The following is a 56604-nucleotide window of genomic DNA, read 5'->3' on the forward strand; positions in this document are numbered from 1 at the left end:
TGCCACCGCGCGGAATGAGCGCGATGGTTGTTGCGATGCTGTCGGCCGCTGTCCTGGTTTAGGTGCATCGCATCGGAAACAAGCACCGATCGCCAGGCCAGTTGGTTGTAGGAGCGGCTTCAGCCGCGACATCGAAGCCGCGTGGTATCCGGCTTCGGCAGCCGTCGGGACTGAAGTCCCTTCCACAAGAAGCCGGGTCGGCTATGCGGATGGTCTTGGACATGTGCAGCTTGTTGTAGGAGCGGCTTCAGCCGCGACCTCGAAGCCGGAAGGCCTCTGCCTTCAGCTTCGTCGCCAGCCCGGTCGCCATGCAACGCCGCCATCCGTTCGACGGCGTGTTCGACTGGGCGCGGCAGCAGTTGCACACCGGCATCGGCGCTGCGGACCTGGCGCGGGCCGCGGCGATGAGCGAACGCAATTGCTACCGCCGTTTCAAGGCGGCGATCGGCACCACCCCGGCACACTGGCTGCAGCAGGGGCGCGTGCGTGCGGCGAAAGCCTTGCTCGAGGAAGGGCGGCTGGATCTGCAACGGGTCGCCGCGGCCTGCGGCTTCGCGACGCTGGAGGCGTTCCGGGCCGCGTTCCGGCGCCATGTGGGCGTGGCGCCATCGGTTTACCGCAGCGGCTTCGGGCCGTTCGCCTGAGACGAAACGCGTGCGTGCGCCGCGGCACCCGGCGCGAACGCACATGGCGAGGACACCGGCATCGGCTACGCTGCGCGTCTTGCAGAAGGATGGCCCGCAATGTTCCGCTGGTTCGAGTCGCTGATTCCCGTGTTCCCCGCCATCGATCCGCGTACGCCGCCACGCGGGGTGTGGCGCTTCTATGCGTTCTACCTGCGCCCGGTGTGGCCGGTGTTCGCCGCCACGCTGGTGGCCGGACTGCTGCTGGCGCTGGTCGAGGTGGCGATGTTCGACTTCCTCGCCCGCATCGTCGATCTGGTCGCCGGGGCGTCGGGGCTGGATTTCTTCGTGCGCCACCGCGACGAACTGCTGTGGATGGCGGCCATCACCCTGATCGCGCGGCCGCTGCTGACCGGGCTGCACAACCTGCTGGTCAATCAGGCGATCATGCCCGGGCTGAGCAACCGCACGCGCTGGCTGATGCACAACTACGTGGTGCGGCAGAGCCTGGGCTTTTTCCAGAACGACTTCGCCGGGCGCATCGCCAACCGGGTCATGCAGACCGGCACCTCGCTGCGCGAATCGGCGGTGCAGATGGTCGATGCGCTGTGGTACATCCTGGTCTATACCGGCACCGCGCTGTACGTGTTCGCGCAGGACGACGTGCGCCTGATGGCGCCGTTGCTGGTCTGGCTGGTCGTCTACGCGGCGCTGATGGCGTACTTCGTGCCGCGCATGCAGCAGCGCGCGTGGATCGCCGCAGAGGCGCGCTCCAAGGCGATGGGCCGGATCGTCGACGGCTACACCAATATCGCCACGCTGAAGCTGTTCGCGCATGCCAAGCGCGAGGAGGCCTATGTGCGCGAGTCGATCCAGGAGCTGGTGGTCAAGCACCGCGGGCAGACCCGGATGACCACCGCCATGGACCTGTCGATCGCGGTGTTGAACGGCTTGCTGATCGTCGGCACCTGCGCGTTGGCGCTGTGGCTGTGGAGCCAGGGCCGGATCAGCGTCGGCGCGATCACCCTGGCCACCGGGCTGGTGATCCGCATCCACAACATGTCCGGCTGGATCATGTGGGTGGTCAACGGCATCTTCGAAGACATCGGTGCGGTGCAGGATGGCATGGAGAGCGTGGCCCAGCCGATCCAGGTGCAGGACTGCACCGATGCGCAGGCGCTGCAGGTCAGCCGCGGCGAGGTGCGTTTCGAGCACATCCATTTCCACTACGGCAAGCGCGGCGGGGTGATCGCCGGGCTCGACCTGCAGGTGCGCGCGGGCGAGAAGATCGGCCTGGTCGGGCCGTCCGGCGCCGGCAAATCGACCCTGGTCAACGTGTTGCTGCGGCTGTACGACCTGGAGCGCGGGCGCATCCTGATCGACGGCCAGGACATCGCCACGGTGACCCAGGCAAGCCTGCGCGGGCAGATCGGCCTGGTCACCCAGGACACCTCGCTGCTGCATCGCTCGATCCGCGACAACCTGCTGTACGGCCGTCCCGACGCCAGCGAGGCGCAGCTGCAGGAAGCGGTGCGCAAGGCGCGCGCCGACGGCTTCATCGACGCGTTGCGCGACGGCGAAGGCCGCAGCGGCTACGACGCGCATGTCGGCGAACGCGGGGTCAAGCTGTCCGGCGGCCAGCGCCAGCGCATCGCCATCGCCCGCGTGCTGCTGAAGGACGCGCCGATCCTGGTGCTGGACGAGGCCACCTCGGCGCTGGATTCGGAAGTGGAGGCGGCGATCCAGGACAGCCTGGACGAACTGATGGCGGGCAAGACGGTGATCGCGATCGCGCACCGCCTCTCGACCATCGCGCGGATGGACCGGCTGGTGGTCATGGACCAGGGCGCGATCGTCGAAACCGGTACCCACGCCGAACTGGTTGCGCGCGGCGGCCTGTACGCGCGGCTATGGGCGCGACAGACCGGGGGCTTCGTCGCGGGATGAGTGTCGGAGCGGCTTCAGCCGCGACCGGACTCTGTCGCGGCTGAAGTTGCTCCTGCAACATCCGATAGCTACTGGCACCCCTAATAAGAGCGGCTAACAAAAGCCCCTTGAACACGTCTGTTGAGCCACCACTTTGCAGTGATGGCTCACCGCAAAGAAATCAGCACAGCGCTGTGGAAGCGCATCCACCCCTTGATCCCGGTCGTGCCGCCTTCGCCCAAGGGCGGTAGGCCGCGCGTAGACGACCAAAGCGCACTCAGCGGCATCGTGTACGTGCTGCGCACTGGCATCGCGTGGGAGGATCTGCCCCCAGGAACTTGGCTACGGCAGCGGCATGACCTGCTGGCGCCGATTGCGTGACTGGCAGGCCGCGGGTGTGTGGCACCGTCTGCATCAGGTGTTGCTGGCCGAACTTCGCCGCGCCGACCGGCTCGATTTCAGCCGGGCCAGCCTGGACGCGGCCAGCGTGGCCTCCCCCCCGGGGGGCGCCTATACGGGGCCGAACCCGATCGACCGCGGCAGCAAGCGGCATGTGATCACGGATCGGCACGGCGTCCCCCTGGCGTTCTGCGTGACCGGGGCCAACCGGCACGATTCGGTCGTGTTCGAGGAACGGGTCGATGCATTGCCCTCCATTGCCGGCAAACCTGGACGGCCACGACGCTGGCCGGACAAGCTGCATGCCGACAAGGGGTTCAGCCGACAGACGTGTAAAAATGACTCACAAGATCGGATTTCACCTATTGTATCAGTGAGTTAGCGGATATTTCCGGGCAACAAAACTACACCGCCAACGCCAGTTCAATCCAATACGGTTCCGTGATCGGCTCCACGTCAATCAGGTGGTCCCCGGAACCGCTTCACATGGCTGGTCACGTACGGGGTGAGGAAAGCCACGTCCTCCCACGTCATCTCCCACCCCTGCCGCATCAGAGACTTCATGATTCGGGTCTGTTCGACCACGTTGTAGAACTGGCCGGCGTCTGCCGGTTTCCCGTTCCACTGCGCCTCAAACCCGGTAGTCGAGGGTTGCCAGGATTGTCGGAAGTTGTGTCCTGCTATGCGAATTTGGAGAAGCCGCGTCGGGACCAGAGACCTTAGTATCGAAGCGACGACGTTCTCTGAAAGAGGAATGCCTGATGGATCCCATTCGTTCTCGCACGCCAAGTCCTGCTCGCGAGCTTCAGGCCGGATCTCAGCCGGATGCGGTCCAGCCCATTGCGGATCGGTTGGTGTCTCCGCCTGCTGGCAGCCCGCTGGATGGCTTGCCCGCTCGGCGGACGATGTCCCGGACCCAGCTGCCGTCGCCCCCTGCAAGCGTGCCTGCGTTCTCAGCGGGCAGCTTCAGCGACCTGTTACGTCAGGTTGATTCGTCGCTTTTTGATGCATCGTTTTTTGATTCGATGCCTGCCTTCGGCGCTCATCATGCACAGGCTGCCACAGGCGAGTTGGATGAGGTGCAATCGGCTCTGCGTGCAGCCGATGACCCGCAGCCCCCCGTGCGCGTAGCTGTCACTGCCGCGCGGCCGCCGCGCGCCAAGCCGGCCCAGCGGCCACGGCGTGCTGCGCAAACCTCCGATGCTTCGCCTGCCGCGGATGTGGATCTAAGCACGTTCGGCTACAGCCAGCAGCAACAGGAGAAGATCAAACCGACGGTGCGTTCGACAGTGGCGCAGCACCACGCCGCATTGGTCGGCCATGGGTTTACACACGCGCACATCGTTGAGCTCAGCAAACACCCGGCAGCGTTAGGAACCATAGCGGCCAGGTATTCGGAGATGATTGCGGCATTGCCAGAGGCCACACACGAAGACATCGTTGGCGTCGGCAAACAGTGGTCGGGCGCACGGGCCCTGGAGACCTTGCTCATGGTGGCGGAAGAGTTGAGAGCTCCACCGTTACAGTTGGTCACAGGCCAACTCCTCAAGATTGCAAAACGTGGTGGCGTGACCGCGGTGGAGGCCGTGCATGCATCGCGCAATGCGCTGACTGGCGCCCCCCTGCACCTGACCCCGGACCAGGTGGTGGCCATCGTCAGCCACGATGGCGGCAAGCAGTCGCTGGAGACGGTGCAGCGGCTGTTGCCGGTGCTGTGCCAGCCCCCCTATGGCCTGACCCCGAACCAGGTGGTGGCCATCGCCAGCCATAATGGCGGTAAGCAGGCGCTGGAGACGGTGCAGCGGCTGTTGCCGGTGCTGTGCCAGGAGTATGGCCTGACCCCGGAGCAGGTGGTGGCCATCGCCAGCCATAATGGCGGTAAGCAGGCGCTGGAGACGGTGCAGCGGCTGTTGCCGGTGCTGTGCCAGGAGTATGGCCTGACCCCGAACCAGGTGGTGGCCATCGCCAGCCACGATGGCGCCAAGCAGGCGCTGGAGACGGTGCAGCGGCTATTGCCGGTGCTGTGCCAGCCCCCCTATGGCCTGACCCCGGAGCAGGTGGTGGCCATCGCCAGCAATCATGGCGGCAAGCTGGCGCTGGAAACGGTGGAGCGGCTGTTGCCGGTGCTGTGCCAGCCCCCCTATGGCCTGACCCCGAACCAGGTGGTGGCCATCGCCAGCAATCATGGCGGCAAGCAGGCGCTGGAGACGGTGCAGCGGCTGTTGCCGGTGCTGTGCCAGCCCCCCTATGGCCTGACCCCGGAGCAGGTGGTGGCCATCGCCAGCCATGGCGGTGCCAAGCCGGCGCTGAAGACGGTGCAGCGGCTGTTGCCGGTGCTGTGCCAGGACCATGGCCTGACCCCGGAGCAGGTGGTGGCCATCGCCAACCACGACGGCGCCAAGCAGGCGCTGGAGACAGTGCAGCGGCTGCTGCCGGTGCTGTGCCAGCCCCCCTATGGCCTGACCCCGGAGCAGGTGGTGGCTATCGCCAGCAAGGGCGGTGGCAAGCAGGCCCTGGAGACGGTGCAGCGGCTGTTGCCGGTGCTGTGCCAGCCCCCTTATGGCTTGACCCCGGACCAGGTGGTGACCATCGCCAGCAATAATGGCGGCAAGCCGGCGCTGGAGACGGTGCGGCGGCTGTTGCCGGTGCTGTGCAAGCCCCCCTATGGCCTGACCCCGAAACAGGTGGTGGCTATCGCCAGCTACGGCGGCAAGCAGTCGCTGGAGACGGTGCAGCGGCTGTTGCCGGTGCTGTGCCAGCCCCCCTATGGCCTGACCCCGGAGCAGGTGGTGGCCATTGCCAGCAATGGCGGCGGCAAGCCGGCGCTGGAGACGGTGCAGCGGCTGTTGCCGGTGCTGTGCCAGGAGTATGGCCTGACCCCGAACCAGGTGGTGGCCATCGCCAGCCACGATGGCGCCAAGCCGGCGCTGGAGACGGTGCAGCGGCTGTTGCCGGTGCTGTGCCAGGAGTATGGCCTGACCCCGAACCAGGTGGTGGCCATCGCCAGCCACGATGGCGGCAAGCCGGCGCTGGAGACGGTGCAGCGGCTGTTGCCGGTGCTGTGCAAGCCCCCCTATGGCCTGACCCCGGAGCAGGTGGTGGCCATCGCCAGCCACAATGGCGGCACGCAGGCGCTGGAAAGTATTTTTGCCCAGTTATCCAGCCCTGATCCGGCCTTGGCCGCGTTGACCAACGACCGCCTCGTCGCCTTGGCTTGCATCGGCGGACGTCCTGCGCTGGATGCGGTGAAAAAGGGATTGCCGCACGCGCCGGCATTGATCACAAGAGTCCATAACCGTGTTCCCGAAGGCACGGCCCATCTGGTTGCCGACCTCGCGCAAGTGGTTCGCGTGCTGAGTTTTTTCCAGTGCCACTCTCACCCAGCGCAAGCATTTGATGAAGCGATGAGGCAATTCGGGATGAGCAGGCACGGGTTGTTACAGCTATTTCGCCGTGTGGGCGTCACAGAACTCGAAGCCATCAGTGGAACGCTCCCCCCAGCCTCCCAGCGTTGGGACCGCATGCTTCAAGCATCAGGGAGGAAAGGGGCGAAACCGCCCTCTGCTTCGGCTCAAACTCAGGGCCAGGAGTCCTTGGATGCATTCGCCGATTCCCTGGAACGTGAACTGGACGCGCCCAGCCCAATGCACCAGGCAGGCCAGACTCTGGCAAGCAGCCGCAAACGGTCCCGATCAGAGAGTTCTGTCAACCGCTCCTCCGCACAGCAGGCTGCCGAGGTGTTCGTTCCCGAACAGCGCGATGCACCGCCTTTGCTCCCCCTCAGTAGCTGGGGTGTAAAACGCCGGCGTACCAGGATCGGCGGCCTCCCGGATCCTGGCACGCCGACGCACGGCGACCTGGCAGCGTCCAGCGCTGCGTTCTTGGAGCAAGATGCGGACCCCTTCGCAGGCGCAGCGGAAGATTTCCCGGCATTCGACCAAGAGGAGATCGCATGGTTGAAGGAGCTATTGGCTCATTGAGGCTCAGTCGGAGACTACTGAATCGCCCCGGCTTTCCTAGACACCTTGCAGCCATAATTCGCAGTAGTAAAAGGGGCGTCTATGAGCAGCAAGCGATACACGCAAGAGTTCAAGGTCGAGGCGGTCAAGCAGGTCACTGAGCGAGGGCACTCGGTCGCCGATGTGGCAAGTCGGCTCGGCATATCGATCCATAGTCTCCATGCCTGGCGGACGCAGTGCGCGAATTCGTCATCCACACATCCGGCAGCAATCGATCAGGCGTCCGAACTGCGACGGGTCAAGTCGGAGTTGCGGCGGGTCACCGAAGAGCGAGACATCCTAAAAAAGGCCGCAGCGTACTTTGCCAAACTGTCCGGGTGAGGTACGCGTTTATGCTCGACCATGAGCGGGAATTCGGCCTTCGAAGCATGTATAAGGTGTTTGGCCTGCACCCCAGCGGGTACTACGCCTGGCGAAGCAAGCCGATGTCGCCCCGTGCCAAGGATGACGCGCGTGTCCTGGGCCTGATCAAGCAGTCCTGGCTGGAAAGTGGCGGGGTGTACGGTTACCGGAAGATCACCCGTGATCTGCGCGACTTGGGTGAATCGTGCGGCAAGCATCGGACGGCACGATTGATGCGGCACGAAGGCCTGCGGGCGCAGGTGGGCTATCACCGCCGGCCGGGCATGCACGGAGGGAAGCCGGCTATCGTCGCCAACAATGAGCTGGCGCTTCAGTTCGATCCGGGCATTGCAAATCAGGCATGGGTGACCGACATCACCTACATCCGAACGCACGAAGGCTGGCTGTACCTGGCCGTGGTGCTGGATCTTTTCTCAAGGAAGATCGTGGGTTGGGCGATGCACTCAACGATGCACACCGACGTGGTGCTGCAAGCCTTGATGATGGCCGTATGGCGACGCAAGCCGCCTGCGGGGCTGCTAGTGCACTCGGATCAAGGCACGCAATTCACTGGGCACGACTGGCAAGATTTCCTGAAAGCACATGGCCTGGTCAGCAGCATGAGCCGGCGCGGCAACTGTCACGACAACGCGGTCGCCGAGAGCTTCTTTCAGCTCCTCAAACGCGAGCGCATCAAGCGCAGGATTTACGTGACGCGCGAGGAAGCCAAGTCCGACGTCTTCAACTACATCGAGATGTTCTACAACACCAGACGACAGCACGGACACAACAACGGGCTGTCTCCGGTAGAGTTCGAAAAGCAACGATCAAAATGAGGCTTCGGGGTGACTACAGAAGCCGGGGCGATTCACCCGCTAGTCGAGGGTTGTCAGGATTATCGGAAGTTGTGTCCTGCTATGCGAATTTGGAGAAGCCGCGTCGGGACCAGAGACCTTAGTATCGAAGCGACGACGTTCTCTGAAAGAGGAATGCCTGATGGATCCCATTCGTTCTCGCACGCCAAGTCCTGCTCGCGAGCTTCAGGCCGGATCTCAGTCGGATGCGGTCCAGCCCATTGCGGATCGGTTGGTGTCTCCGCCTGCTGGCAGCCCGCTGGATGGCTTGCCCGCTCGGCGGACGATGTCCCGGACCCAGCTGCCGTCGCCCCCTGCAAGCGTGCCTGCGTTCTCAGCGGGCAGCTTCAGCGACCTGTTACGTCAGGTTGATTCGTCGCTTTTTGATGCATCGTTTTTTGATTCGATGCCTGCCTTCGGCGCTCATCATGCACAGGCTGCCACAGGCGAGTTGGATGAGGTGCAATCGGCTCTGCGTGCAGCCGATGACCCGCAGCCCCCCGTGCGCGTAGCTGTCACTGCCGCGCGGCCGCCGCGCGCCAAGCCGGCCCAGCGGCCACGGCGTGCTGCGCAAACCTCCGATGCTTCGCCTGCCGCGGATGTGGATCTAAGCACGTTCGGCTACAGCCAGCAGCAACAGGAGAAGATCAAACCGACGGTGCGTTCGACAGTGGCGCAGCACCACGCCGCATTGGTCGGCCATGGGTTTACACACGCGCACATCGTTGAGCTCAGCAAACACCCGCCAGCGCTAGGGACCATAGCGGCCAGGTATTCGGAGATGATTGCGGCATTGCCAGAGGCCACACACGAAGACATCGTTGGCGTCGGCAAACAGTGGTCGGGCGCACGGGCCCTGGATGCCTTGCTCATGGTGGCGGAAGAGTTGAGAGCTCCACCGTTACAGTTGGTCACAGGCCAACTCCTCAAGATTGCAAAACGTGGTGGCGTGACCGCGGTGGAGGCCGTGCATGCATCGCGCAATGCGCTGACTGGCGCCCCCCTGCACCTGACCCCGGACCAGGTGGTGGCCATCGTCAGCAATAATGGCGGCAAGCAGGCGCTGGAGACGGTGGAGCGGCTGTTGCCGGTGCTGTGTCAGCCCCCCTATGGCCTGACCCCGGAGCAGGTGGTGGCCATCGCCAGCCACGATGGCGCCAAGCCGGCGCTGGAGACGGTGCAGCGGCTGTTGCCGGTGCTGTGCCAGCCCCCCTATGGCCTGACTCCGGAGCAGGTGGTGGCCATCGCCAGCAATGGCGGTGGCAAGCCGGCGCTGGAGACGGTGCAGCGGCTGTTGCCGGTGCTGTGCAAGGAGTATGGCCTGACCCCGGAGCAGGTGGTGGCCATCGCCAGCAATAATGGCGGCAAGCTGGCGCTGGAAACGGTGGAGCGGCTGTTGCCGGTGCTGTGCAAGCCCCCCTATGGCCTGACCCCGAAACAGGTGGTGGCTATCGCCAGCTACGGCGGCAAGCAGTCGCTGGAGACGGTGCAGCGGCTGTTGCCGGTGCTGTGCAAGCCCCCCTATGGCCTGACCCCGGAGCAGGTGGTGGCCATTGCCAGCAATGGCGGCGGCAAGCCGGCGCTGGAGACGGTGCAGCGGCTGTTGCCGGTGCTGTGCCAGGAGTATGGCCTGACCCCGAACCAGGTGGTGGCCATCGCCAGCCACGATGGCGCCAAGCCGGCGCTGGAGACGGTGCAGCGGCTGTTGCCGGTGCTGTGCCAGGAGTATGGCCTGACCCCGAACCAGGTGGTGGCCATCGCCAGCCACGATGGCGCCAAGCAGGCGCTGGAGACGGTGCAGCGGCTGTTGCCGGTGCTGTGCCAGCCCCCCTATGGCCTGACCCCGGAGCAGGTGGTGGTCATCGCCAGCAATAATGGCGGCAAGCAGGCGCTGGAGACGGTGCAGCGGCTGTTGCCGGTGCTGTGCCAGCCCTCCTATGGCCTGACCCCGGAGCAGGTGGTGGCCATCGCCAGCAATCATGGCGGCAAGCAGGCGCTGGAGACGGTGCAGCGGCTGTTGCCGGTGCTGTGCCAGCCCCCCTATGGCCTGACCCCGAACCAGGTGGTGGCCATCGCCAGCCACGATGGCGGCAAGCCGGCGTTGGAGACGGTGCAGCGGCTGTTGCCGGTGCTGTGCCAGCCCCCCTATGGCCTGACCCCGAACCAGGTGGTGGCCATCGCCAGCCACGATGGCGGCACGCAGGCGCTGGAAAGTATTTTTGCCCAGTTATCCAGCCCTGATCCGGCGTTGGCCGCGTTGACCAACGACCGCCTCGTCGCCTTGGCTTGCATCGGCGGACGTCCTGCGCTGGATGCGGTGAAAAAAGGATTGCCGCACGCGCCGGCATTGATCACAAGAGTCCATAACCGTGTTCCCGAAGGCACGGCCCATCTGGTTGCCGACCTCGCGCAAGTGGTTCGCGTGCTGAGTTTTTTCCAGTGCCACTCTCACCCAGCGCAAGCATTTGATGAAGCGATGAGGCAATTCGGGATGAGCAGGCACGGGTTGTTACAGCTATTTCGCCGTGTGGGCGTCACAGAACTCGAAGCCATCAGTGGAACGCTCCCCCCAGCCTCCCAGCGTTGGGACCGCATGCTTCAAGCATCAGGGAGGAAAGGGGCGAAACCGTCCTCTGCTTCGGCTCAAACTCCAAGCCAGGAGTCCGTGGATGCATTCGCCGATTCCCTGGAACGTGAACTGGACGCGCCCAGCCCAATGCACCAGGCAGGCCAGACTCTGGCAAGCAGCCGCAAACGGTCCCGATCAGAGAGTTCTGTCAACCGCTCCTCCGCACAGCAGGCTGCCGAGGTGTTCGTTCCCGAACAGCGCGATGCACCGCCTTTGCTCCCCCTCAGTAGCTGGGGTGTAAAACGCCGGCGTACCAGGATCGGCGGCCTCCCGGATCCTGGCACGCCGACGCACGGCGACCTGGCAGCGTCCAGCGCTGCGTTCTTGGAGCAAGATGCGGACCCCTTCGCAGGCGCAGCGGAAGATTTCCCGGCATTCGACCAAGAGGAGATCGCATGGTTGAAGGAGCTATTGGCTCATTGAGGCTCAGTCGGAGACTACCTGATTGACGTGGAGCCGATCACGGAACCGTATTGGATTGAACTGGCGTTGGCGGTGTAGTTTTGTTACCCAGAAATGCCCGATAAATCACTGATAAAATAGGTGAAATCCGATCTTGTGAGTCATTTTTACACGTCTGTCGACTGAACCCCGACAAGGCCTACGACATGGATCGGTGCCGGGACCACCTGAAGCGACGAGGGGTGACTCCACGCATCGCCCGCAAGGGGGTGAAACGCAACGATCGCCTGGGCCGATACCGCTGGGGAGTTGAACGCACGCATGTCTGGTTTGCCGGCATGGGAAAACTGCGGACCCGCTTCGAACGCCGGATTGATATCCACCTGGCTCTGCTGTCCATGGCCTGTTGCGTCATCTGCCTACGGCGACTTCCAGAGTTTTGTTAGCCGCTCTAAATCCCCACCTTCAATAGTCCACCGCTAAAGCCCCGCCAAAGAGACTCGTGGCATCTTTTGCAATAGAAATGGCCTTGCGTACTTCCCTGCTCGTCAAATCCAAGGCTCTCAGCTTGCCCTTCACTTCGGCGACGGATTCGATTCGTCGATAGGCTTTAGCGTGCGTTTCTGCGTAAGCAGCCAATCCCTGCAACTTGGGCAGCGCATCGGCCAAGTGCAGGCCATGGGGGTCAACAAGGTCAACCACGACTTTTCCATCCTGCTCGGCGAAGAAGATGAAGTCCGGGCGTACGATCTCGTACTGGTCGCCGTTGATATAGGCGACTCCCAGCGACGACTGCCCAGGCTGCCCAGGATTTCGTTACCAATGTGTTCATGCATTCCCTAACGGCAAATACAACGTATGCGAATTCGCTGTGGCTTCGCGGAAGCCATAGGCGCGATAGAAACGGGCCGCGTCCTCGTGCAGTGCATCCACCAGCAGCATGCGCACACCTAGCTGCTCGCGCAGCCCCAGGCTACGCGCCACGGCATGCGCCAGCAGGTAATTACCATGCCCCTTGCCCTGCTCACTGGCCGAGACGGCAAGTCGCCCCATGCGAATGGCCGGCACCGGGTAGGTGGGCAGGCGCTTTCGATCCACCTCCTGCAAGTCGGTCAGCAGAAGCTGGGCAGCGGATAGGCTGTAGTAGCCGAGGATGCGGGTCGGATCGGCGTCATCCACAAGGACATGCGTGGTGCTGATGCCGTCGCGATGGTGTTGGGCGGCCTGCTGGCGCAGGTAGGCATCCAGCGTCGGCTCACCACACTTGAATCCGTCGCGGTTGTGCCGCTTGGGCTTGAGTTGCTCGACAACCAGCACGAATCAGACCTGCCCGGCGCGGGCGAGGGCTTTCTTCAGCTTGGCATTGGGCTGGAAGGGGGCATCCAGCGCCTTGAGGAAGCGCCGGGACTCTTCCGCAGACAGGGTGAAAGTCAGTTCGGCAGCCATGACGCTTTCGGCTTCGCGCAGTACCGCGTCGCGCACGAAAGCGGACAGCGGCACGCCTCGCAGGTTGGCGGCACGGGTAATACGCGCCTTGTCCGTAGGGTTCAGGCGCAGGTCGAGACGGGCGGCAGCAGTGGTCATGGCGGTTCTCCTTGTACGGAATAATACCGTACAAGGGCCGCAAGTCAATCGCTAGTCCAGGACTTCACTGGCTGGTGTGGCCCTGAAGCGATGGCGCAGGCCAGTGCCCCCAGCTCTTCTCGCGCCGAATCAGAAGCTGCGCTTGCGCATTCGTTTCAGCAGCTCGGGGTGACTACTCAGTCCGTTCATGGTCTGGATCATGCCCGCGACCCATTCGTCGACCGTGAGGGCTAGCAAGGGCGGAAAGGGAGCCTGCGCGTTGCCAACAGCAGGCGGTCGCCTAGGATCGTCAGCGCGCTTGGTCGTGGCGTCGTTTGGTCGCATCTTGGCTAAATCCCTGCGTCGCTCATCAAGTTAGCAACAGAGGTTCCGGAATGAGGCGTGGAAAACAGACCGGGTGTGGAACTCGGCAATGCGCGCCGCTAGGCTTTCGCTTCTCGATGGATCACCGAAACGATCAGCGTGCTGTGGGCCGCTTTTCCCGGGTCCCCGGTCCCGAGTCCCCGACGACTACTGAATCGGCTCATCCAGCATCAACTCGCGCACGAAGCGTACCGGCGGCGCGCCGTAGGACAGCACCTGGTCGTGGTACGCCTTCAGATCGAAGGTGTCGCCGAGCTTGGCCTGCATCGCCTTGCGCAGGTCCAGGTGTTCCTGCACGCCGACGAAGTAGGTCGGCAGCTGCGCCGAGCTCAGCTGCGCGCGCAACCACTTGCCTTCGGCTTCGCTCTGCTGCTGGAAGGTGTCGTGCACCATCAGCCGCAGTGCCTGTTCCTTGCTCCAGTGGTCCACGTGCACGCCCTGGTCCAGCAGCGCGTTGGCCAGGGTGCGCAGGTAGAACTTCAGTTGCATCAGATGGAACAGCGGATCGTTGTCCAGGTAGCCCTGCTCCTGCATCATCCGTTCGGTGTACACCGCCCAGCCCTCGGCGAACGTGCCCGAACGCAGCACGCCGCGCAGGGTCGAGGGAAACTTGGTCGAGTGCCAGCCTTCCACGTAGTGGCCGGGCACGCCTTCGTGGATGCTCAGCAGGTGGATCATGCGGCCGTTGTATTCGCGCAGGAACGACTCGGCCTGCTGCGCGCTCCAGTCGTCGGGAATCGGCGACACCGCGTAGAAGGTCTTCAGGTTCTTGTCCAGCGGGCCGGGCGAGTCGCAGTACGCCACCGCTACGCCGCGCTGGAACTCGGGCATCAGGATGATGTCCACCGGCGCGTCGGGCAGGGTCAGCAGGTCCTTGGCGCGGACGAATTCGGTAGAGGCCGCCAGCGACGCCTTGGCGTCCTCGACCACCTTGTCCCGCGCCGGATGCTGCGCATACGCCAGCTCCAGCGCCGCTTCGATCGCGGCCTGCTGCTGCGCGTCGCTCGGTGCATCGACCAGCGTCGGCGCGTTCGGGCGGTCCTTGAGCACGGTGCGGGCGATGCCGTACATCTCCTCGCGCACGCGCTTGAGCTCGGCCTCGGCGCGCTGCTTGATCTCGGCGCGCGACAGCGAGGAGTTGAGCGCGAATTTCAGTTTCTGGTCGTATTTCTCCGCACCGATGCGGAAATCGCCCTTGGCGTTGGGTACCAGGGTCTTGTCCAGCCAGGTCTGCTGTTCGGCCACCGCTTTCTTCAGCCCGTCGATCGCCGCCTGCAGGCGCCGCGCGTCGGCATCTGGCAGTTCCTTGACGTGCGGTGCGATGAACGTATCGACGATGCTGAGGATGCCCTGGTTCTGCTTGGCCACGGTCTTGGCGTGGATCTCCGGTACCCGTGCCGGATCCAGGTTCGCGCGCGCCTGCGCGAACAGCGCAGGGATCTTTTCCATGCGCGCGGTGGCGGACTTCAGCCGCTCCGGCAGCGGCGCGAATTCGCGCGCCATCAGCCCGTAGATCGCGCCGCCTGCCAGGCCGGTGTACACCTGCGGATCCCAGGCCCAACTCTGCGAGACCTCACTGCTCCAGATGTCCGACTGCAATTGGTTGCGCAGGATCGCCGCATCCACCTGGTTTTCGCGCGAGAGCTTGGTCACCTGCAGCTTGTCAAGGTCGGCCAACACCTGCTTGCTCGCGTCCAGGCTCTTCCGCCGGCCGGCGGCGCTGAGGTCGTCCAGCTCGCTGTCGTAGCGGTGATCGCCGGTCTGGGTGGCACCGACCGGGGACAGCTGCATCCAGGTGTCCACGGCACGCTTGGACAACGCGGCGAAGGCGGCGTCGGCAGCCGGGTCGGCAGCATCGGCGGCCGCGCCGGGCATGGCGGCGGGCGCCACGGCCGGTGCGTCGGCGGGCTTCTGGCAGCCGGCCAGGGCGGCGAGCAGGGCAGTAGCGAGCAGGTGCTTGCGCATTGGGTTTCCTGTGGTGGTCGATTCCCAAGCATAGGCGGCCGCCGCAGCGCGCGCACCTGCCGTTGGATTACCCTGGTGTTTCATCCACCTGTCGGCGAAGCTGGCCGAACTCGATACGCAATTGCTGGCCGCCAGCCAGGACGCGGCGCAGCAGCGTCGGCGCATCGAGACGCAGCGCTTGATCGTGCAGTTCGCCGCGCCCGCTGGCGAACGCAGCCGCAGCGAGATCGGTGAGGCGTTCGCCGAGACCGGGTCGCTCTTCGCCGCTGCCACCGCCTGGGCGATCCGTGCGCTCGCGGCCCTGGCGCCGTTCGTGGTGCTGGGTGGCGCGATCCGGTGGCGGCTCGCCTGGCTGCGCCGGCGCCGCGGGCGCGTTTAGCAAGCTGGCGCTTTCCAGGGCGTCACTTGTAGGGCGGCTTCAGCCGCGACAGCCTCTATCGGTAACGCCCGTCGCGGCTGAAGCCGCTCCTACAGGGCTTTGGTGCCGAGAGAGGGGGGGCTAGCCTTCGTCCTGCTCGAACTCCACGATCACTTCCAGGTCGAACGCCAATGCTTCCACCGCCTCGCGCACCTTCAGCGCGGTGGCGGTGTTGCCGGCTTCGATCTCCACTTCGTGGGTGCCCGGACCCTGGTCGTCGGGCAGTCCGGCGGAGCTGGAATCGTCGTCGTCCATCTGGTTCATCAGATCGTCGATTTCCTCGACATGCTCGATGCCTTCCAGGCTGCCGAGCAGGTTGATGATGGCGCGTGCGTCGTCTTCGCTGCCGGTGATGCGGATACGGAGCAGGGGCATGTGCCTTCCTCTGGGGAATGAAAGGCAAGGCTAGGCAGACGCCGGCTAAGGCGAAGTGAAGTGATGACGGCTCAGCGCGCACGGCGCCGCGCTGCCCACTGCGGCGCGGTCACTGCGTCCGGCACCCGTATCGGACAGCATGGCGATGTCGGCGATGGCCCGCTCGCGCACCTCCGCGCGGAGACTGTCGCGGCTGAAGCTCCTACAAAAGCACGCGACCAGGCGAGCTGGCTCGCCCTCGGCGGCAATCCGAGCAGCTCCGCCGGCAGCGCCGACATCGGCGTGCGTTCGTCCAGCGCTTCGCGCTTGAGCCAGTGGATGAACTGGCTGACGGCCGGGCTGAGCGTGGCGCCGGCGGCGTTCGCCGGCGCCGCCGCCTCGCTGCTGATGTACTACCGGCTGATCCAGCGCATCGGCCCGGCGCGCGCGTCCACGGTGACCTATCTGGTGCCGGTGTTCGGCGCGCTGCTGTCCTGGTCGATCCTCGGCGAGCCGTTGACCTGGAGCATGCTGCTGGCCGGCGTGCTGATCCTGGGCAGCGTCGCCTTCAGCCAGCGCGCGCGTTGAAGGACCGACCGATGACCGCTTCCCTGCTCGTATCGCAATTCGCCTACAAGGCCTGGGCCAACGCCGAGCTGTTGCAGGCGTTGGCGCAGATCGATGTGGACGCCTATCCGGCGCAACGTCAGCGCGCGATCCGGCTGTTGAATCACACCTACGTGGTGGACCGGATCTTCGCCGCGCATCTGGACGGCGGCACGCATGCGTTCACGGACAGCAACACGCCGCAGACGCCGGCGCTGGAGGCATTGCGCGCGGCCGTCGCCGAATCCGACCGGTGGTATGCCGGCTACGTCGCCCCGCTCGACACGGCCGCATTGCAGCAGTCGCTCGCATTCCGCTTCACCGATGGCGATGCCGGCCGCATGACCCGCGAGGAAATGCGGTGCCACGTACTGGCGCATGGCGCCTATCACCGCGGCAACATCGCCATCCTGCTCAGCGAGTGCGCGGTGGAGCCGCCGCGCGAGTTGTTCACCCGCTTCCTGCATGCGCGCGACCCCGAGCGCCGCGGCGCAGCGCTGGGCTGAGCGCCGGCGGTGCAGCAGTGCGCCGCCGGCTGGCGCATTACTGCGGCGGCGTGCGTACCGGCAGCGGCACGTTGCACAGGTCGATGTGTCCGGCCGGGCGTTTGTAGAAATCGTCCCTGCGGTTGCGCCGCGCTTCGGCCACGTCGCGGAAGGTCTGGGTGTCGGTGCGCAGCAGCTGCAGCGGAGTGCGCTCGGCCTCGGGCAGGTCGCTGGCGAGCTTGATCGCGCGGATCGGCGTGCGCTGTTCGGGCTTGGCATAAAAGCCCATCGGGTCCGGTCCGCGCGGAATCACGCTGAGCAGTTCCATGCCCTTGACCACGCGCCCGACCACGGTGATGTTGCGGTCCAGCTGCCGCGGCGATTGCCCGGTGACCACGTATAGCTCGGCGCCGATGCTGCTGTCCTCGTCATTGTTGCGGCCGGCGCCGAGGGTGCCGTAGCAGTGCGCCAGCCACGCGGTGCCGTCCTTGGGATCGCGTGCGGCCGGAAAGCCGTCGACGAAGCCCACTTGCGGCGCCCAGCCGTCGCGGTCCGGCAGCGCCTGGAACGCCAGGCCCGCGGCCGGGCGCTGGAACTCGGCGGGCAGGTGGCGCTTGGCCGAACCCAGCGGCTTGGCCTTGTCCGCCTCCTCGCCGTCGGGATCGCCGAACTGCACCACGAAGTTGTCCTGCGAACGGTAGATGCTCAGGCCGTCCCAGAAGTGCTCGTGGGCCAGGGTGCGGATATTGCCGACATGCTGCGGCGCGAACGCCGGCGCCAGTTCGATGATGACGCGACCGGCGTCCAGGTCCAGATACAGGGTGTTGGCCGGATCCAGCGTGCGCCAGTCGCCGGGCTTGGACGCGTCCAGGATCTGCTGCGGACTGCGGTATGGCGCGGCCGGCGCGGCCGCCAGTGCGCAGGCGGCGGACGACAGCAACGCGAGGGCGAGCAGGGTGGGGTGCAAGGGCATGGCGGCAGCCTGGAGGACGGTGGCTGATTCTTACCCAGCCACCGCCGTTGCGCCAATGCCGCCGTTGCGTAGCCTGCGTGCCGCCGGACTCAGCGCGCCGGTGCGCGCTGCGCGGCGGCCGGCGTCTCCTGCGCGGCGGCTACCGCGGACTGTTGTGCCGTCGCATTCAAGGCATTGAGCTGGCGCACGCTGTCCTGCAGCGGCGTGGCCGTGGCGACCTGTGCGTCCACGTAGGCGGTGCGTTTGTCCGCCGACATCGGGTCGCCCTGTACCGCGAACACGCGCCCTGCGTCGTTGCGCAGCACATGATCGATCCGGGTCAGGCCTTCGCGCCTGGCCGCCAGCAGCAGGTGCGTGGCCAGTTGCGGATCGGCTGGCGTCAAGCGGGCGTCGATCATGCGCTGCATCGCATGGTCCGGATGCGCGGGGTCGCGCGGATCGGACGGCGCGTTCGTCGGTGCTGTCCGCGTTGCGGCCGCGGGGCTGTCGATGCCGGCGTCGATCCGGGTCGGCGCACCGCTGGGCGCGACGTCGGCATCGGCGGCGACGTGGAGCAGGCGTTCGCTCAGGCCATGCGGGGAATTGCTGAGCGTGCGCGCCAGATCGAGCGCGAACGCCTGGTTGCTCATGCGGGCGTAGGCGCCGGCCTGCTCGCGATCGAACGGGCGCGCCTGCGCTGCCTGTGCGTACTGCTGGCGCAGTGCGCCCATCTGCGCTTCCGAGAAGTTCAGGCTCAGGTCCTGGCCGGCGGCGATGGCGTCGTCGTCGGCGTCCTTCCTGGCCAGCGCGGCATTGAGCAGTTGCGCCTGATTGGCGTCGACCTTGCCGAAGCCGAGCTGGTAGCGCCGCGCCGCGACGTGTTCGCTGCCGGCGGCGTCGAACTGGCGGGTCAAGGTGAGCGGCACGTTGTCGGCGTACTGCAGCTTGCTGGTGACGGTGCTGCTGCCATCGACCTGGGTGGCACGCACGTCCTCCCCGCTAGTGCGCTGCCCGGCCAGGTCCAGGCTCAGCGGTCCCAGGCCGAGTTTGGCGCGGGTCTGCGAGCTCATGCTCAGGGTGTCGATCCGCTGCGCGTCGCTGACCCCGGGCGCCTGCGCCGGCAACTGGCCGCTGCCGAGGAAATCGCGGTAGGCGGCCTGCGCCTGCCGGTCGCGCAGGTCGAAGGTCGCGGTGTGCATGCTGGCCTGGCCCAATGCGTCCTGGCGGCCGAGCATGGCCTGCGCGACTGGGGTCTTCAGCCCGAGCATGCCGATGCGTTCGATCGCCTCGGTCGGTCCGATCGCCACCCGCACGTGGCACGGGTCCAGGCGCTGCGCGGTGTAGCTCACGCCTGCTGCATCGGTGTGTTCGCTGCTGCTGGCGAAGCTGCGGAACGCGGTCTCCAGCGAGGTCCGAACGAAGGCTTGGCCGTCGAGCCTGACGCTTCCATTGACCGGGATGGTGAGCGGATCGAACGGATTGACTGCACGCGCGGCCTCGGCGCTGGCGTCGCCGGGCAGCGTGACGTTGTAGCGCGCGCGCTCGCCGAGCTGGCTGGTGCTGCTGAGGCTGGCGGCGTTGCGGCCGCTGCTGGCGGCGTCGAACTGCTGGCCCTGGCGGAATTCCATCTCCAGGCCGAACTCGGTTTTGTCGTCGGCGCCGCGCCGGCTGGCGCCCACGCTCTGGGTGCAAACGAGCTGGTGCGCGAGCGGCCCGCTGCGTCCCAGCGACTGCGTGTGCTCCACGCTGACGCTGCCGTCGGCCGGATTCCATTTCAACGGACCGGCGTTGCCGCTGCCGGTAGCGCTGGCGAAGGTGGGGTCGGTGGCCTGGGCGGCGGCGGGCGTCGTCGAACTCATGCATTCCTCTTGGATGGCGCCCGCCGGCGCGAGCGGCGTGGAGGATAGTCAGGCCGATGTTGCCGATGCGTCAGGCGTTCGTTATGCCCGCTATGACTACCGGCACATTCGCTATACCCAACGCAACACGGCGGCTGTCGCTGGTCACCGGCATCTTCTACTTCACCTGGGTGATCGCCGGGGTCTGCGTGTCGCTGGGCATGCTGGCGCTGCTCATCGGCGTGCCGTTGCTGATGCTGCGCTTCGGTGCGGCTGCTGTCGCTACTGGAAGGGCGCATCGTCGAGGTGCTGCGGTTCGCCACGCTGCACTTGGCGCGTGCGGTCGGCAAGCATGCACGACATGCTAGCCAAGCACCTGTTGGTGCACAGCTCGGCGCAATGACATTGACGCTGCGGCCGGCAAGCGCCGGCCGCGAGCGGGACGCCGCTCAGCCGGCCTTGCGGCTGCCGCGGCGCTTGAGCGGGGTGACGTTGCCGCCCGGCGCCTGCGCCGTGGCCGACGCGCTGGCGGCGATGAACGCACGCACCTGCGGATAGACGATGTCGCGCCAGCGGCGGCCGCTGAAGATGCCGTAATGGCCGGCGCCCTCCACTTCCAGATGCTGGCGGCGCTGCGCGGCGATGCCGGTGCACAGGTCCTGCACGGCAGCGGTCTGGCCCAGGCCGGAGATGTCGTCCAGTTCGCCTTCGATGCTGAGCAGCGCGGTGTCGCAGATCGCCGCCGGATCCACGCGTTCGCCGCCGATCACCCATTGCCCGCGCGGCAGCAGGAATTCCTGGAACACCACCCGGATCGTGTCCAGGTAGTAGCGCGCCGGCATGTCCAGCACCGCGTTGTATTCGTCGTAGAAACGGCGGTGCGCCTCGGCATCCTGCAGGTCGCCCTTGACCAGGTCGGCGTAGAAATCCCAGTGCGACATGAAGTGCCGGCTGGGGTTCATCGCCAGGAACCCGGTGTGCTGCAGGAAGCCCGGATACACCGCGCGGCCATGCCCCGGATACGCCTGCGGCACGGTGTGGATGACATTGTGCTCGAACCACGACAGCGGATTGCGCGTGGCCAGGTTGTTGACCTGGGTCGGGCTGCGGCGCGCATCGATCGGCCCGCCCATCATCACCAGCGAGCGCGGCGTGGGCTCGCCGCGCCCGGCCATCAGCGACACCGCGGCCAGCACCGGCACGGTCGGCTGGCACACGCTGATCACGTGCAGCGTGTCGGCGCCGATGTGGCGGATGAAGTCCTGCACGTAGTTGACGTAGTCGTCCAGGCCGAAATCGCCGTCGCTTTGCGGCACCATGCGCGCGTCGATCCAGTCGGTGACGTAGACCTTGTGGTCGCGCAGCAGCGTGCGCACGGTATCGCGCAGCAGCGTGGCGTGGTGCCCGGACAGCGGCGCCACCACCAGCACCGTCGGCTGCTGCTTGAGTCCGGCCACGACCTTGGCGTCGTCGCTGAAACGCTTGAAGCGCAGCAGGCGGCAGAACGGCTTGCGCAGCACTTCTTGCTCGACGATCGGCAGCGGGTGGCCGTCGACCTCGACGTGGTCCAGCGCCCAGGCCGGCTTCTCGTAGTCCTTGCCGAGCCGGTGCAGCAGTTCGTTGCTGGCGGCAAGGCGTTCGGCGCCCGGGAGCGTGGCCCACAGGCTATTGGCGTCGGAGAAGATCTTGGCGTTGGCCGCTGCCTGGTGGACCCAGGGGGCGAGCAGGTTGCGGGTCAGTTCGTGCCACTGGTAGAGCATGCCGGTGTTTCCATCCTGAGCGTATGCTGCCGTGCAGCATATCTTATCCGGGGTGGTTGCACCTTAATGGGGCGCCAGGCCAATCGTTTCCAGCGCCGCTGCATCCCCCGCCAGCGCTGGCGATAGCCAGCAATGACTGCCGACCGGGCGCAGCCCGAGTGCACCAAACTGGCGCCGGTACCAGCGCGCCGGACGCGGCTGGAAGCCGGCATGGTCGCCGTCGAAGTCGTCCTCGCTGGCGAAGGTCTCCAGGAATGCGACTCCGCCGCACAGGTCGGCCAGGCCCGGCAGGCCCTGGCGCAGTTCGCGGTTGGGCACGTAGTGCAGCACGTCCGAACACACCAGCAGGTCCACCGGCGGGCACGGCCGCAGCCAGGCGAAATCGCCGAACCGCGCCGGGCGCAGGTCGCGATGGCGGCCGTAGCGCGCGATCGCGTATGCGCTGCTGTCGAAGCCCAGGTAGCGCAGTTTCGGCCGCAGCTTCAGCAGCGGCGCGCGCCAGGCGCCTTCGCCGCAGCCGATGTCGAGCACGCTGCGGATCGGCCGTTCCAGGTAGTACTCGGCCTGGGCGACGGCGAGCGCGACCTTGCGCGCCAGGCGCGCGTTGCCGCCGATATCGTTGCGGCGATACCAGCGCTGGAAATAGTCGGCGTCGTACTGTTTGTCCATGCGGGATCGTGGTCCGTGCGGGGGCGATGCGAATCGGCGAAAATAGCGTGACATCCTACGCCAGCGACCCGGAGCCAGCGCATGCACCTCTACCTGTGGATCAAGTCCTTGCACCTGTTGTTCGTGGTCGCATGGATGGCGGCGGTGTTCTACCTGCCGCGGATCCTGGTCAACATCGCCGAGAGCGCAGGGCAGCCAGAGGTACAGGCACGGCTGGTGTTGATGGGGCGGCGCCTGTACCGCTTCGGCCACATGATGTTCGGCCTGGCGCTGCTGCTGGGGCTGACGCTGTGGCTGGGCTACAAGGTGTTGCCCGATTTCCCGACCATGGTCGTACCCGGCCACAGCGGCTGGCTGCACGCCAAGCTGGGGCTGGTGGCGCTGATGCTCGGCTATTACATCTTCAGCGGGCGCTGGCTCAAGGGCGTGGGCCAGGCGCGCGCGCTGCCGTCCGCGCGCGCGCTGCGCCTGTTCAACGAACTGCCGGTGCTGGCGCTGCTGGTGGTGATCTGGTTGGTGTTGGCGAAGCCGTTCTAAGTGCTCGGGACCCGGGACCCGGGACCCGGAATATGCGTGGGGCTGACCCGGTGACGGCGTGCCCGGGCCACTGGAGCGTTTTGGGCGACGGATGCTGTAGAGCTTCAGGGAATGCGCGTCGCCCCTGATGGCCGATGCGGCCAGAAGTCGCGCGCACCGCTGTTGGGGCGCAATGCGCTAGGTGCTGGCGCTGTCGAGTCGCTTGAGTTCCCTGCTGGCCAGGTCGATCCACTGGCGTTGGTCGCGCTGGTAGTAGCGCGGGGCCAGGCGGGAGCGCTTGAGCACTTCGTTTAACACGTCGCCGGCGCGCTGCGGCTGGCCCGCGCGCTGCAGCAGTTGCGCGTAGCGTACGCGCGCTTCTTCGCCGGGGTAGTCGTCGGCGAGCGCGGCGTATTCTTCCAGCGCCGCGTCGGTCTGGCCCAGCGCTTCGGTGGCGCGCGCGTAGAGCAGGTGGCCGTCGTGCGAGCGGAACTGCGGGTTGGCGGCGATCAGCCGGTCCAGCGTGGCTTTCACCGCGGCCGGTTGCTCCAGGCCGAACTGCGCCTTGGCCAGTCCCAGCAGCAGCCACGGGTCGTCGCGGTGGATGCCGCGCAAGCCGCTCTCGAACACCTCGGCGGCCTGTGCGTATTCGCCGTTGCCCAGGTGCACCTCGGCCAATTGCCGGCGGTTGTCCACGGTGTCGGCCAGCTCCAGGCGATTGCCGGCGGTGCGCGTGTCGCGGTTCGGGTCGAGGGTGGCGCCGACCTTGCGCAGGTGGCGGCGCGCGCGCGGATCGTTGCGCCATTGCGGCAGCAGTTCGGCGATCACGTAGGTCAGGATCCCCAGATACGAAAAGATCAGCAGGATGAAGATCCAGTACAGCGGGCGGCCGCTGCGCACCACGTGCACGCAGCAGGCCAGCTGCAAGGCCAGCGACAACAGGACGATCGGATTCATGGACAACGCTTCCTTGTGTCGTTGCGATCAGGCCGCTTCGTACGCCCCGTAGCCGCGCAGGCGCTCGTAGCGCTTCTGCAGCAACTGCTCGACCGGCAGCTTTTCCAGCGCGTCCAGTTCGTTGAGCAGCACCGCCTTCAGGCGCCTGGCCATTTGCGTGGGGTTGCGGTGCGCGCCGCCGATCGGCTCGCGCACCACCTTGTCGACCAGGCCCAGCGCGGACAGGCGCTTGGCGGTCAGGCCCAGTTGCTCGGCGGCGTCCTTGGCCTTGGCGGCGTCCTTCCACAGGATCGAGGCGCAGCCTTCCGGCGAGATCACCGAATAGGTGCCGTATTCCAGCATCAGCGTGCGGTCGCCGACGCCGATCGCCAGCGCGCCGCCGGAGCCGCCTTCGCCGATCACGGTGCAGATCACCGGCACCTTCAGTTCGGCCATCTCCAGCAGATTGCGCGCGATCGCCTCGCTCTGGCCGCGCTCTTCGGCGCCGATGCCGGGGTAGGCGCCGGGGGTGTCGATGAAGGTCAGCAGCGGCAGTTTGAAGCGCTCGGCCAGCTTCATCAGCCGCAGCGCCTTGCGGTAGCCCTCCGGACGCGGCATGCCGAAATTGCGCGCGACCTTGCTCTTGGTGTCGCGGCCCTTCTGGTGGCCGATGATGACCACCGGGCGCCCGTCGATGCGGCCCAGGCCGCCGATGATGGCCTTGTCGTCGGCGAACGCGCGATCGCCGGCCAGCTCCTGGAATTCGTCGCAGAACACGTTGATGTAGTCCAGCGTGTACGGCCGCTGCGGATGCCGCGCCAGCTGCGAGATCTGCCACGACGACAGGTCGCGGAAGATCTGCGCGGTGCGCACCCGCAGCTTGTCCTGCAGCGCGCGCACCTCGGTGTCGACGTTGACCGCCGGGCCGGTGCTGGCGTTGCGCAGTTCCTGGATCTTGGCTTCCAGATCGGCGATGGGTTGCTCGAAGTCGAGGTAGTTCGGATTCATTGGAGGCCGTCGTGAACGTAAGGGGCGCAGTTTAGCCGAACCGATGCGGTTGGCCCGTACGGGGGGGTAGTGAGGGGCCGGGACCCGGGACTCGGGACTCGGAAAGTCAAAGGCAACGGCCCTTGCTCTTACGGGTCCCGAGTCCCGGGTCCCGGCTCCTCAAGCCCACGGCGGGCTGTACTTCACCTTCACCGCGCGCACGCCCGGATCGGCGCGCAAGGTGTCCAGCAGTTGCGGGTCCACGCGCACCGCGTGGCTGCCGTTGAGGTCGAGCATGCCGGCCACCGCGCCGTGTTCGGATTGCAGCAGCAGGTCCAGGCGCAGGGGCGTCTTGCCGGGGCGGTGGCGCGCCAGCAGCGCGTCGATGCGCGGCCAGGTGCTGCGCTGGCGCAGGTCCAGGCGCAGCGACAGGCGCTGCGCGTGGTGGGTGCAGATCTGTTCGTAGTCCCAGCACTGGCGGATGCGCATCGCATAGCCGCCGTTGAATTCGTCCTCGCGCACGCCGCCCTTGACGATCAGGATGCGGTCGCGGGTGAGCAGGTGGCCGAACTCGGCGATGGCGTCGGTGAACGCGCTGCACTCGACCCGGCCGCGGCCGTCCTCGAGTTGCACGAACACCTGGCTGTCGCCCTTGCGCCGCAACCCGACCACCTGGCCGGCGAGGATCGCGCTGATTTCCGGGCGCCAGGCGCGTTTTTCGCCGTCGCCGCCACCGCCGCGTCCGCCGCCGGATTGCGCGCAGATCTTTTCCAGCGCGCTCAGGTCGCAGCCGACCAGCTCGCGCACTTCCTCGCGATAGGGATCGAACGGATGGCCGCTGAGATAGAAGCCCAGTGTCTCGCGCTCGCCGGTCAGCAACTGGCCGAGCGGCCATTCCTTGCTTTCCGACAGATCCAGGTGCAGCGCCGGGGCGCTGGTGTCGGCACCGCCGAACAGCGAGTTCTGCCCGGAAGCGCGCTCGCGCGCCATCTGCTCGGTGGCCTTCATCACCTCCGGCAGCTGCAGCATCAACGTGGCGCGGTTGCTGCCCAGCCCGTCCATCGCACCGGCGTTGATCAGCGCTTCCAGCGTGCGCTTGTTGAGCTTGGCCGACTCCACGCGGGTGCAGAAATCCAACAGCGAGACGTAGTCGCCGCCGCGCTCGCGCTCGGCCACGATCGCCTCGCAGGCGCCGCGGCCCACGCCCTTGATCGCGCCCAGCCCGTACTGGATGGTGTCCGGCGTGGCCGCTTCGAACATGTAGGCCGAGGCGTTGAGCCGCGGCGGCAGCACGGTCAGGCCGAGGTTGCGCACCTCGTCGAGGAAGCCGACCACCTTGTCGGTGTTGTCCATGTCCGAGGACAGCGTCGCGGCCATGAACTCGGCCGGGTAGTGCCGCTTCAGCCACGCGGTCTGGTAGCTGACCAGCGCGTAGGCGGCGGCGTGCGACTTGTTGAAGCCGTAGCCGGCGAATTTCTCCATCAGGTCGAAGATTTCGTCGGCCTTGGCCTGCCCGACGCCGCCCTTGGCCGCACCCTCGCGGAAGATTTCGCGGTGCTTGGCCATCTCCGCCGGCACCTTCTTGCCCATCGCGCGGCGCAACAGGTCGGCGCCGCCCAGCGAGTAGGCGCCGACGATCTGCGCCATCTGCATCACCTGCTCCTGGTACACCATGATGCCGTAGGTGTCCTTCAGGATCGCTTCGGTGCGCGGATCGGGGTAGATGATCTCCTGCTGGCCGTGCTTGCGCGCGTTGAAGTCCGGGATCAGGTCCATCGGGCCGGGGCGGTACAGCGACACCAGCGCGATCAGGTCTTCGAAACGGTCGGGCTTGGCGTCCTTGAGCAGCCGGCGCATGCCCGAGGATTCGAACTGGAACACCGCGCCGGTGTTGCCCGAGGCGAAGATGCCCTTGTAGGTGGGCGCGTCGTCGAGCGGGATCGCGGTGATGTCCAGCGGCGGGATGCCGGCGCGCGCATGGCGCACGTTGATCGCCTTCACCGCCCAGTCGATGATGGTCAGCGTGCGCAGGCCGAGGAAGTCGAACTTGACCAGGCCGACCTGCTCGACGTCGTCCTTGTCGAACTGGGTGACCGGGTTGCGGCCCAGATTGTCGACGTCGTGTTCGGCGAACAGCGGGCAGAAATCGGACAGCGGCGTCGGCGCGATGACCACGCCGCCGGCGTGCTTGCCGGCATTGCGGGTGAGGTCTTCCAGCTGCCGCGCCAGGTCCATCAGGTCGCGGACATCGTCCTCGCTCTGGTAGCGCTGGATCAGCTCCGGCGAGGCCATTTCCGAATCCTTGCCTTCCCCCATCGCGTCCTTCAAGGTGATGCCGAGGATGTTTGGGATCAGCTTGGCCACGCCATCGACCAGGCCGTACGGGAAGCCGAGCACGCGGCCGCAGTCGCGCACCACCGCCTTGGCCGCCATGGTGCCGTAGGTGATGATCTGGCTGACCCGGTCGCGGCCGTACTTGCGCGCGACGTAGTCGATGACCTCGTCGCGGCGGTCCATGCAGAAGTCGATGTCGAAGTCGGGCATCGACACGCGTTCGGGATTGAGGAAGCGCTCGAACAGCAGGTTGTACGGCAGCGGATCCAGGTCGGTGATCTGCAGCGCCCAGGCCACCAGCGAGCCGGCGCCGGAGCCGCGGCCCGGGCCGATCGGGATGCCTTGGTTCTTGCCCCACTGGATGAAGTCGGCCACGATCAGGAAGTAGCCGGGGAAGCCCATCTTGATGATCGTGTCGAGCTCGAACTCGAGCCGGTCGACGTAGTCCTGGCGGGTCTTGCCCGGCGCCAGCGGATGCTTCTCCAGGCGTGCGGCCAGGCCGTCGCGCGACTGGCTGCGGATCCAGCTGTCCAGGGTTTCGTCGTCGGGCACCGGATAGGCGGGCAGGAAGTAGGTGCCCAACTGCATCTCGATGTTGCAGCGCTGCGCCAGCGCCAGCGTGTTGTCCAGCGCGTCGGGAATGTCGGCGAACAGCGCGGCCATTTCCTCGGACGACTTCAGGTATTGCTGGTCGCTGTAGTCGCGCGGGCGTTTGGGGTCGTCGAGCACGCGGCCGGAGGAAATGCACACGCGCGCCTCGTGCGCGGCGAAATCGCTGGCGTACAGGAAGCGCACGTCGTTGCTGGCCACCACCGGCAAGCCGCGGGTGCCGGCGGCATGCAGCGCGAACTGGTTGAACGCTTCCTCGCCGTCGCGGCCGGTGCGGGTCAGTTCCAGGTGCAGGCCGTCGCCGAAGATACGCTGCCAGTCGGCCAGTTGCTGCTCGGCCAGGTCGTGGCGGCCTTCGCTGGCCAGGCGTCCGGCCAGGCTGCTGCGCCCGGCCAGCGCGAACAGGTTGTCGCTGCCGGTTTGCAGCCATTCCGGGCGGATCGCCACGCCGCCTTCGTTGCGGTGGCCTTCCAGCCAGGCGCGGGTCAGCAGCCGCGACAGGCTCAGATAGCCGTCGCGGTTGCGGCACAGCACGGTCAGCCGCCACGGCGTCTCGCCGGCGCTGTCGGCGATCGACAGGTCGGCGCCGGCGATCGGCTTGATGCCGACGCCTTCGGCGGCCTTGTAGAACTTGACCAGCGCGAACAGGTTGTTCAGGTCGGTGACCGCGAGCGCGGGCAACTCCAGCTCGACCGCGCGGCTGAGCAGATTGGCCTGCTTGGCTTTCTTCGGGTCGGCCTGATCCGGTTTCTCTGGCACACGGATGGTCGAATCCGCCAGCGAGAACTCGGTGTGGACGTGCAGATGGGCGAAGCGGGAAGTGGACATGCGGAACCAGAACGATGCCCGGGCAGGTTAGCGGCGGGGGCGGAGGCGGGCAAGGCTTGACAAGCTCGGGACTCGGGACCGGGGACTCGGGACCCGGTGGTCCGCCGCGTGCGGACCCTGTGCGCGCTGTTGCAGGCCGGAATCTATGCGCTCTGCGGCTGTTCCGGGTCCCGAGTCCTGAGTCCCGGGTCCCGCCCCAGCAACGCACGCCGCACCGGCGCGAAGCTACGCCGATGCTGCGCGCACGGGCCGTGCGCGGCCAGCGCGGCCAGGTGCGCCGGGGTGGCGTAGCCCTTGTGCAGGTCGAAGCCGTAGTGCGGGTGCTGTGCGTGCAGGCGCTGCATGAGGCGGTCGCGGGTGACCTTGGCCACGATCGAGGCGGCCATGATCGAGCGGTCCAGGCCGTCGCCGCCGACCAGCGCCTCGGCGGCGCAGGGCAGGCCCTTGGGCACCCGGTTGCCGTCGATGCGCGCGAAACCGGCCACGTGCGCCACGCCCTCGACCGCGCGGCGCATGCCCAGCATGGTGGCCTGGTAGATGTTCAGCCGGTCGATCTCGTCGGCTTCGATCAGCACCACCTGCCAGGCCAGCGCACGCTCGACGATGTGCGCGTACAGCGTCTCGCGGCGCGCGGCGGTCAGCTGCTTGGAGTCGTCCAGGCCGTTGATGCGGGGGCGCGCCGGATCGAACACCACCGCGGCCACCGCGACGGGTCCGGCCAGCGGCCCGCGCCCGGCTTCGTCGACGCCGGCGTAGAGCCGGGACTCGGGACCCGGGACTCGGGACTCGCACAGCAGTTCCCGCTGCGGCGATGTGGCATCGGGATGCTTCATGGCGTTGCTTTTTTCGAGTCCCGAGTCCCGAGTTCCGAGTCCCGGCTTTCCAACAATTCCGCCACCGCATCGGCCGCCCGCGCCGACGCATCCTGGCGCAGCAACTGATGCAGCCGCGCGTAGTCGGGTTGCAGCGCGGCTACTGCCTGCGGATCGCGTAGCCAATGCAGCAGCGCGGCGGCGAGCGCGTCGGGAGTGCAGGCGTCCTGCATCAGTTCCGGCGCCAGGTCGCGGCCGGCGAGGATGTTGGGCAGTGCATAGCGGTCGACCTTGAGCAGGCCCAGCGCCTTGACGAGGCGGTAGGTCAGCGGCGCGACCTTGTAGCCGACCACCATCGGCCGCTTCATCAGCATCGCCTCCAGTGTGGCGGTACCCGAGGCCAGCAGCACCACGTCGGCGGCGCGCAGGGCGGTGCGTGCCTGGCCGTCGAGCAGGTGCGAATACACCACCGGCAACGCCGAGCGCGATAGCTGCTCGGCCAGCAATGCCTTGCACGCGGGGTTGGCGGCCGGCACCACCACGTGCGCGCCCGGCAGCTCTTGCAGTACCTCCCAGGCGGCGGCGAAGAAGGTGTCGCCGAGCCGGCCGATCTCGCCCAGGCGGCTGCCCGGCAGCACCGCCAGCACGGTCGCGCCGGCCGGCAGGCCCAGTTCGGCGCGTGCCGCGCCGCGGTCCTCGTGCAGCGCGATCGCGTCGGCCATCGGGTGGCCGACGAAGCGCGCGTCCACGCCGTGCCTGGCGTAGATCGGCGGTTCCATCGGGAACAGGCACAGCACCAAGTCGGCGCTGGCGCCGATCTTGGCCGCGCGCCGCTCGCGCCAGGCCCACACCGACGGACTCACGTAGTGCACGGTGCGGATGCCGCGCTGCTTGAGCCAGCGCTCCACGCCGAGGTTGAAGTCGGGCGCGTCGATGCCGACGAACACGTCCGGGCGCCAGTCCAGCAGGCGCTGGCGCAGCGTGCGGCGCAGTTGCAGCAGCCGCGGCAGATGCCGCAGGACCTCCATCAGGCCCATCACCGCCAGTTCGCTGGCGTCGAACCAGGTCTGGCAGCCGGCGTTGCGCATCGCATCGCCGCCGATGCCGGCGAATTCGGCATCCGGGTAGCGCGCGCGCAACGCCTCGATCAGCCCGGCGCCAAGCTGGTCGCCGGAGGCTTCGCCGGCGACCAGGGCCACGCGCAGCTTCGCTGCGCCGGGACTCGGGGGGCGGGACTCGGGACTCGGAGCTCCGGCCAGGGAGCTGCGCGATGTCGTGCCGTTACGGGTCCAGAGTCCCGAGTCCCGAGTCCCGGTGGTTCCACTGTTCATCGCAACAACGGCCGCTCGCTGGCTTCGATGAATTCCAGCATCGCGCGCACGTCCTCGCTGTTTTCGGCCAGTACCGCCAGTTGCTGCTTGGCCTCTGCCAGCGGCAGGCCGGCCACGTACAGCGCGCGGTAGGCGCGCTTGATCGCGGCCAGGCGCTCGGTGTCGAACCCGCGGCGCTTCAGGCCTTCGCTGTTGATGCCGCGCGGGCGCCCCAGCGAGTTGCCGCCGACCATGGTGAACGGCGGCACGTCGCCGTTGATCAGCGCGCCCATGCCGAGGAAGGCGTGGGCGCCGATGCGGCAGAACTGGTGCGCGCCGGCGAAGCCGCTGATGATCACGTGGTCGCCGACTTCGACATGCCCGGCCAAGGTGGTGTTGTTGGAGAACACGCAATGGTCGCCGACCACGCAATCGTGGGCGACGTGGGTGTAGGCCAGGAACCAGTTGTCGCTGCCGATGCGGGTGATGCCGCCGCCATTGCCGGTGCCGCGGCTGACGGTGACGAACTCGCGGATCACGTTGCGGTCGCCCATCACCAGTTCGGTGCGCTCGCCGGCGAACTTCTTGTCCTGCGGATCGCCGCCCAGCGCGACGTGGCCGACCAGGTGGTTGTCGCGGCCGATCCGGGTCGGGCCGACGATGCTGCAATGCGAGCCGATCACGCTGCCTGCGCCGATGGCGACCTCGGCGCCGATCAGGCTGAAGGCGCCGACGCGCACATCCGCCGCCAGCGTCGCCGACGGATCGATCACCGCGCTGGGATGGATCAGAGGGACGTCGTCGCTCATTGCAGGTCTCCTGCCTGGCTCATTCGCGGGTGCCCGCGCACAGCACCTCGGCGCAGGCGACGACCTTGCCGTCGACCTTGGCTTCGCCGTAGTACACGGCCATGTTGCGGATCACCCGCTTGATTTCCACGTGCAGCTCCAGCACATCGCCGGGCACGACCTGGCTGCTGAAGCGGGCCTTGTCGACCTTGACCATGTAGAACAGCTTGGACTGCGCATCGCGGCCCATCGCGAGCTGGGTCAGCACGCCGCCGGCCTGCGCCAGCGCCTCGATGATCAGCACGCCGGGCATGATCGGCTTGCCGGGGAAATGGCCCTGGAAGAACGGCTCGTTCACGCTGATGTTCTTGTGCGCGACGATCTTGCGGTTCTCGTAGTCGAGCGACACCACCTTGTCCACCAGCAGGAATGGATAGCGGTGCGGGATCAACTTCTGGATCTGCTCGATGTCCGGCAGGGTCTGGTCGTGGCTCATTACTTCTCCTTGCTGGCAGACAGGATGCGACGGGCCAGGGCATCGAGCTGTTTGAAGCGCGCGGCGTTCTTGCGCCACGTGCGGTTGTCGGTCAACGGGGTGCCGGACGAGTATTCGCCCGGCGCATGGATGGAGTTGCGGACCACCGACTTGCCGGTGATCACCACCTTGTCGCAGATTTCCAGGTGGCCGACCACGCCGACCGCGCCGCCGAGCATGCAGTAGCGGCCGATCCTGGCGCTGCCGGCGATGCCGGTGCAGCCGGCGATCGCGCTGTGCGCGCCGATGTGCACGTTGTGCGCGACCTGCACCAGGTTGTCCAGGCGCACGTCCTCTTCGAGCGTGGTGTCTTCCAGCGCGCCGCGATCGACGCAGGCGTTGGCGCCGATTTCGCAATCGTCGCCGATCGTCACGCCGCCGAGCTGCGGCACCTTGATCCAGTGGCCGGCGTCCATCGCCAGGCCGAAGCCGTCAGCGCCGAGCACCGCGCCGGGGTGGATGCGCACGCGCTTGCCCAGGCGCACGCGGGTGACCAGGGTGACGCGGGCAATCAGTTCGCAGCCGTCGCCGACCTGGCAGTCGTCGCCGATCACGCAGCCCGGACCGATCACGCAACCGTTGCCGACCACGCTGCGCGCGCCGATGCTGACGAAGGCGCCGATATGCGCGCTGGCGGCGATCTGCGCGCTGGGGTCGATGCTGGCGCTGGGATGGAGGCCGGGCGGTCGCGCCGGCGCCATGTCGAACAGCGCGGCGATCCTGGCGAAGGCGACGTACGGATCGCGCGCGATCAGCGCAGTGCCGGGCGCCGCGTCGGCATCGTCGGCGCGCAGCACCACTACCGCCGCGGCACTGTCGGCCAGCTGCGCGCGATAGCGCGGATTGGCCAGGAAACTGAGCTGTCCGGGGCCGGCATGGGCCAGCGTGGCGACGCCGTGCACGGCGACCGCGCCGTCGCCATGCACCTGCAGACCGAAGCGTTCGGCGATCTCGTGTGCGGTATGGGAAGGAGTATTCACTCGGGGATTCTACCGTGTGCCATCGGCACGGTCATGCTGCGCCTGTGCAGCGGGCAGCGCAGGCCCCACCTACCCACCAGCCAGGCTGCGATCAATCAACTGGAGAAAAGCCCCTGACTGGCCCACTACGCGATTACTCATCTGGACAAGATCCCGGATCAGATCGCAGTCAACCGGCTGGAGCAAAGCCCCCTTTTGTAAAGGGTGCGCGCCGACAGGCGCGGGGATTTGGCGAGCTAAGCCCCGGGGCCCAAGTTCCCGCTACGCGGGAGCCTGGGGCCGCCAGGGCAACGCCCTGGCGGCGGGTGGGCAGTTCCTCAGAACTGCCCACCAAACGTGAACTGCAGGCGCTCGATCTCGTCGTTGTCTTCCTTCTTCAACGGGATCGCGTAGCTGATCGAGATCGGGCCGACCGGTGCGCGCCACAGCAGCGCCACGCCAGTGGAAGCGCGCAGTTCGTTGGTCTTGTAGTTGTCCACGCCGTTGAACACGTTGCCGACGTCGACGAACGCGGAGATGCGTGCCGAGGGGCTGTCGAACAGCTTCGGGAAGTACATTTCCGCCGAACCCACGGTCTTGAACGAGCCGCCCAGCGGCTGTCCTCGTCTGTAGGACTGCGTGGCCTCCGAACGCGGGCCGAGGGTGTTGTCCTCGAAACCGCGCACCGAGTTGGTGCCGCCGGCGTAGAAGTTCTCGTAGAACGGCAGGCCCGCGGCGGTGAGCGTGCGGGTGGTGCCGTCGGGGTTGGTGATGGTGCGGCTGACGTCGCTGCCGTAGCTGTCGCCGTAGCCGAATTCGGCGCGGGTATTGAGCACCAGCGACGGAATAAGCGTCCAGTACTTGGAGATCTGGTAGTTCAGCTTCCAGTATTCGACGGTGGAGCCGGGCAGGGTGGCTTCCAGGCCGACGCGCTGGTACATGCCGCGGGTCGGCATGAAGTAGTCGTTGCGGGTATCGCGCGCCCAGCCCAGCTCGCTGCGCCAGGCGTGGAAGGTGCGCTGGCCGATCGCATCGATGTAGTCGATGATCGCCCGCGGGGTGTAGTTGGGGTAGGTGGTGATCTGGTTGCTGTCGATGCCGAACATCAGCGAGACGGTGTCGTTCTCGGTGATCGGCACGCCGAAGATCACCTGCGCCGCGCCGTTCTTGCTGTTGTACTGGGCGGTGCCGAAGTCGGAGTAGTCGAGCTTGCGCCAGGACACGTTGTAGCCCAGCGACACGCCGTCGTCGGTGAAGAACGGATTGGTGTAGGAGAACGCGTAGCGCTCCTGGTAGCTGCTGCGCGAGGCGTCCACCGAGACGCGGTTACCGCCGCCCAGGAAGTTGTTCTGCGAGAGCTGCACCGAGGTGGTCACGCCGTAGGTCTGCGAATAGCCCAGGCCGAAGGTGAAGCTGCCCGAGGTGGTTTCCTTGACGCTGTAGACCACGTCCACCTTGTCGTTGCTGCCCGGCACCGGCGGCGTTTCCACGTTCACCGATTCAAAATAGCCCAGGCGCTGCAGGCGGACCTTGGAACGGTCGATCGCCGCCTGCGAGTACCAGCTGTTCTCGAACTGGCGCATCTCGCGGCGCAACACTTCGTCGGAGGTTCGGGTATTGCCCTTGAACACGATGCGCCGTACCGACACACGCGGGCCCGGCACCACCTGCAGGTTGATCGCGACGGTGCGCTTCTCGCGGTCGGTGGTGGGGATCGGATTGACCTTGGCGAAGGCATAGCCAATGTTGCTGAGGGTGTTGGTGATCGCGTCGGAACTGAATTCCAGCAGCGCGCGCGAGAAGGTGTCGCCCGGCTTCGGGATCACCAGTTTCTCGATCTCTTCCTGCGGCAGCACGGTGTCGCCGGTGACCTTGATGTCGGAGATCTTGTACTGCTCGCCCTCGGTGATGCCGGCGGTCAAGTACATGTCGCGCTTGTCGGGGCTGATCGCCACCTGGGTGGAATCGACGCTGAAATCGACGTAGCCGCGGTCCAGGTACCAGGAGTTGAGCTTCTCCAGGTCGCCGGACAGTTTTTCCTTGGAGTACTGGTCGTCGCGGCGGTACCACGACAGCCAGTTGTGCTCGCGCGATTCCCAGCTGTCGAGGATGTCCTTGGTGGCGAACTTCTCGGTGCCGATCAGGTTGACGTGCTGGATCTTGGCGGCCTTGCCTTCCTTGATCGCGATCGCCACATCGACCCGGTTACGGTCCAGCGGGCTCACCGTCGGGGTGATCTCGACGTTGTACTTGCCGCGGTTGTTGTACTGGCGGGTCAGTTCCTGGGTCACCCGGTCCAGGCTCAGCCGGTCGAAGGTGCCGCCCTCGCTCAGGCCGATGTCGGACAGGCCCTTGAGCAGCTCTTCGCTCTTGATGTCCTTGTTGCCGGTGACGGTCAGCTTGTTGATCGCCGGGCGTTCCTTGACCGTGACCACCAGGATGTTGCCCTGGCGATCGACCTGCACGTCCTCGAAGAAGCCGGTGCGGTACAGCGCGCGGATCGCCTCGCCGACCTTGGCATCGTCCACCGTGTCGCCGCGTTCCACCGGCAGATAGGTGAACACGGTGCCGGAGGAGATGCGTTGCAGCCCGTCGACGCGGATGTCGCTGGCGGTGAAGGGCTCCGTCGCCTGGGCCAGGACCGGCAAGCTGAAGCTGGCGGCGAGGGCGAGGGCTAGCAGGCGGCGAGTGGGAAATCGCGTCATGTCACGTCCGGTAGAGGTCGATATCGTTGTTGCATGGGCGCCGGCGTAAGACGACGACAGCGGGGTCGAGTGGATCAGCATCGGGTTCATCGCAAGACCTGGCCGAAGATGTCGTTGTAGAACGCCAACCCCATCAGCCCGGCCAGCATCGTCAGACCGACGACCTGCCCCGCAGCCATGGCTCGCTCGCTCAGCGGGCTACCCTTGACCAACTCAATAAGGTAATACAGCAAGTGCCCGCCGTCCAAGATTGGAATCGGCAGCAGGTTCATGATCGCCAGGCTCAGCGACAGCAGTGCCAGGAAATACAGGAACACGTCCGGCCCCTGCTTGGCCGAGCCGTTGGCCACCTTGGCGATGCTGATCGGCCCGGACACGTTCTTCATCGAGGCATGGCCGGTCAGCATGCGCCGAATCAGCCCCAGCGTATCCCCGGCCAGCTTGCCGGTCTCGCGGAACGCGACCGGGATCGCCGCCAGCGGGCCGTATTGCAGCCTGGCGTCGAACGCCGGCGGCGGGCGGTCCTGCTGGCCGAGGTCCACGCCCAGCGACAGGCCTTTCAGCCGCGGATCCTTGCTCTGGGTGAGGCGCACGTCCAGCGCCAGCCGCTCGCCGTTGCGCTCGACCTCGACCAGGCCGCTGCCGCCTTTCCTGGCCAAGGCCCGCACCTGCGGGGCGACCTGGTCGGCGCTGACCACCGCGGCGCCATCCACCGCCAGGATGCGGTCGCCGGGGCGCAGTACGCCGTCGGCAGCCGAGCCCGGGCTCACCTTGGCCACGATCGCCGGTTGCAGGGCGAAGCGCCAGGTGAGGCCGGCCAGGCGCGGCACTTGCTGCTCGTCGAAGTCGGCCGGCAGCTGCGACAGGCGCAGCGTGTGCACGCGGGTGGCGCCGTCGCGGCTGTCCTCGGTCTGGATGCGCACGTCGGCGCGGTCCATCGCGGCCACGGTCAGCTGCATGCTGGCATCGCTCCAGCTGGACACTTCGCGGGTGCCGATGCGCACGATGCGCTCGCCCGGCTGCAGCCCGGCCTGCAGCGCCAGGCCGTCGGCGCGGCCGACGATCGCGGCGTAATCCTGCTTGCCGATCACGAACATCGCCCACAGCAGCGCCACGCACAGCACCAGGTTGGCGACCGGGCCGGCGGCGACGATGGCGATGCGCTGCCACACGTGCTTGTTGTTGAAGGCCTGTTCGCGCTCGGCCGGGGCCACCTCGCCCTCGCGCTCGTCGAGCATCTTCACGTAGCCGCCCAGCGGGATCGCCGCGATCGCGAACTCGGTGCCATGGCGGTCGTAGTACGACCACAGCGGCTTGCCGAAGCCCACTGAGAAGCGCAGTACCTTGACCCCGCAGCGGCGCGCGACCCAGAAATGGCCGTACTCATGGAAGGTCACCAGCACGCCCAGGCTGACGATCATCCACCAGACGGACCCGATGAAATCACCCATGCGCGTGGCTCATAGGGGCGTGCGTGTCAGACATGGGCAGGCTGGCGGGCAATGGCGAGTTCGGTGATCTTGCGCGATTGCGCGTCCGCCGCCAGCAGCGCGTCCAGGCAGTCGGCCGCGCCTGCAGGCAGCACGGTCAGGGCGTTCTCGACCAGCGCAGGAATCGATAGGAAACCGATACGGCCCTGAAGAAAGGCTGAAACAGCCACTTCGTTGGCCGCATTCAGGATCGCCGGGGCGCTGCCGCCGGCCTGCATCGCGCGCCAGGCCAGGCCCAGGCAGGGGAAGGCGTCCAGGTCCGCCGGCTCGAACTCCAGGCGGCCATGCGCCAGCAGGTCCAGCCCGGCGACCCCGGATTCGATCCTCTGCGGCCAGCCCAGGCCCACCGCCAGGGTGGTGCGCATGTCCGGCAACCCCATCTGCGCCAAGGTGGAACCGTCGATGAACTCGACCAGCGAGTGGACCAGGCTCTGCGGGTGCACCAGCACCTCGATGCGCGCCGGCGGCAGCGCGAACAGGTGGTGCGCTTCGATCACTTCCAGGCCCTTGTTCATCAACGTCGCCGAATCGACCGAGATCTTCGGCCCCATCGACCACTTCGGGTGCGCCAACGCCTGCGCCGGGGTCACGCCCTGCAGCCGGTGGCGGTCCCAGCCGCGGAACGGGCCGCCGGAGGCGGTCAGCAGCACCCGTCGCACCTCGGCGCCGGCCTGGCGCGAGCGCAGGCACTGGAAGATCGCGTTGTGTTCGCTGTCGATCGGGATGATCTCGGCGCCGGCGGCGGCGGCCGCGGCAGTGACCAGCTCGCCGGCCAGCACCAGCGATTCCTTGTTGGCCAGCAGCAGGCGCTTGCCGGCGCGGGCCGCGGCCAGGGTCGAGGCCAGGCCGGCGGCGCCGACGATGGCGGCGACCACGCTGTCGCAGGCGTCGCTAGCCACCAGCTGGTCCAGCGCGGCGGCGCCGGCATGCGCTTCGGTGCGCAACCCGGCAGCGCGCAGGCCGTCGCGCAGCGCCGCATACAGTGCCGGGTCGGCGATCACCGCGTGCGCCGGCCGGTGCGTGGCGCATAGCGCCAGCAGCGCGGCAACGTTGCCGCCGGCGGCCAGCACGCTGGCGCGCAACCGTTGCGGATGGCGCGCGATCACGTCCAGCGCGGAGGCGCCGATCGAACCGGTAGCGCCGAGCACGGCGATGTGGCGGACGGCATCGGCCATATTCAGAACCCGAAGATGTCCTTGCCCAGCGCGAAGATCGGCAGTGCCGCCAGCACGCCGTCGATGCGGTCCAGCACGCCGCCGTGGCCGGGGATCACGTGACCCGAGTCCTTGGCGCCGACGTGGCGCTTGAGCAGGCTTTCGAACAGGTCGCCGACCACCGAGGCCAGCACGCTGAGCGTTGCCACGATCAGCAGCCCGGGCAACTGCGGCAGGGTGACCCCGGCCAGCCCGCCGAAGCCGGCGGCGCAGACCAGGCCGGCCAGCAGCCCGCCGAGCAGGCCTTCCACGGTCTTGTTGGGGCTGATCCGCGGCGCCAGCTTGTGCTTGCCGAACTGGCGCCCGGCGAAATAGGCGCCGGAATCGGCGGCCCACACCGTGACCAGCGCGGTCAGCAGCCAGCGGTGTCCGTTCGGCTCGCTGGCATGGATCAGGCCCAGCGCGGCCCAGGCCGGGACGATCGCCAGGGTGGCGGCGGCCAGCTTGAACACCCGCGCGTAGGTGGCGTGGTCGGAGCCGAACTGGAAGAAGCGCAGCCACAGCAGCGCCACGCACCACCAGCCGACGCCGGCCAGGGTGGTCAGCTGGAACAGCACCAGCGAACCGGCCGAGGCCCACACCAGCAGCACCATCAGCAGCAGGTTCAGCACCAGCAGGATGGTGCGCGGCAAGGTGTCGTCGACCTCGGCCAGCTTCAGCCATTCCCACAGGCCGACCAGGAAGATCAGCGCGGCCAGCGCCGCCAGCCATTGCGTGGGCAGCAGCGCGATGGCGCAAATGGCCAGCGGGGCCATGATCAGCGCGGCGATGACGCGGGTACGGGTCATGCGGATGTGTTCTCCGTCGCCGGGGCGACTTGCGCGCTGGTCAGGCCGAAACGCCGCTCGCGGCTGGCGTAGTCGTCCAGGGCTTGTTGCAGCACCTCGGCGCCGAACTCGGGCCACAGGGTCTCGGTGAACCACAATTCGGTGTAGGCCAGCTGCCACAGCAGGAAATTGCTGATGCGCACGTCGCCGCCGGTGCGGATGAACAGGTCCGGCGGCGGCAGGTCGGACAGCGCCATGCGCGCCGACAGCAGCTCCTCGTCGATCTGCTCGGGGCGCAGGCGCCCGGCCGCGACGTCTTCGGCCAGCGCCCGTGCGGCCTGGGCGATGTCCTGGCGGCCGCCGTAGCTGGCGGCGATCGACAGGTGCAGGGCCTGGTTGTGCTGGGTGCCGGCTTCGGCCTGGGCCATGCGCTGGCGCAGCGACGGCGCGAAGCGCGAGCGGTCGCCGATGAAGCGCACGCGCACGCCGCGCCGCTGCAGTTCCTCGACCTCGCGGTCCAGCGCGTGCAGGAACAGCTTCATCAGCGCGTCCACTTCTTCCTGCGGCCGGCCCCAGTTCTCGCTGGAAAAGGCGAACAGGGTCAGCGCGGGGATGCCGCGCTCCAGGCAGAAGTCGATGGTGCGGTTGACCGCGCGCGCGCCGGCGCGGTGGCCGATCACGCGCGGCCGCCGGCGCCGCTGCGCCCAGCGGCCGTTGCCATCCATGATGATGGCGATGTGGCGGGGCAGGGACATGGAAGAGGGGTCCGAAGGCATGGCCGCGAGGCGCAGGCTCAGACCGCCATCAGTTCCTGTTCCTTGCCCTTGACCACGTCGTCGACGTCCTTGATCGCCTTGTCGGTCAGCTTCTGGATGTCGTCCTCGGCGGCGCGGGCCTCGTCCTCGGTGACATGCTTGTCCTTCAGCAGATCCTTGATCTGCTGGTTGGCGTCGCGGCGGATGTTGCGGATCGCGACCTTGCTGTCCTCGCCTTCGCCATGCACGACCTTGGACAGCTCGCGGCGGCGTTCTTCGGTCAGCGCCGGCAGGTTGAGGCGGATGGTGGTGCCGGAGGTGTTCGGGGTCAGGCCCAGGTCCGAGGCCAGGATCGCCTTCTCCACCGCGCTGACCATCTGCTTTTCCCACGGGCTGATGGTCAGCGAGCGGGCATCGGCCACGGCCACGCTGGCGACCTGGCTCAGCGGCATTTCCGAGCCGTAGTAATTGACCTTCAGGTGTTCGACCAGGGCAGTCGAGGCGCGGCCGGTACGCACTTTGATGAGCGTATGGCGCAGCGCATCGATGCTCTTGGCCATGCGGGTCTGTGCGTCTTGTTTGATTTCGTTGAGCATCGCCGGTGTCCGTGCTGAATCTGAATCGGACGATTATAGCGGGTAACTGCCGGGGCCCGGGACCCGGGTCCCGGAAAAGCGCAGCGCCACGGGCTGAGGCTTTACCGACTTCCGTTCTTCGGGTCCCGAATCCCGAGTCCCGACGTCCCGGCCACCTTCAGCTGCGCCCCTTCACCAACGTCCCGATCTCCGCGCCGTGCAGGATCCTCAGCAGTTCGCCGGGCTGGCCCATGTTGAAGATGCGCAGCGGCAGGTCGCTGTCGCGGGCCAGGGCGAAGGCGGCGGTGTCCATCACTTCCAGGTTGCGCGCGATCACGTCGTCGTAGGTCAGGCTATCGAAGCGCACCGCGTCGGCGTGCTTCTTCGGGTCCTTGTCGTACACGCCATCGACCTTGGTCGCCTTTAGCAACAGGTCGGCGCCGATCTCGATCGCGCGCAGCGCCGCCCCGGAGTCGGTGGTGAAGAACGGATTGCCGGTGCCGGCGGCGAAGATCGCGATGCGGCCCTTTTCCAGGTGGCGGATCGCGCGGCGGCGGATGAAGTCCTCGCACACGTCGTTGATCTTGATCGCGCTCATCACCCGCACCTTGGCGCCGAGCTTTTCCAGCGCGTCCTGCATTGCCAGTGCGTTGATGACCGTGGCCAGCATGCCCATGTGATCGCCGGTGACCCGGTCCATGCCGCCGGCGGCCAGGCCAGCGCCGCGGAAGATGTTGCCGCCGCCGATCACCAGCGCCACTTGCGCGCCAGCGTGCTGCGCTTCGATCACTTCATGCGCGAGGCGGTTGATGACCTTGGGGTCGATGCCGTAATCCCCATCCCCCATCAGCGCTTCGCCGGAAAGTTTCAACAGGATGCGGCGATAGGCGAGCTGGGACATGGTGACCTCGGGGGGGGCAAACCACGCGATTCTAGCCGAAGCGCGGCGCGGAATCTGCCGCGCGCGCACAATGACCCGGTTCAGGCCAGGGTGTTGCGGAACGAGCGCGCGGTGACCCGGTTGCGGCCGCCGTGCTTGGAGCTGTAGAGCATGTCGTCGGCGGCCTGCAGCAGCTCTTGCGCGGTGCTGAAACGCTCGCGCCCGCCCTGGGTGGCGACGCCGGCGGAGAAGCTGATGTGCAGCGGCCCGCTCTTCAGTTCGACCATCGGCCGCTGCACGATGTCGAGCAGGATGCGCTTGATCACGCTCAGCGCGGCCTCCTCGCTGGTGTTGGGCAGCAGCACCAGGAACTCCTCGCCGCCGAAGCGCGCCACGGTGTCGCTGCTGCGCAACAGCGGCTGCAACGCCTGCGCGAACGCGCGCAGCACCTGGTCGCCGATCAGGTGGCCGTGGGCGTCGTTGATCTTCTTGAAATCGTCCAGGTCGATGAAGGCGATCGACAGTGGCCAGTCGTGGCGGCTGGCCAGGTCGAACTGCTGGCTGAGCAGGATGTCCAGCTGGTGCCGGTTGTACACGCCGGTCAGCGCGTCGCGGCTGGCTTGCTCGGCCAGGCGGCGCGCGCGGTGCTCCGATTCGTCGGCCTGCCGGCGGGCGTGGGTGGCTTCCTGGATCTCGCGCAGATTGCGCAGCACCATCAGCTCGCGGGCATGGCTGATGATCGCGTCGATCCGCTCCGGCTGCGTGATGCGCATGTCGAAGATCGGCGCGATCACCGGCAGGGCTTCGGCCATGCCGGCGATCACCTCGTCGAAGCGGCGGCTGTCCAGTTGCAGTTCGCGATACGTGCGCTCCATCGCCAAGCCGCGCGCGGCATCGGTGTCGGCGCTCAGCCAGATGTCGGCGACGTTGCCGGACAGCAGCACGCACCGGCCGAACGTGTCTTGCGCCGGATCCGCGCCGGCACTGCGGCCGATGTTGCGTTGCAGGTAGCCGGGCAGCTTCCACTTCTGCGCCAGCCAGGCGCCGACCTCGGCGTGGTCGCAGCCCAGCCGCTCGCGCTCCAGTGCCAGCACGGTCGCGCCGTCGCTGGCGCCGGCCTCGCGCAGCAGCGGCGCGTAATCGTCGTGGCAGACGTGCAGCAGGGCCAGCGCGCCCATGTCCTGCAGCAGCCCGGCCAGCATCAGTTCCTCGTGCTTGCGCATGCCCACGGCCTGGCCGAGCAGGCGGCTGGCCAGCGCCGACAGCACGCTGCGCCGCCAGATGCGTTCCTGCAGGTCGCTGGAGACCGTGTCGCTGCGCAGGCTCTGCACCATCGAAAAGCCAAGCGCCAGGCTCAGTGCGGCGTTGAGCCCGAGCATGGTCAGCGCCTGGCCGAGGTTGTCGATGCGGCGCCGGCTGGCGTACAGCGGCGAATTGGCGATGCGCAGCATGCGCGCGCTCAGCGCCATGTCCATCGCGATGGTATCGGCGGCGGTGGCCAGATCGACGTCCGGATCCTGGGCCAGGTCGATGATGCGCAGTGCGATCCCGGGCGGCGAGGGCAGGTTGCGGGAGTGAGCCAGGATGGCTTCAAGTTCAGTGCGCATGCGGTTCCGCGGGCAATGTGGTGGGGACGGCAACACTGCGTCCCAACGCATGCAGCGTACCACCGGCAAAAAAAAAGCCGCGACCAGGCGCGGCTTTTTTCCGGATGGGCCGGACTCAGGCCAGGCCGGCCTGCTTCATCACTTCGGCGGCGTAGTCTTCCACCACCTTCTCGATGCCTTCGCCCACCGCCAGTCGCTGGAAACCGATCACGTCGGCGCCGGCGGCCTTGACCGCCTGCTCCACGCTCTGGTCGGTGTTCAGCACGTAGGGCTGGCCGTACAGTGTGACTTCGTTGACGATCTTGGCGATCTTGCCGCTGATGATCTTCTCCAGGATGTCGGCCGGCTTGGCCTTGTCCTTTTCCGACATCTTGGCCAGCTCGATCTCCTTTTCCTTGGCGACGAACTCGGCCGGCACGTCGGCGGCCTTCACGTGCGGCGGGTTCATCGCCGCGATGTGCATGGCGATGCCGCGGGCCAGCTCGATGTCGCCGCCCTTGACCTCGACCAGCACGCCGATGCGGCCGCCGTGCACGTAGGCGGCGACGTTGTTGGCGCTGTCGATGCGCACCAGGCGGCGCACCTGCACGTTCTCGCCGACCTTGGCGATGACCGCGGCGCGGGCTTCCTCGACGGTCTCGCCGGCGGGCAGCTTGGCGCTCTTCAGCGCCTCGGCATCGGCGGCGCCGGAGCTCAGCGCGGCCTGGGCCACGGCTTCGGTGAAGGCCAGGAAGTTGTTGTCCTTGGCGACGAAATCGGTTTCCGAGTTGATCTCGACCAGCACGGCCTTGCCGCCGTCCTGGGCCATCGCGATGCGGCCTTCGGCAGCGACGCGATCTGCCTTCTTGTCGGCCTTGGCCAGGCCCGACTTGCGCAGCCACTCGGCGGCGTTGTCGATATGGCCGGCGTTCTCGGTGAGCGCCTTCTTGCATTCCATCATGCCGGCGCCGGTGCGCTCGCGCAGTTCCTTAACCAGGGAAGCAGTGATTTCCACGGGGTGACCTCACAAAAGGTGGGTAAGGGCCGGTTTGCGGCCGGCCGGTATTCTCGGAAACGGGCGCTTGCGGCGCCCGCGGACCCGGGCGCGCAGCGCGCGCCGGGTGGCGACTGCGCATGCTCGCGCAATCGCATGGCGCGCCGGTTACTCGGCGGCGGGAGCGGATTCTTCGGCCTTCTTGCCGTTCTTGCGCGGGCCGCGGCCCTTGTCGTCGCCGGTTTCGCTGAACTCTTCCTCGCGCACGCTGGCGGCGTTCGGCGCGGCGGCCTTGCCTTCCAGCACGGCGTCGGCGGCGGCGCGCGCATACAGCTGCACGGCACGGATGGCGTCGTCGTTGCCCGGGATGGCGTAGTCCACCAGTTCCGGGTTGTAGTTGGTGTCGACCACCGCGACCACCGGGATGCCGAGCTTCTTGGCTTCCTTGATGGCGATGTCTTCGTGGCCGATGTCGATGACGAACAGCGCGTCGGGCAGGCGGTTCATTTCCTTGATGCCGCCCAGCGAGGCCAGCAGCTTTTCGCGCTCGCGGCGCAGGGTCAGCACTTCGTGCTTGACCAGCTTGTCGAAGGTGCCGTCGGTTTCGGCCGCTTCCAGTTCCTTCAGGCGCGCCACCGACTGCTTGACGGTGCGGAAGTTGGTCAACGTGCCGCCCAGCCAGCGCTGGGTCATGAACGGCTGGCCGCAACGCTCGGCTTCTTCCTTGACCGAGTCGCGGGCGCTGCGCTTGGTGCCCAGGAACAGGATGGTGCCGCGCTTTTGCGCGACGCTGGAGATGAAGTTCATCGCGTCGTTGAACAGCGGAACCGTCTTCTCGAGGTTGATGATATGGATCTTGCCGCGCGCGCCGAAGATGTACTGGGCCATCTTGGGGTGCCAGTAACGGCACTGGTGGCCGAAGTGGACGCCGGCTTCCAGCATCTGACGCATGGTGACTTGGGGCATTGCAGTGACTCCTGATGGGGAACCGGCCATGCGCGGGCGGTGTGAGTGGAGTCCGCGCATGGACATGCAGGCCCTTACGAGGCGTGCACGACGATTCCGGGGTTGTGCCTCCCTGCAGCCTTACGTGACCGAACTCCTCGCGGAGCACCCCGGCACGGGCGATGGCAGCAGGTGTGGATTCGCCGGTGCGTCCGGCGTGGACGGTGTGCTGGCCCGGAGGGCGCAACGCAGCCGCAGAACTATAACGAGCCGCGGCCTTCGGCGCAAATGCGGGCAGGCCGGGTCATTCGGCCTGCAATGGCTGCAGCTCGGCCTGGTTGTCGAGGCGGGCGGCGAAATGGCCGCCGCGCGCGGCCCCGACCTCGGCCGGGAGCTGCCAGCGCTTCTGTTCCCCGGCCAACACATAGCCGGCCAGATTGCTGAACAGAGTCAGCTGGCGGCCGTCGGCGCTGATGAAGCTCAGATCGATCAGTCGCGCGTGCGCCTTGCCGCGGTTGCGCACCTGCAACTCATGGCCGTAGGCACCGGCGACCAGGCTGACGCTCAGCGCGGCGGCCGGCGCGGCACCGGGGGGCACCAGGAACACGGGCGTGGAGTAACGCAGCAGCAGGCGCGGGTCGGCAGGGCTGTTGTCCGGGGCCGGGCGTTCTTCCAGCACCAGGCGGTAGGCGAGCTCGCTGTCGGTCGCGGCCGGACCGATGCGCACCACCCGCAGCAGTTGCCGCCCCTGCGCAGGGATGTCGATCAGGCGCGGGCTGACCTGGACCTCGTCGGTCGGCTGCAACTGCTCCATGCCTTCGGCCTGGTGCCAGCGATAGAGCTGCGCCTGCGCCTGCCAGGGCCGGTCCTGGGTATTGTTCAGCCAGATCTCGGCTGTCTGCGCGCCGGGCGGCATCTGCACGATGGTCGGGCTGATGCGCACGCCAGCGGCCGCGGCCAGGCTCGGCAACAGCGCCAGCAGCAGGCCGGCGATGCGTCCGCGATGGCGGCCGCCCACTTAGAACGCGACCGTGGCGTAGCGCGCATCCTGGCGCTGCACTCCACTGGCCAAGCTCAGGCTCAGCGCCAGCGCACCGGCGTTGGGCGAGGCGGCGCCGTCGATGCTGACCTGGTAGGGCAGCGGACGGCTGCAGGCCACCTGCGCGGCGGCCGCGCCTGGCTGGCTGCGTCCGGCGGTGTCGATCTCGCAGCTGCCCAGCAGGCGGATGCCGACCCGGAACGCCGTGTTTTCGTTCGCACCGGGACTCTGCGCCGCCGCGCTCGCGCAGACGGCACAAAAACTGGCGAGCAGCAGCGATTGCATGAACGGCCTGGCGGTCATGGTGGCATTCCAAGGAGGACGCGACAGATAACGGCGTCCGGCGAGGCAACTTTACCGCGTCCGCGTCCGCGTTTAGCCCTCAGTAGGTAACCGTCACCTTGACCACGTCGCTGTAGCTGCCCGGGGGCGGGGTCTGCCCGGCCGGCACTCGGCCGTACAGGGTCAGCGACTGGGTATTGCCGGTGCCGGTGCCAGTCTGGGTGTCGCTGTTCAGGGTGCTGCCCCACCGTTGGCTGCGTGCCGCGTCGCGGTACAGCTCGTAGGTCAGGTACTGGCCGGCGGCGTTGCGCATGCGCCGGATGTTGCCGCTGGCGTTCTGCCCGTTGTCCAGGCCGACCTGCCAGGCGGTGCGCCGGCGGCAGTCCATGCTCAGCGCGGTGGTGTAGTTCAGCGCGGTATCGACCAGGCCGGACTGGCTGCCGAAGTCCAGGTCGGCGATGCTGGCGATGGTGCAGACCGGCGCCGCGGTGACCGAACTCACGAACGGGAACTGCGCCGCGGTGGCGCCGCCGGTGCCGCCGGTGGTGCAGGAGGCGGGCATGCTCGGTGGGGTGCCGATCAGCGGTTCGGAGTAGCGGTACTGCAGGTTGGTGAACGCCCCGCTGAAGTTGTTCTGATACAGCCCGGTGGCGATGCCGCTCTGCAGCGGGATGCGTCCATAAATGGTGTAGGTGGCGCTGCCGCTGCCGCCAGTCAGCAGCGACGAATAGGTCAGGTCCACCTGCAGCGGGGTGGAAGCGTTCAGCGCGCTGCCCCAGATCAGGCTGCGCGCGCTGTCGCGGTACATCTGGAAGCCGAGGGTGTCGTTGAGCGGGTTGAGCATGCGCCGCGGCGCGATGCCCAGGCCGCCGCCCTGCGCGCCCTCGCCGATGTTCAGGCACATGCGCACGTAGATCGTGCCCAGGATGCTGAGCGCGCCGGTCTGGCAGGTCACCGTGATCTGCGCGTTGCTGTCGGTGGCGGCGCTGGTGGAGAGGGTGCCGAAGTCCAGCGCGGTGGTCACCGCCGTGCAGGTGGTGGCGGCGCTGGCGCGCAGCGGCGCCAGCGCCGCCAGCAGCGCCAGCAGGGCGGCGCAGCCCCATGCGGTGCGGCTCATGGTGCCGGCCCTGCGTTGCAGCGCAGCGGTCCCAGGCGGGTCGGGCGCTGCTGCGGCGTGTACTCGATGCGCACCTGGCAGCGGCCTGCGGTCATCTCCACCTGCAGGTCGTTGCGCCCGACCTTGAGGCCTTCCAGGTAGGCCTCGCCGTCGTAGCCGACCACCGCGTCGATGCCGGGACCGCGCACCCGGCTGCCGACCGGCAGCGGCTGATTCTGCGCATCATGCAATTGCACCAGCACGCCGTCGCTGGTGCGGATCGGGAAGTTCACCACCACGCCGCTGCGGTCGCGCGGCACCACGATCTGGTCGATGCGCTCCGGGCGCATCTGCGGCGGCAACTGCATCGGATCGATCGACACCTGGTTGTGCTGCCAGCCCATCAGCGGGGTGACCATCAGGAAGCCGCGCGCGTCGGTGACGCCGACCGGGCGGTTTTCCAGTAGCACCGGCACGCCGGCGACGCCGCCGGTGGAGACCAGGGCGAAGGCCTGGTCGAGATCGCGGCCGGGGAACCAGCCGCCGCCGATCCGGGCCACGCCGCCGGCGGCCTCGGCATAGCCGTAGGTCTGGCCGCCGTAGCTGGCCAGGCCGGCGGCATAGCGCGCGTTCTCGCCGCGCCAGGTGGTCTCGGCCAGGCCGCCGGCGCTGTCCTCGCCGCTGCGCGCCTGCAGCCGCCAGCCGCTGCCGCCGTCGGCGGCGGCCGAACGGCTGAGGTCGGCGGCGGTGCTGAGACGGTCGCCGACCCGCTGAAGGGCGACGCTGGCCTGGCGCGCGCCGCTGAGCGAGATCGACCAGCCCAGGTACATGCTGCGGTCGCTGGCCTGGTCCAGATTCTGGTTGACGCTGAGATTGAGCGAGGACTGCCACGGCAGCGCCCGGGTCCAGAACAGGCTGGCATAGCGCAGGTCGCCGCTGTCCGGGTAGGCCAGGCGCACATAGCTCAGCGCCACGTTGCCGATCTGCTCCCAGCTGACCCCGGCCAGCGCGCGTTCGCTGATCCGCGGCGGCGGCGCGCCGTACTGCGAGGCCACGTCGCGATAGCCGGGCTGCGCGCGCTGGGTGTCCATGGAGACGTTGAAGCGGCCGTTGTTCCAGCGGTAGCTGAGCGCGTACTGGTGGCCGCTGCGGCCATCGCTCTGACTGTGCGCCAGCGAGGCGCCGACAACGCCGGCCCGTGGCAGCAGCCAGATGCCGCCGGCACCGGCGTTGCGCACTCCGGCGCCGGCCTCGGCGTGCGCCTCGGCGGTGAAGCGGGCGCTGATGCCGCGGCGCCAGCTGGCGCTGGCGACGGTGTCGCCGGCATAGTCGAAGGCCTCGCTGCCGTAGCCCTCGCGGACCCGGCCCAGCGCCAGCGACCAGTCGTCCAAGCCGTCGGCCAGCAGGTCCTGGGTGGCGTAGAACGGGATTTCGACCGAACGGCTGCGGCCGTAGGCGTCGGTGATGACCAGTTGCGCGTTGCCGGCGCCGTCCACGCCGGGCGCGGCGGACAGCTGGAACGGCCCGGCCGGCAGCTCCGAGCCGTACTGGCGGATGCCGTTGACGTACAGGTCCACGTTCGACGGCACCGTCACTTCGCCGAGGAATTCCGGCAGCGGGGTGGTCACGCGGTACGGCTGCAGGCCGAAATCGCGGCCCACGCGGATCCCGCCCAGACGCAACGTGCGGCTCCAGCTGGTGCTGCTGCTCAGCGTGTCGCCGACCACCACGCTGGTCATGCTCTCGGGCAGCGACCACTGCCACTGCGTGTCCAGGCGGATCGCCTGGCTGCGCCAGTCGCGCTGCGGCTCGCGGTACAGGCGGCCGACGAAGGATTGGCGGAACATGCCGCGGCCGAGCACACCGTCGCCCAGGCCAAAGGCGCGCAGTTCGCCGCTCGCGGTGAGATTGCTGGCGTTGCCCTGGCGGCTGGCGTACAGGTCGTAGTCCAGCAACGCGCCGGGCGAACTGGTCGCCGGCAGCGCCGGGCCGCTGTCCTGTGCGTCGATCCGGGTCAGCGGCACGTCGAGCAGCGCCACCGGCGCATCGATCGCCAGCTGCTGCAGGCCGGCGTCGTAGCGGTAGCGCACCCCGTCCAGGCTCTCCAGCGCGATCGTGGCGTTGGCAGCGGCATCGATGCGCAGGCCGATCTGGCGCAGCGTGGCGGCCTCGGCCTGCATGCGTTCGCCGTCGCGCTGGAAGCGGAACAATCCGGGCTTGCGGGTTTCGTTGAGGGTGACTTCCAAGTACAGCGTTTCCTGTTCCACCGGTGGGCCGCTTGGCTGGGCGGCGGCAAGTTGTGCGGCGCTCGCCCACAGCGCCAGCAGCAGCTCAAGGAGCCTTTGCTTCCAGCGCAAGCGATTGAGCAATGGGTTCACCGTTGATCGTTGCCTTGAACGTGCCTTCGGCACGCGCTAGCGCAGGCGGGAGCGGCCAGCGCTTGTGTTGGCCGGGTAGCACGTAGCCGGCCAGGCCGTCGGCAATCGCGGCACGGGTGCCGTCGCTGGCGACGAAATGCAGGTCCACCAGTTGCGCGTGTTCGCTGCCGTTGTTGACGATTTCCAGGGCCGGCGCGCTGGCGTCGCGGATCAGCCGCGCCTGCAGCGCAGGCGTGGCGGCGGCGGTCGGCTTGACGAAGATCGGCACCGAGTAGCGCAGCACGAACTGCAGGCCGGATGCGCTGGCCGTGGCGTCGGGCGACGGCAGTTCGTCGACCAGCACCCGATAGGTGTCCTCGGTGCTCCTGGGCGCAGCGTCCAGGCGGATGATGCGCACCAGTTGCCGCGAGTGCGGCGCCAGTTCCAGCATCGGCGGGCTGATTGCGATCCTGTCGCTGGGGTCGAGCCGGTCCTCGCCGTCCTGCTGACGCCAGCGGAACACCCGTACCTGCGCCTGCAGCGGCTTGTCGCCGCTGTTGCTCAGCCACAGGCCTTGCGCCGACTCCTCCGCGGTCAGCTGCACGGAGGTTGGCGCGACCTGCAGACTGGCGGCCTGCGCCGCCAGCGTCGCCGCCAGCCATGCGGCCAGGGCGATCGGCAAACGCAGCGCGAAGTGGGATCGCATGGACATGGAACGCTCCGGTTACCAGGTGACAGTGGCGGTGACGACGTCGCTATAGGAACCGGCAGGATAATTGGTGCTGGCGACCTGGCCGTAGACGACCAGGGGTTGTACCGCACCATTGCCTGTGCCGGCCTGGGTGTCGCTGCCGATGGTCGAGCCCCAGTTCTGGGTGCGCGCCGAGTTGCGGTACAGGGCGTAAGGCACGCGCGCGGTGTTGGCCGCATCGGCGCTGCCCATGGTGCGCGCGGTCACCGTCGCGCCGGAGCCGCTGCCGGCGTTGAGCGCGATGTTGTACGGCGTGCCCGAGGTGCAGCGCACGTTCAAGGTACCGGTGCTGTTGATCGAGGTCTGGGTGGAGTTGACGCTGCCGAAATCGACGTCGGTCGGTGCGGTCTGGATGTCGCAGACGCTGGTGATCACGATCTTGACGTTGAAGGTGCGCGAGTCGGTCTGGGCGGATGCCACGCCGGTTCCGGCCGCCAGCAACACGGCGATGGCGATGGCACTGCGGAGAGTTTGCATGGGGTAAGGCTCTTCGGAATGACGGAGTCCGTCGGTGCCGAACCAAATGCAAAGTGCGGGCCAATCTGCAGTGCTCTGGATGGGCATCTAAATTTCGAAAGTGATGGGTTCAGCGCTTATCCCGGTTGTCATTTGTGAAGGCGGCGGAATCCCGGCCCGGCGCCGAAAAACCGTCAGTGCGCAGCGGCGCGTTCAGGAAGGCCGCGAATGAGCGATAATGGCGGGCATGACCGTCAATCTGAAAACTCCGCAGGACATCGAGAAGATGCGCATCGCCGGCCGCCTGGCCGCCGAGGTGCTCGACCTCGTCGGGCCGCATGTGAAGCCCGGCGCGACCACCGCCGAGCTGGACCGCATCTGCCACGACCACATCGTCAACGTGCAGCAGGCGGTGCCGGCCAACATCGGCTACCGCGGCTACCCGAAGACGGTATGCAGCTCGGTGAACAACGTGATCTGCCACGGCATCCCCAGCGAAAGCAAGGTCCTGAAGGACGGCGACATCGTCAACATCGATGTCACCGTGATCAAGGACGGCTGGCATGGCGACACCAGCCGCATGTACTACGTCGGCACGCCCTCGGTGATGGCGCGGCGGCTGGTCGAGGCGACCTACGAGGCGATGTGGCGCGGCATCCGCGCGGTGCGGCCGGGCGCCACGCTCGGCGACATCGGCCACGCGATCCAGCAATACGCCGAAGGCGAGCGTTTCAGCGTGGTGCGCGAGTACTGCGGCCACGGCATCGGCAAGGTCTACCACGACGAGCCGCAGGTGCTGCATTACGGCCGGCCCGGCGAAGGCCTGGTGCTGAAGCCGGGCATGACCTTCACCATCGAGCCGATGATCAACGAAGGTTCGCGCTACACCCGCGTACTGCCGGACGGCTGGACCGTGGTGACCAAGGACCGCAAGCTATCGGCGCAGTGGGAGCACACGATCGCGGTCACCGCAGACGGCGTGGAAGTGCTGACCCTGTCTCCCGGCGGCCTCGGCGAGCCGTGAGCCTGCTGCCGGCCGGTAACGATGCCGGCATGCCCGACGCGGCCGCCGACGATGCCGAGTGGGCCGCGGCGGCGCGGCAGTTGCTGGCCCAGGCCGACGCGCGCCTGTGCAAGCGCTTCGACCAGAACGACGACATCGACCGCCTGCTGGCGCTGCGCGCGCGCGCGCTGGACCAGTTGATCAAACATGCCTGGAGCCGTTGCCTGCCGCGCGATGCCGGGCTGGCGCTGTACGCGGTCGGCGGCTACGGCCGTGGCGAGCTGTTCCCGCGCTCGGACATCGACCTGCTGGTGTTCGGCGAATCCGAGCGCCAACGCGCCCACGAACAGGCACTGGCGCAGCTGTTCGCGCTGCTCTGGCATGCCGGCGTGCCGGTCAGCCACGCGGTGCGCTCGGCGGCGCAATGCACCGCCGCCTGCGCCGACCAGAGCGTGCTGACCGCCTTGATCGAGGCGCGCCCGCTGCTTGCCGACGCCGCCGCCAAGGCGGCGCTGGCCGTGGCGATCGCGCCGCAGCAGGTCTGGCCGCCGCGCGCCTTCTTCCTGGCCAAGCGCGAGGAACTGCAGGCCCGCCACCAGCGTTTCGGCGACACCGCCGACAACCTGGAGCCAGACATCAAGGACGGCCCGGGCGGCCTGCGCGACCTGCACACGCTGGGCTGGATGGCGCTACGCGCGTTCGGTGTACGCGACCTGGAGCCGCTGGTCGGGCTCGGCCATGTCGGCAGCGACGAGGCCGCGGCGCTGCGCCGGGAGCGCCGCGAGCTGGCCCGCTTGCGCTACGGGCTGCACCTGGTCGCCAACCGCCCGGAGGAGCGCCTGCGCTTCGACTACCAGAAGACCCTGGCGCAGCGGCTGGGCTTCTCCGACGACGCCGAGAGCCTGGGCGTGGAGAAGATGATGCAGCGCTTCTACCGCAGCGCGGCGATCGTGCGCCGGCTCAGCGACCGCCTGCTGCAGCGCTTCGAAGAACAGTTCGACGGCGAGGCGCAGCCGCAGCCGCTGGGCGCCGGCTTCTCGTTGCGTCGCGGCTACCTGGCCGCCGATGCCGAGACCTGGCCGCAGGCCGATCCGGTGCAGGTGTTCGCGCTGTTCGCGACCTGGGCCGCGCATGGCGAGGTCCGCGGCCTGCATTCGCTGACCGCGCGCGCGCTGGCCGAGGCGCTGTCGCAATTGCCTGCCTACGACGGCGCCAGCGCGCTGGCGCGCGAGCGCTCCCTGGCCCTGTTGCGCGGCCCGCGCGCGGTGCAGACGCTGACCCGGATGGCGCGGCTGGGCGTGCTCGGGCAGTGGATCCCGGCGTTCGCCCAGGTCTCCGGGCGCATGCAGTTCGACCTGTTCCATGTCTACACCGTGGACCAGCACACGCTGATGGTGCTGAAGAACATCGCGGTGTTCGCCAGCGCCCGCGCCGACGACCGCTTCTCGATCGCGCACGAGGTATGGCCGCGGCTGCGCAAGCCGGAACTGCTGCTGCTGGCCGGGCTGTTCCACGACATCGCCAAGGGCCGCGGCGGCGACCATTCCGAACTCGGCGCGGTGGATGCGCGCGCGTTCTGCGCCGGCCACGGCCTCAGCGCGGCCGATACCGACCTGGTGGTGTGGCTGGTCGAGCAGCACCTGCGCATGTCGGTGACCGCGCAGAAGCAGGACATTTCCGATGCTGACGTGATCCACCGCTTCGCCACCCTGGTCGGCGACCGCGAGCGCCTGGACTATCTGTACCTGCTGACCTGCGCCGACATCGCCGGCACCAGCCCCAAGCTGTGGAACGCGTGGAAGGACCGGCTGCTGGCCGACCTGTACTTCGCCGCGCGGCGCGCGCTGCGCGACGGCCTGGAGCATCCGCGCCCGGTCGCCGAGCTGGTGCAGGAGGCGCGCGAGGCCACGCGCGCGCTGATGCACATCCAGGGCCACGACGATGCGGTCATCGACCGCCAGTTCGCCGGCATGCCGGACGAGAGCTTCCTGCGCTTCCGCCCCGAACAGCTCGCCTGGCAGGCGGGTTCGCTGATGGAAGTGGAACTGGGCGACACCCTGGTCAAGGTGCGCCCGGTGACCCCCGACGACGACGCGCTGGAAGTGTTCGTCTACTCGCCCGACCGCGACGGCCTGTTCGCCGCGATCGTGATGACCCTGGACCGGCGCGGCTACGGCATTCACCGCGCGCGCGTGCTCGACGCACCGCATGAAGCGATCTTCGATACCTTCGAGGTGATGCCGGCCGACGCCTTCGCCAGCGGCGACACCGCGCAGCTGGAAGCGGCATTGCGCGAGGCGCTGTCCGGCGACCTGACCCGGCTGCGCCCGGCGCGGCGCGTGGTGCCGCGCCAGCTGCGGCATTTCCGCTTCGCCCCGCGCATCGAATTCCGCGAGAGCGTGGACGGCCGCCGCACCCGCCTGAGCCTGGTCGCGCCGGACCGGCCCGGCCTGCTGTCGAACGTGGCGCAGGTGCTGCGCCGCCAGCAGCTGCGCGTGCACGACGCGCGCATCGCGACCTTCGGCGAACGCGCCGAGGACGTGTTCCAGATCACCGACGAGCACAACCTGCCGTTGCCCGACTCCTCCCGCCAGGCCCTGCATGCCGCACTGCAGGCCTGTCTGGACCCCGATACCCCGCCTGGAGAATCCCGCTAATGGCCACCAAGAAGCCTGCCGCCGCCAAGAAGCCTGCTGCCAAGACCGCCGCCGCCAAGACCTCCGCGAAGAAGGCCGCGGGCAAGAAGGCCGTGGCCGCCCCCGCGGCGGCCAGGCCCAGCGCCGTGCCCAAGGCACCTGCCAGGACCGTGCGCGCCAAGCCGGCCGCCGGTCCCAACACCGACGAGCTGAAGTTCACCATCGACAGCGCCTTCGAGCGCCGCACCGCGCTGACCCTGGACGAGATCGAAGGCTCGACCCGGCCGGTGGTCAACCGCGTCATCGACGGCCTGGAAGCGGGCGAGTTCCGCGTCGCCGAGCCCGACGGGCATGGCGGCTGGAAGGTCAACGAATGGCTGAAGAAGGCGGTGCTGCTGTACTTCCGGGTCAACGAAATGGCGGTGGTCGAGGCGCAGCCGGCGCCGTTCTGGGACAAGGTCGAATCGCGCTTCGCCGGCTACCACGAGGCCGAGTTCCGCAAGGCCGGCGTGCGCGTGGTGCCGGGCGCGATCGCGCGCCGCGGCAGCTATTTCGGCAAGGACGTGGTGCTGATGCCGAGCTTCACCAACATCGGCGCGTATGTGGGCGAGGGCAGCATGGTCGATACCTGGGCCACGGTCGGTTCCTGTGCGCAGATCGGCAAGCATTGCCATCTGTCCGGCGGCGCCGGCATCGGCGGCGTGCTCGAACCGCTGCAGGCCGGCCCGACCATCATCGAAGACCACTGCTTCGTCGGCGCGCGTTCGGAAGTGGTGGAAGGCGTCGTGGTCGGCCACCACAGCGTGATCGGCATGGGCGTGTTCATCGGCCAGAGCACGCGCATCTACAACCGCGCCACCGGCGAGATTTCCTACGGCTATGTGCCGCCGTACAGCGTGGTGGTATCTGGTCAGCTGCCGTCCAAGGACGGCTCGCATTCGCTGTACTGCGCGGTGATCGTCAAGCAGGTGGACGCCAAGACCCGCAGCAAGACCAGCGTCAACGACTTGCTGCGCGGCCTGGCGGATTGACGCATCGCCTTCTCCTCTTGGGAGAAGGTGGTGCGCAGCGCCGGATGAGGGTGCGTGTGTCGCTGCGTGCTGCGTGCCGGCAGGTGAGTGGACGATGTGCGCTCATCGTTGCTCACCACCACCAGGCTTCGCCCGTACCCTCACCCCACCCCCTCTCTCCCACGGGGACTTCCTGCGGTCGCCGACGGGAGAGGGGCTTTACTCGCTTGATGGGACCTTCCGATGACGACGTTGTACGGACTGAAGAACTGCGATACCTGCAAGAAAGCGACCAAGTGGCTGGACCGCTTCGGCGTGGCCTATGCGTTCGTCGATTACCGCGAACACAAGCCGAGCCCGGAGACCCTGGTCGCGTGGGCCGGCAAGGCCGGCGGCTTCGATGCGCTGATCAACAAATCCTCGACCACCTGGCGGCAGCTGCCGGACAACAAGAAAACGCCGGGGTCCGAGGCCGAGTGGAAACTGTTGCTGCGCGAATATCCGCAACTGATCCGGCGGCCGGTGGTCATCACCGACGACGGCCAGCTCAGCCAGGGTTTCTCGGACAACGGCTTCAAGCAGCGCTTCGGCGTGGGCTGAGCCGGTGGCGCCGCTGTTGGCTCCCTGTAGGAGCAACTGTCTTCTCATCCGATCACCTCACGCCATGGTGTGCGATCTCGTGCCATGGCGTTGAGTCGGATAAGCAGTACGCGCATGCATGCGGTGATGGCGACCTTGGCGGGCTTGCCGCGTGCCCGTAACTGTTGATAACGCTCCTTGAAGGAGGCTTGGGTGCGCACAACGCTCCAACAGGCCATGTACAGCACTCGTCGGATCGTGGCACGCCCGCCGCGGATGCGGCGTTTGCCGCAGTGCTGCCCGCTGTCCACGTTGTAGGGAGCCAGGCCGACCAGGGCCGCGATCTGGCGACGATCCAGCGTCCCCAGTTCGGGCAGATAGGCCATCAGGCTGGCGGTGGTGACCTCGCCGATGCCCGGGACCGTGCCCAGGGCGTGCGCCAGCGCATCGTCGAGCTGGCACCGCACCTGCTTGATCGCCTGGTTCATCCGCTGGATACGGCGGCGCAAGTCGCCGATCTGCTCGATCAGGCACGCGCGCACCATGGCCAGGGTCGCCTGATGCAACCGACGGCGCTCGTCGTCACGTTGCTGGACCAGTTGCTCGCGGCGCTGGACCAGCATGCGCAGTTGCTCACGCAAGGGATCGGGAACCGGCGCGGGCGCTTGCACCAGTTGAGCCA

At 67.6% G+C, this 56604-nt stretch carries 47 protein-coding genes and 6 pseudogenes (2 of these 53 only partly in view); 17 read left to right on the top strand and 36 right to left on the bottom strand.

Translation table 11 applies throughout. The features are described from left to right. The 4 genes and pseudogenes from ISN38_RS17280 to ISN38_RS17295 all read left to right on the top strand — a co-directional run. Positions 1 to 18 carry the 3' end of a VOC family protein gene (locus ISN38_RS17280; RefSeq protein WP_003468760.1) on the top strand. The gene continues 393 nt to the left of window position 1, outside the view, so the window shows 18 of its 411 coding nt (coding positions 394–411); its start codon lies off the left edge, out of view; the stop codon is at positions 16 to 18. Positions 19 to 308: 290 nt separating this feature from the next. After that, positions 309 to 644 carry a helix-turn-helix domain-containing protein gene (locus ISN38_RS17285; RefSeq protein WP_003468763.1) on the top strand — a complete coding sequence of 112 codons (336 nt, stop codon included), beginning with the start codon at positions 309 to 311 and terminating at the stop codon, positions 642 to 644. 99 nt (positions 645 to 743) lie between these two features. Then, positions 744 to 2570: an ABC transporter ATP-binding protein gene (locus ISN38_RS17290; RefSeq protein ID WP_058363926.1), complete on the top strand. Its 1827-nt coding sequence runs from the start codon at positions 744 to 746 to the stop codon at positions 2568 to 2570. Positions 2571 to 2711: 141 nt separating this feature from the next. Continuing rightward, a pseudogene (locus ISN38_RS17295) lies at positions 2712 to 3285 on the top strand (IS5 family transposase); the annotation flags it as partial. Between the two features lie 67 nt (positions 3286 to 3352). Here ISN38_RS17295 and ISN38_RS17300 read toward each other — a convergent pair. Next, a pseudogene (locus ISN38_RS17300) lies at positions 3353 to 3551 on the bottom strand (hypothetical protein); the annotation flags it as partial. 158 nt (positions 3552 to 3709) lie between these two features. On the opposite strand from ISN38_RS17300, the gene avrBs3 (ISN38_RS17305) reads away from it, so the two are divergent. The 4 genes and pseudogenes from avrBs3 (ISN38_RS17305) to ISN38_RS17320 form a co-directional block, all read left to right on the top strand. After that, positions 3710 to 6928 (top strand): type III secretion system effector avirulence protein AvrBs3, encoded by a 3219-nt coding sequence (gene avrBs3, locus ISN38_RS17305; protein ID WP_206711932.1) that lies wholly within the window; start codon positions 3710 to 3712, stop codon positions 6926 to 6928. Between the two features lie 81 nt (positions 6929 to 7009). After that, positions 7010 to 8145, top strand: a protein-coding gene (locus ISN38_RS17310; RefSeq protein WP_148562009.1) for an IS3 family transposase whose coding sequence is annotated in 2 segments (ribosomal slippage) — positions 7010 to 7256 and positions 7256 to 8145 — 1137 coding nt in all. Because the reading frame shifts where the segments join, the coding sequence is not laid out codon by codon here. Between the two features lie 160 nt (positions 8146 to 8305). Continuing rightward, positions 8306 to 11215, top strand: coding sequence for a type III secretion system effector avirulence protein AvrBs3 (avrBs3, locus tag ISN38_RS17315; protein ID WP_206711933.1), 2910 nt, complete (start codon positions 8306 to 8308; stop codon positions 11213 to 11215). A gap of 158 nt (positions 11216 to 11373) precedes the next feature. Continuing rightward, positions 11374 to 11640: pseudogene (locus ISN38_RS17320) on the top strand (transposase); the annotation flags it as partial. A 19-nt stretch (positions 11641 to 11659) separates the two neighbouring features. Here the strand turns inward: ISN38_RS17320 and ISN38_RS17325 are convergent. The 4 genes from ISN38_RS17325 to ISN38_RS17340 form a co-directional block, all read right to left on the bottom strand. Then, a complete protein-coding gene (locus ISN38_RS17325) occupies positions 11660 to 11896 on the bottom strand; it encodes a hypothetical protein (protein ID WP_230811857.1) in 237 nt (78 codons plus the stop codon). Positions 11897 to 12022: 126 nt separating this feature from the next. After that, positions 12023 to 12511 (bottom strand): GNAT family N-acetyltransferase, encoded by a 489-nt coding sequence (locus ISN38_RS17330; protein WP_047325077.1) that lies wholly within the window; start codon positions 12509 to 12511, stop codon positions 12023 to 12025. A gap of 3 nt (positions 12512 to 12514) precedes the next feature. Then, positions 12515 to 12778, bottom strand: coding sequence for a type II toxin-antitoxin system TacA family antitoxin (locus ISN38_RS17335; protein WP_003468357.1), 264 nt, complete (start codon positions 12776 to 12778; stop codon positions 12515 to 12517). 510 nt (positions 12779 to 13288) lie between these two features. Continuing rightward, on the bottom strand, positions 13289 to 15106 hold the full coding sequence (locus ISN38_RS17340) for a DUF885 domain-containing protein (RefSeq protein WP_206711934.1): 1818 nt from the start codon (positions 15104 to 15106) through the stop codon (positions 13289 to 13291). A gap of 121 nt (positions 15107 to 15227) precedes the next feature. On the opposite strand from ISN38_RS17340, the gene ISN38_RS17345 reads away from it, so the two are divergent. After that, positions 15228 to 15485: a hypothetical protein gene (locus tag ISN38_RS17345; protein WP_003468364.1), complete on the top strand. Its 258-nt coding sequence runs from the start codon at positions 15228 to 15230 to the stop codon at positions 15483 to 15485. Between the two features lie 120 nt (positions 15486 to 15605). Here the strand turns inward: ISN38_RS17345 and ISN38_RS17350 are convergent, their stop codons facing one another. Continuing rightward, a complete protein-coding gene (locus ISN38_RS17350) occupies positions 15606 to 15899 on the bottom strand; it encodes a hypothetical protein (RefSeq protein ID WP_047325075.1) in 294 nt (97 codons plus the stop codon). Positions 15900 to 16087: 188 nt separating this feature from the next. Beyond that, positions 16088 to 16243, bottom strand: a pseudogene (locus ISN38_RS17355) (LysR substrate-binding domain-containing protein); the annotation flags it as partial. Between ISN38_RS17355 and ISN38_RS17360 the strand changes: the two are divergent. After that, a pseudogene (locus ISN38_RS17360) lies at positions 16230 to 16466 on the top strand (EamA family transporter); the annotation flags it as partial. The pseudogenes ISN38_RS17355 and ISN38_RS17360 overlap by 14 nt on opposite strands. A gap of 11 nt (positions 16467 to 16477) precedes the next feature. Further along, positions 16478 to 16990, top strand: a complete 513-nt coding sequence (locus ISN38_RS17365) for a DinB family protein (protein WP_058358824.1) — start codon at positions 16478 to 16480, stop codon at positions 16988 to 16990. Positions 16991 to 17027: 37 nt separating this feature from the next. Here ISN38_RS17365 and ISN38_RS17370 read toward each other — a convergent pair whose 3' ends face one another. Both ISN38_RS17370 and ISN38_RS17375 read right to left on the bottom strand, forming a co-directional pair. After that, positions 17028 to 17942 (bottom strand): peptidylprolyl isomerase, encoded by a 915-nt coding sequence (locus tag ISN38_RS17370; RefSeq protein WP_047325073.1) that lies wholly within the window; start codon positions 17940 to 17942, stop codon positions 17028 to 17030. Positions 17943 to 18031: 89 nt separating this feature from the next. After that, positions 18032 to 19780, bottom strand: a complete 1749-nt coding sequence (locus tag ISN38_RS17375; RefSeq protein WP_206711935.1) for an XVIPCD domain-containing protein — start codon at positions 19778 to 19780, stop codon at positions 18032 to 18034. Between the two features lie 134 nt (positions 19781 to 19914). Between ISN38_RS17375 and ISN38_RS20915 the strand changes: the two are divergent. Beyond that, positions 19915 to 20071: pseudogene (locus ISN38_RS20915) on the top strand (sensor domain-containing protein); the annotation flags it as partial. A 137-nt stretch (positions 20072 to 20208) separates the two neighbouring features. Here the strand turns inward: ISN38_RS20915 and ISN38_RS17385 are convergent. Both ISN38_RS17385 and ISN38_RS17390 read right to left on the bottom strand, forming a co-directional pair. Next, a complete protein-coding gene (locus ISN38_RS17385; protein WP_206711936.1) occupies positions 20209 to 21519 on the bottom strand; it encodes a polyhydroxyalkanoate depolymerase in 1311 nt (436 codons plus the stop codon). Positions 21520 to 21582: 63 nt separating this feature from the next. Continuing rightward, complete coding sequence (locus tag ISN38_RS17390; protein WP_206711937.1) at positions 21583 to 22188, bottom strand: class I SAM-dependent DNA methyltransferase; 606 nt, start codon at positions 22186 to 22188, stop codon at positions 21583 to 21585. An 81-nt stretch (positions 22189 to 22269) separates the two neighbouring features. Here ISN38_RS17390 and ISN38_RS17395 point away from each other — a divergent pair, with 81 nt between their 5' ends. Continuing rightward, positions 22270 to 22725 (top strand): CopD family protein, encoded by a 456-nt coding sequence (locus ISN38_RS17395; RefSeq protein WP_003468389.1) that lies wholly within the window; start codon positions 22270 to 22272, stop codon positions 22723 to 22725. Between the two features lie 177 nt (positions 22726 to 22902). Here ISN38_RS17395 and ISN38_RS17400 read toward each other — a convergent pair whose 3' ends face one another. From ISN38_RS17400 to ISN38_RS17515, 24 genes are all read right to left on the bottom strand, one after another. After that, positions 22903 to 23661, bottom strand: a complete 759-nt coding sequence (locus tag ISN38_RS17400) for a tetratricopeptide repeat protein (protein WP_206711938.1) — start codon at positions 23659 to 23661, stop codon at positions 22903 to 22905. A 27-nt stretch (positions 23662 to 23688) separates the two neighbouring features. Beyond that, complete coding sequence (locus ISN38_RS17405) at positions 23689 to 24648, bottom strand: acetyl-CoA carboxylase carboxyltransferase subunit alpha (RefSeq protein ID WP_206711939.1); 960 nt, start codon at positions 24646 to 24648, stop codon at positions 23689 to 23691. 159 nt (positions 24649 to 24807) lie between these two features. Then, entirely contained in the window at positions 24808 to 28398 is a 3591-nt protein-coding gene (gene dnaE / locus ISN38_RS17410; protein WP_003468395.1) for a DNA polymerase III subunit alpha, read from the bottom strand. A 143-nt stretch (positions 28399 to 28541) separates the two neighbouring features. Continuing rightward, positions 28542 to 29231, bottom strand: a complete 690-nt coding sequence (locus ISN38_RS17415; RefSeq protein ID WP_108084840.1) for a ribonuclease HII — start codon at positions 29229 to 29231, stop codon at positions 28542 to 28544. Then, on the bottom strand, positions 29228 to 30541 hold the full coding sequence (gene lpxB, locus ISN38_RS17420; protein ID WP_199222589.1) for a lipid-A-disaccharide synthase: 1314 nt from the start codon (positions 30539 to 30541) through the stop codon (positions 29228 to 29230). Before lpxB ends, ISN38_RS17415 begins: the two co-directional genes overlap by 4 nt. Then, entirely contained in the window at positions 30538 to 31329 is a 792-nt protein-coding gene (gene lpxA / locus ISN38_RS17425) for an acyl-ACP--UDP-N-acetylglucosamine O-acyltransferase (RefSeq protein WP_003468401.1), read from the bottom strand. The genes lpxB and lpxA overlap by 4 nt, the downstream gene beginning before the upstream one ends. A gap of 19 nt (positions 31330 to 31348) precedes the next feature. Continuing rightward, positions 31349 to 31804: a 3-hydroxyacyl-ACP dehydratase FabZ gene (gene fabZ / locus ISN38_RS17430; protein ID WP_108084841.1), complete on the bottom strand. Its 456-nt coding sequence runs from the start codon at positions 31802 to 31804 to the stop codon at positions 31349 to 31351. After that, entirely contained in the window at positions 31804 to 32823 is a 1020-nt protein-coding gene (gene lpxD, locus ISN38_RS17435; protein ID WP_003468408.1) for a UDP-3-O-(3-hydroxymyristoyl)glucosamine N-acyltransferase, read from the bottom strand. Before lpxD ends, fabZ begins: the two co-directional genes overlap by 1 nt. A 317-nt stretch (positions 32824 to 33140) precedes the next feature. Further along, on the bottom strand, positions 33141 to 35507 hold the full coding sequence (bamA, locus tag ISN38_RS17440) for an outer membrane protein assembly factor BamA (protein ID WP_038237579.1): 2367 nt from the start codon (positions 35505 to 35507) through the stop codon (positions 33141 to 33143). Between the two features lie 86 nt (positions 35508 to 35593). Further along, positions 35594 to 36958: an RIP metalloprotease RseP gene (gene rseP / locus ISN38_RS17445; RefSeq protein ID WP_003468413.1), complete on the bottom strand. Its 1365-nt coding sequence runs from the start codon at positions 36956 to 36958 to the stop codon at positions 35594 to 35596. A 26-nt stretch (positions 36959 to 36984) separates the two neighbouring features. Continuing rightward, entirely contained in the window at positions 36985 to 38172 is a 1188-nt protein-coding gene (dxr, locus tag ISN38_RS17450) for a 1-deoxy-D-xylulose-5-phosphate reductoisomerase (RefSeq protein ID WP_003468415.1), read from the bottom strand. Positions 38173 to 38174: 2 nt separating this feature from the next. Then, positions 38175 to 38999 (bottom strand): phosphatidate cytidylyltransferase, encoded by an 825-nt coding sequence (locus tag ISN38_RS17455; protein ID WP_003468416.1) that lies wholly within the window; start codon positions 38997 to 38999, stop codon positions 38175 to 38177. Beyond that, entirely contained in the window at positions 38996 to 39754 is a 759-nt protein-coding gene (uppS, locus tag ISN38_RS17460; RefSeq protein WP_171815519.1) for a polyprenyl diphosphate synthase, read from the bottom strand. Before uppS ends, ISN38_RS17455 begins: the two co-directional genes overlap by 4 nt. A 17-nt stretch (positions 39755 to 39771) precedes the next feature. After that, positions 39772 to 40329, bottom strand: coding sequence for a ribosome recycling factor (frr, locus tag ISN38_RS17465; RefSeq protein ID WP_003468418.1), 558 nt, complete (start codon positions 40327 to 40329; stop codon positions 39772 to 39774). A gap of 157 nt (positions 40330 to 40486) precedes the next feature. After that, complete coding sequence (pyrH, locus tag ISN38_RS17470) at positions 40487 to 41209, bottom strand: UMP kinase (RefSeq protein WP_003468419.1); 723 nt, start codon at positions 41207 to 41209, stop codon at positions 40487 to 40489. An 80-nt stretch (positions 41210 to 41289) separates the two neighbouring features. After that, positions 41290 to 42795, bottom strand: a complete 1506-nt coding sequence (locus tag ISN38_RS17475; RefSeq protein ID WP_058364144.1) for a sensor domain-containing diguanylate cyclase — start codon at positions 42793 to 42795, stop codon at positions 41290 to 41292. Positions 42796 to 42910: 115 nt separating this feature from the next. Next, positions 42911 to 43789 carry a translation elongation factor Ts gene (gene tsf, locus ISN38_RS17480; RefSeq protein ID WP_003468421.1) on the bottom strand — a complete coding sequence of 293 codons (879 nt, stop codon included), beginning with the start codon at positions 43787 to 43789 and terminating at the stop codon, positions 42911 to 42913. A gap of 147 nt (positions 43790 to 43936) precedes the next feature. Then, positions 43937 to 44734 carry a 30S ribosomal protein S2 gene (rpsB, locus tag ISN38_RS17485; protein ID WP_058363686.1) on the bottom strand — a complete coding sequence of 266 codons (798 nt, stop codon included), beginning with the start codon at positions 44732 to 44734 and terminating at the stop codon, positions 43937 to 43939. Between the two features lie 283 nt (positions 44735 to 45017). Further along, complete coding sequence (locus ISN38_RS17490; RefSeq protein WP_058361325.1) at positions 45018 to 45731, bottom strand: fimbrial biogenesis chaperone; 714 nt, start codon at positions 45729 to 45731, stop codon at positions 45018 to 45020. Next, positions 45732 to 46055: a Csu type fimbrial protein gene (locus tag ISN38_RS17495; protein WP_058361324.1), complete on the bottom strand. Its 324-nt coding sequence runs from the start codon at positions 46053 to 46055 to the stop codon at positions 45732 to 45734. It abuts the gene before it with no gap. A 79-nt stretch (positions 46056 to 46134) separates the two neighbouring features. Continuing rightward, positions 46135 to 47151: a Csu type fimbrial protein gene (locus ISN38_RS17500; RefSeq protein ID WP_047325069.1), complete on the bottom strand. Its 1017-nt coding sequence runs from the start codon at positions 47149 to 47151 to the stop codon at positions 46135 to 46137. After that, positions 47148 to 49499 (bottom strand): fimbria/pilus outer membrane usher protein, encoded by a 2352-nt coding sequence (locus ISN38_RS17505; protein WP_206711940.1) that lies wholly within the window; start codon positions 49497 to 49499, stop codon positions 47148 to 47150. The genes ISN38_RS17500 and ISN38_RS17505 overlap by 4 nt, the downstream gene beginning before the upstream one ends. Next, positions 49462 to 50199, bottom strand: a complete 738-nt coding sequence (locus tag ISN38_RS17510; RefSeq protein ID WP_047325068.1) for a fimbrial biogenesis chaperone — start codon at positions 50197 to 50199, stop codon at positions 49462 to 49464. Before ISN38_RS17510 ends, ISN38_RS17505 begins: the two co-directional genes overlap by 38 nt. Positions 50200 to 50211: 12 nt before the next feature. After that, a complete protein-coding gene (locus ISN38_RS17515) occupies positions 50212 to 50715 on the bottom strand; it encodes a Csu type fimbrial protein (RefSeq protein WP_206711941.1) in 504 nt (167 codons plus the stop codon). Positions 50716 to 50941: 226 nt separating this feature from the next. Here ISN38_RS17515 and map point away from each other — a divergent pair, with 226 nt between their 5' ends. From map to ISN38_RS17535, 4 genes are all read left to right on the top strand, one after another. Continuing rightward, on the top strand, positions 50942 to 51718 hold the full coding sequence (gene map / locus ISN38_RS17520; RefSeq protein ID WP_038233080.1) for a type I methionyl aminopeptidase: 777 nt from the start codon (positions 50942 to 50944) through the stop codon (positions 51716 to 51718). Positions 51719 to 51747: 29 nt separating this feature from the next. Next, positions 51748 to 54354, top strand: a complete 2607-nt coding sequence (locus ISN38_RS17525; RefSeq protein WP_206712230.1) for a [protein-PII] uridylyltransferase — start codon at positions 51748 to 51750, stop codon at positions 54352 to 54354. Further along, positions 54354 to 55364, top strand: a complete 1011-nt coding sequence (gene dapD, locus ISN38_RS17530) for a 2,3,4,5-tetrahydropyridine-2,6-dicarboxylate N-succinyltransferase (protein ID WP_003467168.1) — start codon at positions 54354 to 54356, stop codon at positions 55362 to 55364. The genes ISN38_RS17525 and dapD overlap by 1 nt, the downstream gene beginning before the upstream one ends. A gap of 222 nt (positions 55365 to 55586) precedes the next feature. After that, positions 55587 to 55943 (top strand): arsenate reductase, encoded by a 357-nt coding sequence (locus ISN38_RS17535; RefSeq protein WP_003467172.1) that lies wholly within the window; start codon positions 55587 to 55589, stop codon positions 55941 to 55943. Positions 55944 to 55987: 44 nt separating this feature from the next. Here ISN38_RS17535 and ISN38_RS17540 read toward each other — a convergent pair whose 3' ends face one another. Further along, a protein-coding gene (locus tag ISN38_RS17540; protein WP_206711904.1) for an IS110 family RNA-guided transposase crosses the window boundary here: on the bottom strand, positions 55988 to 56604 show its 3' portion. It continues 361 nt past the right edge of the window; only the last 617 of its 978 coding nucleotides appear in the window; its start codon lies off the right edge, out of view; the stop codon is at positions 55988 to 55990.

This window comes from Xanthomonas translucens pv. undulosa (assembly GCF_017301775.1).
GTDB classification, from domain to species: Bacteria; Pseudomonadota; Gammaproteobacteria; order Xanthomonadales; family Xanthomonadaceae; genus Xanthomonas_A; species Xanthomonas_A translucens.

What these genes read in the sequence shown, in the direction of transcription:
- bamA (WP_038237579.1), bottom strand. Translation starts at nt 35,507, where the DNA reads ATGACGCGATTTCCCACTCGCCGCCTGCTAGCCCTCGCCCTCGCCGCC.
- lpxA (WP_003468401.1), bottom strand. Translation starts at nt 31,329, where the DNA reads ATGAGCGACGACGTCCCTCTGATCCATCCCAGCGCGGTGATCGATCCG.
- ISN38_RS17340 (WP_206711934.1), bottom strand. Translation starts at nt 15,106, where the DNA reads ATGCGCAAGCACCTGCTCGCTACTGCCCTGCTCGCCGCCCTGGCCGGC.
- ISN38_RS17515 (WP_206711941.1), bottom strand. Translation starts at nt 50,715, where the DNA reads ATGCAAACTCTCCGCAGTGCCATCGCCATCGCCGTGTTGCTGGCGGCC.
- ISN38_RS17335 (WP_003468357.1), bottom strand. Translation starts at nt 12,778, where the DNA reads ATGACCACTGCTGCCGCCCGTCTCGACCTGCGCCTGAACCCTACGGAC.
- dapD (WP_003467168.1), top strand. Translation starts at nt 54,354, where the DNA reads ATGGCCACCAAGAAGCCTGCCGCCGCCAAGAAGCCTGCTGCCAAGACC.
- ISN38_RS17395 (WP_003468389.1), top strand. Translation starts at nt 22,270, where the DNA reads ATGCACCTCTACCTGTGGATCAAGTCCTTGCACCTGTTGTTCGTGGTC.
- lpxB (WP_199222589.1), bottom strand. Translation starts at nt 30,541, where the DNA reads ATGAACAGTGGAACCACCGGGACTCGGGACTCGGGACTCTGGACCCGT.
- ISN38_RS17405 (WP_206711939.1), bottom strand. Translation starts at nt 24,648, where the DNA reads ATGAATCCGAACTACCTCGACTTCGAGCAACCCATCGCCGATCTGGAA.
- ISN38_RS17370 (WP_047325073.1), bottom strand. Translation starts at nt 17,942, where the DNA reads ATGCCCTTGCACCCCACCCTGCTCGCCCTCGCGTTGCTGTCGTCCGCC.
- ISN38_RS17365 (WP_058358824.1), top strand. Translation starts at nt 16,478, where the DNA reads ATGACCGCTTCCCTGCTCGTATCGCAATTCGCCTACAAGGCCTGGGCC.
- ISN38_RS17510 (WP_047325068.1), bottom strand. Translation starts at nt 50,199, where the DNA reads ATGTCCATGCGATCCCACTTCGCGCTGCGTTTGCCGATCGCCCTGGCC.
- ISN38_RS17400 (WP_206711938.1), bottom strand. Translation starts at nt 23,661, where the DNA reads ATGAATCCGATCGTCCTGTTGTCGCTGGCCTTGCAGCTGGCCTGCTGC.
- dnaE (WP_003468395.1), bottom strand. Translation starts at nt 28,398, where the DNA reads ATGTCCACTTCCCGCTTCGCCCATCTGCACGTCCACACCGAGTTCTCG.
- ISN38_RS17390 (WP_206711937.1), bottom strand. Translation starts at nt 22,188, where the DNA reads ATGGACAAACAGTACGACGCCGACTATTTCCAGCGCTGGTATCGCCGC.
- ISN38_RS17455 (WP_003468416.1), bottom strand. Translation starts at nt 38,999, where the DNA reads ATGACCCGTACCCGCGTCATCGCCGCGCTGATCATGGCCCCGCTGGCC.
- ISN38_RS17535 (WP_003467172.1), top strand. Translation starts at nt 55,587, where the DNA reads ATGACGACGTTGTACGGACTGAAGAACTGCGATACCTGCAAGAAAGCG.
- avrBs3 (WP_206711933.1), top strand. Translation starts at nt 8,306, where the DNA reads ATGGATCCCATTCGTTCTCGCACGCCAAGTCCTGCTCGCGAGCTTCAG.
- rseP (WP_003468413.1), bottom strand. Translation starts at nt 36,958, where the DNA reads ATGGGTGATTTCATCGGGTCCGTCTGGTGGATGATCGTCAGCCTGGGC.
- ISN38_RS17525 (WP_206712230.1), top strand. Translation starts at nt 51,748, where the DNA reads ATGCCCGACGCGGCCGCCGACGATGCCGAGTGGGCCGCGGCGGCGCGG.
- ISN38_RS17500 (WP_047325069.1), bottom strand. Translation starts at nt 47,151, where the DNA reads ATGAGCCGCACCGCATGGGGCTGCGCCGCCCTGCTGGCGCTGCTGGCG.
- ISN38_RS17350 (WP_047325075.1), bottom strand. Translation starts at nt 15,899, where the DNA reads ATGCCCCTGCTCCGTATCCGCATCACCGGCAGCGAAGACGACGCACGC.
- pyrH (WP_003468419.1), bottom strand. Translation starts at nt 41,209, where the DNA reads ATGTCCCAGCTCGCCTATCGCCGCATCCTGTTGAAACTTTCCGGCGAA.
- ISN38_RS17375 (WP_206711935.1), bottom strand. Translation starts at nt 19,780, where the DNA reads ATGAGTTCGACGACGCCCGCCGCCGCCCAGGCCACCGACCCCACCTTC.
- frr (WP_003468418.1), bottom strand. Translation starts at nt 40,329, where the DNA reads ATGCTCAACGAAATCAAACAAGACGCACAGACCCGCATGGCCAAGAGC.
- fabZ (WP_108084841.1), bottom strand. Translation starts at nt 31,804, where the DNA reads ATGAGCCACGACCAGACCCTGCCGGACATCGAGCAGATCCAGAAGTTG.
- dxr (WP_003468415.1), bottom strand. Translation starts at nt 38,172, where the DNA reads ATGGCCGATGCCGTCCGCCACATCGCCGTGCTCGGCGCTACCGGTTCG.
- ISN38_RS17290 (WP_058363926.1), top strand. Translation starts at nt 744, where the DNA reads ATGTTCCGCTGGTTCGAGTCGCTGATTCCCGTGTTCCCCGCCATCGAT.
- avrBs3 (WP_206711932.1), top strand. Translation starts at nt 3,710, where the DNA reads ATGGATCCCATTCGTTCTCGCACGCCAAGTCCTGCTCGCGAGCTTCAG.
- ISN38_RS17495 (WP_058361324.1), bottom strand. Translation starts at nt 46,055, where the DNA reads ATGACCGCCAGGCCGTTCATGCAATCGCTGCTGCTCGCCAGTTTTTGT.
- ISN38_RS17475 (WP_058364144.1), bottom strand. Translation starts at nt 42,795, where the DNA reads ATGCGCACTGAACTTGAAGCCATCCTGGCTCACTCCCGCAACCTGCCC.
- uppS (WP_171815519.1), bottom strand. Translation starts at nt 39,754, where the DNA reads ATGCCTTCGGACCCCTCTTCCATGTCCCTGCCCCGCCACATCGCCATC.
- ISN38_RS17285 (WP_003468763.1), top strand. Translation starts at nt 309, where the DNA reads ATGCAACGCCGCCATCCGTTCGACGGCGTGTTCGACTGGGCGCGGCAG.
- ISN38_RS17415 (WP_108084840.1), bottom strand. Translation starts at nt 29,231, where the DNA reads ATGAAGCATCCCGATGCCACATCGCCGCAGCGGGAACTGCTGTGCGAG.
- rpsB (WP_058363686.1), bottom strand. Translation starts at nt 44,734, where the DNA reads ATGCCCCAAGTCACCATGCGTCAGATGCTGGAAGCCGGCGTCCACTTC.
- ISN38_RS17385 (WP_206711936.1), bottom strand. Translation starts at nt 21,519, where the DNA reads ATGCTCTACCAGTGGCACGAACTGACCCGCAACCTGCTCGCCCCCTGG.
- map (WP_038233080.1), top strand. Translation starts at nt 50,942, where the DNA reads ATGACCGTCAATCTGAAAACTCCGCAGGACATCGAGAAGATGCGCATC.